Here is a 57,671-nt window from a genome sequence, read left to right on the forward strand (position 1 = left end):
GGCTTGAGCACACAACTTCAGGAGCATCCGTCTTTGTCGTTGGAGGCGGCGGCGGAGGTGGGGGTGGCGGAGGAGGCGGTGGTGGCGGAGGCGGCGGCGGTGGCGGCGGCGGAGGTGGTGGAGGCGGAGGCGTCGCACCGAAGTTCAGCCGCAGACCGACTGTCGCCAGATGAGCTGTGTAGTCAGCGTCATAGTTCGTGCCACCGTTGTAGCCACCGAATTCGAGGTCTTCGGCAACTTTGTAGCGGTAGCCAAGGTCAAGCGTCAGCTTTTCGGAAACTTTGTAACCGAGCCCCAGCAGGCCCTGGTAAGCAAAGCCAGTGTCGCTATCACCAAAGCCGTTCGCAGCGGAAACATCCGTACCGTTTGTGAAAACGAGGTTGTTCGCCTTGGCGTTTGCGCGAAGGACACCAACACCCAAACCAACGTATGGCTGGAGCGCACCCTCACGGTTGAAATCGTAAATACCATTGAACATCAGTTCCATGGTCTGCAGGTTGCCTGCAGCAGCTGGGAAAGCACCAGCTGGCGCACCATTGTAAGATGCAGCCGGAACGCTGAGCTCGGCATCGCCGTAACCGCCCACGCCTTCGAGGCGGAAGCCGTTGTCAAAGCCATAACCCAGACCCAGGTCGAAACCGATCATGTCATCTGGATCGGATTCGCCACCCATGGTGCCGATCACGTCCTGTTCAGCAGGATCGTGGTCAAGCTTACCATCGAAACCGTAAGTCGCGTCGGCGCGGGCGTACCACCCGTCCTCAGCGTGGGCAACAAAGCCAGCAGACGCAAATGCGGCCGCGGCTGTCGCGCACATAAGAGTTTTCTTCATACTCAATCCCCTTTTGTGTGCCGAATGACGGGATTGTCCTCGGCCGCAGGTTCATACGGGTCAAAACCCGAATGGTTCCTGAATAAACATATTTAGCCTGTACGGCGAGCCCTATTAAGGACGACGTGCATTTCAATCACGCCATTTTTATTCACCGCTGCTCATTTGCAACATATTATTGCGCNGATGTCNCAATNATTTGAGAGAATTTTCCTCGGGATAACAACGCGCTTTACTCTGCTTGGAGGAAAATGGTACCGCCTCCCCGGTTCGAACGGGGGACCTCTAGATCCACAATCTAGCGCTCTAACCGACTGAGCTAAGGCGGCACGATGAGCGGGAAATACCGCTCAATTTGCTAGGTTTCAAGCGAAACCCGGAAGCCCAACTGCGCTTCCCANGATTCGAACTCGAAATCAGAGTTTGGCGACCTGTTCGAATTCCAGATCGACTGGTGTTCCGCGACCAAAAATGGAAACGGTAACTTTCAGACGACCATTCTCTTCATCGATCTCTTCGACCGAGCCTTCAAAGCCTTGGAATGGGCCATCATTGACCTGAACCTGCTCACCAATTTCGAAGGAAATCTGTGGGCGAGGACGTTCTGCAGCCGAATCGGTGGACGTGCCGAGAATCCGATCAACTTCCTTTTGGCGCACTGGAAGCGGTTTCTTGCCACCCTCTGCGCCCAGGAACCCAGAAACTTTGGGCGTATCTTTGACGAGGTGGTAGACATCATCCGTCATCACAGCCTTCATCAACACATATCCAGGGAAGTACCGACGTTCGACGGTTTTCTTTTTGCCGCGAGCGACTTCAACGACTTCTTCGGTCGGCACCTGCATATCTTCAATGAGGTCTGCCAGTCCCTTCCGCTCAGCCTGCTCGAGAATTGTCGATGCGACCTTCTTCTCGAAGTTGGAATAAGCGTGGACGATGTACCATTTGGCTTCAGCCATGAGGCCTGCGCGCTCCNTAGTAATTGTTTGACGAACCGCCTGACTCAGAGGCCCGTGATCGCCTTTACGACGAGATTAATGACGAAATCCGCAAAGAATAGGAAAAGCGCAATCAGAATAGACATAATCACGACGAAAATTGTCGCTTGGATGGTTTCCTGACGGGACGTCCACGTCACCTTGTTCCCTTCGGCACGAACCTGCCGAAAGAAGGTAATGGGTCCTACGCGTTTCTTTTTCGCTTTATCGGCCATTCCGACTCTCTCTTGAAAAGCGGGGAGTTAGCGGTTTTGNNCCGCCACGTCCACGGTTAAGTGCACTCTAGNTTTCGTCAAGCGTAGGTGGGAACTGTTATAAATCCCGCAAGTGGGCACTTCTCACTCTCTCGACTTGCCGAATTCTCTGGGTGGCAGTCCGGGGACATCCACTCGAACGGCGAATAGACTGCCCGACAATGGCCGCGAATCAAGNTGCGGNAANGACATGCCNGCACGTGCTGTCGTGATGAAAAGCGTTTTCAAATCCTCNTCACCAAACGTCAGGCTNGTAGGACGCGGCGCTGCCAAGGTNATCGTTCGNTCAATCTCCCCATCTGGGGTNAGGCGAACAATCCGAGAGGCATCCCATAGACACGTCCAAAGACACCCTTCTGAATCGACAGCTGACCCGTCAGGATAGCCTGATAACTCAAACGTGTTTGCCAGCACCTTCCGATCGGTGACCTTCCCGGTCCCTATTTCATGCTGGAATGAAAGAACTTCCTGCTCCACCGAATCACACGTGTAGAAAACGGATCCATCAGGTGAAAACTGGAAGGTATTGGTGATCATCACTGAGGGTAGTCTCAGGGGCTCAAGTTTCCCATCAGATGTGTATCTGTAGTAATTGCCCTGAGCCACCTTTTGAGCATCGTCCATTGTTCCGAACCAGAAAGATCCATCTGGCGCGATACCGCCATCATTCGTTCGATTGGAGATGGGCTCGGCATCAAGTGTTCGCAGGCGCTCATAGGCTTCGGTAGCCGGGTCATAGANGCCAATTTCCCGCTCACCCGCCATCAGAATGTTGCCGTCGAAGAGTGCAAGCGTACTCGCCCGAATGGGCAAATCGTAACGACGGGTGTTTCCCGTCCGCGGATTGTAGCGATGCAGTTTTGCCCTTTTGATGTCCACCCACCAAAGAAATCCTTCAGAGGGGCTCCACAACGGTCCTTCGCCGAGCGTACAGCCCGTTGGCGCAACACATTCCGGCGTCATGAACATGCTAGAACAACCTCGATACAGTAGATCAGTTCATTCAGGGATGAATCGACTCGTTTGACAACAAATCAGCAATCTCGGCAATTTCCCACAGTGCGTCGCTCTTGCAGTCTTTCGCTGAATACTCCAAGACGTCAGCGCCGAATGCGTCCAGAGCCAAACCGTACATTTCCAGGCGCGTCTCGTCGGCTATGAGGATGACATCATCGCCTGGGTCGTAATGTGCGGCAATGTCTGCGCCTATCAGCAGTGCATTCAGCGCGCATTCGAAGTNTTCCGGGGCAAGTTGTCCTGTTCGGANNGCNGCACTCGCCGCAAGGGTGGAAACTGTGTTGTCAGTATTNAGAGACCGTTCGACCCAATCAANAAAAACAGGTTCTGAAAAGAGTTGGGGCGGNAGCCTCTCCGNTTGTTCCCGCTCTTTCCGCAACAGCGCCGACAAATAGTCNGCAGTAGGCTCAGAGGACACGTCGGTGACACGCCCTGCTTCCAAGGTGAAATGAGCCGTNATTGCNAGCGGCGCACAAATCAAACCATTTGACTGCTCAATACCAAAAAGCAGGCTTTCGAGACCTTCGGCATATCCGGGTGGGTTGCTCTGTATCAGGCTTGGCACAAGCAACACATCCATATTGCTGACGAGGTGTCGCCGAATGTCGTCAAGTACAAAAGGAACACGCGGAGTGCTCGTCGAGACACGCCCCCCCATTGCGCCACAAACGACCATCTTGCTCTCTTGAGATTGGGCAATAAGCCAATCGCCCAAGGCCCGTTTCAGATGGCACACATTGTCCAAAGCGTCGTTCGTGAGGTGCGCCTCTACGGCGATGTACGCCTGCACTTCACCCACATCATCGTAGGACCAAGCATGTGCGCGATTCCCGTCCACAAAGACGCCAATGAGCGAGGGAGAACTCATACTGTGCTCATTGGCCGAAATGGGGCGTCAGATTCTCATGCATGAACTCACGTCGCGTGACTTAGAGGTGTTGTCAATCGAACGGTCGATTTTAGCGGTGAACCCGTTTACTGGGAAACCATGACTGATCATGGAAATTCACAATCATCTCCAGCNGACGCGATGCTTCGATTACTGGAAATTATGGCGCAACTGAGAAACCCGGAATCCGGATGCCCTTGGGATATCGAACAGAACTTTTCTACCATCGCGCCCTACACAATTGAGGAAGCTTACGAGGTAGCTGATGCAATTGATCGAAATGACATGCGCGATCTCAAAGAAGAATTGGGCGACTTGTTGTTTCAAGTCGTCTTCCACAGCCAGATGGCTCAGGAANCGGGNNAATTCGAATTTGAAGATGTCGTNGCAGCTATAAACTCGAAAATGATCCGTCGACACCCTCACGTGTTTGGCCCAGAGGGGAGCCGCTCAGCAGAACAGCAAGTTGTTGCCTGGGAGGTTATCAAAGCCCAAGAACGAGCCGGNAAGTCTCAGCCGGAGGGNNCGCCNAGCGCGCTCGACGGAGTAGCTCTGGCGCTTCCCTCTTTGTTGCGAGCGGAAAAGCTACAGAAGCGNGCAGCGCGGGTAGGTTTTGACTGGACTGACGCACAGCAGATCTTCGACAAGCTTGATGAAGAGGCAGACGAGGTTCGTGAAGCCATAGATATTGGGGATGCGGACAAGATTGAGGATGAGATTGGTGATTTGTTGTTCGTAGCAGCAAATNTGAGCCGACGCCTCGATGTTNATCCAGAGCAGGCCNTGAGGCGCGCAAATGCCAAGTTTGAACGACGTTTCCGGGCNATGGAGGCATTGGCGGAATCAGAAGGCACGCGCTTCGCCGACCTTGAGATCGATGAACAGGAAGCGCTTTGGCAGCGTGTCAAAAAGGCCGAACGCTAATCCGGCTTGAGGCCTGGAAAATGCGCGTAGAACTGTCCCAGTCGGTCATTTGCCAGACGAACAGACATGGCGACATTACCCGTCTCAAGAGCGCTTTCAGATATTACTTCGCCATTTTGGTGCAACCATGCCCGAGCGCGTCCATCCTGTGCGCCAAGAACGAGCTGAATCTCGGAGGCGCCCTTGAGAAGAACCGCCTCGATCAGATCCAGCAATTCNTCGACACCTCGGCCAGTCAATGCTGACACCAGAACCGCCGGAGTTTCGACCGTCCCCCGCGCAGCGAATGAAAGCGCGTCGGCTTTATCGTCTGTCAAAAGATCTGCCTTGTTCCAGACCTCAATCATGGGAGGCAAAGGCAGCCCTGTTTCCTTTTCCAACTGATCAAGCACAATCATGACATCTTCAGCCTGATCGACATCAGACGGGCTCGACCGATCACGAACATGAACCAGAAGATCTGCCTGCATGGCTTCTTCAAGTGTCGCCTGAAAGCTGTCGATCAAATGGGTGGGAAGATCAGTAATGAATCCGACCGTGTCAATCAGCGCCGCCTCCCCCAAAGTCGGCAGATCAAACCTGCGAATAGTCGGATCGAGCGTCGCGAAAGGCATGTCCCGCGCGAAGACGTTGGCACCCGAAATTCGGTTAAAAAGCGTCGACTTGCCGGCATTCGTGTACCCCACCAATGCGATGACCGGCTTGCCACTTCTCTTGCGTCCAGATCTCTGCACGGCGCGGGTTCGCTTCACATCATCCAGATCGCGCCTTAGCCGCAAGATCTTGTCGTCCAGCATTCGGCGGTCTGCTTCCAGCTGACTTTCACCGGGACCCGACAAGAACCCTCCACCACCGCGCTGGCGTTCAAGGTGCGTCCAGGTTCTTACAAGTCTTGACCGCTCGTATAGCAGACGAGCCAATTCGACCTGCAAGCGCCCTTCTTTGGTGCGCGCCCGCAATCCAAAAATTTCAAGGATCAGACCCGTCCGGTCGATGACTTTAACTTCCAGCTTGCGCTCCANATTGCGCTGCTGAACGGGCGTGAGGTCGCCGTCGATCACCGCAATGGTGCAATCATTCTGTTTCAGGTCGTCAGCCAGACGCTCAAGAATGCCGCCCGAAAGCAGTACAGACGAGTTAACTTTCCTAACATGCTCTGCCCGCAGGAATGCCAAATCACAGCCCAGCGCCTCGACGAGACCCGATGTCTCCTCCAGCCTGTCTTCGGTTGGCCTATTGGCAGGTGTGAACCACGGGATGATCACACCGGCCACTTCAGGCGCCGGCGTTCGGTCGATCATCTTGTCAGTCAAAGCGGTTTAGTCCGCATCCATTTCCTCATCGAACAATTGTACCGGAGCGCTCGGAGCAATTGTGGAAATGGCGTGTTTGTACACAAGTTGCGGTGGCCGCCCGTCACCGCGCAGAAGCACACAGAAATTGTCGAACCACGTCACAACACCCTGCAGTTTGACACCATTGACGAGAAACACGGTCAGAGGCGTACGTGATTTGCGGACGGCGTTGAGAAAAGTATCTTGCAAGTTCTGTTTTTTGTCGGCGGACATGACGGAAATCCAATCTGGCCTGTTCTTGTTATGTGTCGCGCTAACGGGATTACCGCGCAAGTGCAAGTGCGAACAACTGTTAACCCCGCCAAAAGCTGAGGGAAAGCGCTGGAATCAGGGCCAGAACCTCCAAACGCCCTAAAATCATGGTAAAAATGGTTAAAGCCTGCGCAGGTCCAGACAGATCCATGGGGTAGCTCCCAAGGACAGCCGCAGAGTTCGTCAGGCTTCCTATGGCGAGGCGAATTGATGGCACAAATTCCTCGCCCATGAACGAATAGGCCGCCATGGTGAGGAAAATCGCTAGGATGTATCCAATCAAGTACACCCAAACACCGATGACGCTTCTTTCGTTGAGTTCCCTGTCTCGAAATGTGAAGCGCAAAATGGATCGACGGTAGCCAAGCTGTCTGAACTCCTGTCCTGCTCGCCTTGCCAGCACGATAAAACGTGCAAGCTTGACGCCGCCCGCAGCCGACAGCGCAGAGCCTCCAATCAGCGCTGGCAAGACCAGGACTGGTAGTGGAATGCGATTGTAGTCGGCCGGGTCAGACAAGGACAAACCGGACGTCGATAGCGCGGACAGCGCCCAGGAGAGCCCTTCCGTAACGTTCAGGTCTGAGGCCAGTGCAAAACAAATGAAAACGATGAGCAATCCCACGAACAAGGAAACTTCGGGATCGGAAATGGCTTTGAAGGGTTTTCCATCGCGCAAAGGTAACCACAGGGCGAGGCCCATGGCCCCCGCAAACAATCCCACGCCCAAGATAATGGATGGCCCGGTATCAAGAGGTGCGCGCATAATTCCCTGAGGATGCACAAGACCCGTGGTCAGAGCGCTAATCGCGTCGCCCAGGGCCCGCTCTGCTGGAACACCCATGAAAACGAGCCCTGAAAACAATAGCAGAATCGAAACAATCATGAGCATGGCAACCATGCGAACGACGCGTGGAACTGCATCAAAAAAGCTTGTTTCAGGAACCGTGAACAAGACGGTTCGGTGAATTCCTGGCCCACCAAGATTAAGTGCAGCCAGCACACTGGCCGCCGCAACGACCGTCGCCAAACCGCCTAACAAATGCAGCATGCCCCGCCAAACAACCAGACTGATTGGCCACTGATTATCCTGCACCGAAATCACGGATTGTCCGGTGGTGGTCAAGCAGGCCGTTGCCTCGTGAATGGCGCTGATGACGCTGTCGTTTTGAACCCCCAGAATAAAGGGCAAGCACGTAGCAACGGGTGTGATGAACCACCACAAGATAACTGTTGCCAGTGCATCTGAGGGCCTCGCCTTGCGTTCAGGCTTCGGCGTTAGAAGCAGTACGCTGCTCGCCAAGACAATGATTGCCAATGCCATTGTACCAAAGGCAAAGATCTGACTCGTTTCCCTCGCTGCGATTGCCATGAACATGGCGGGAATCGCTGCAACCACAACGACAATCAATAGTAACGCCAGAACCCGAACGACCGATGCGTAGTTCATGACCTAGAAGAAGTCCGGGCTGACCCGGAAATACTTCTCAACCTTCCTGACCATCTCTTCTTCATAGAAGATTATCAATTGGTCCTCTGCCTGAACAATAACATCGGGCCCGGCGATCAAAACCTCCTTGCCACGAATAATTGCGGCTGCCGTCATGCCTTCGGGCAGATCATCATAGCCCAGTGGCTTGCCGATCAATGAGGAAGACTCAAGTGTAATGCCTTCAGCGACTTCTGCCTTTCCGTCTTCAATCGACTGAAGCCCCAAGATACGGCCGCGTCGCATCCGCAACAGGATCTGAGATACGGTCAACGCCCTTGGGTCCAGAACAGCATCAACACGAAGATCTCGTGCCAAACCGGCGAGTTCTGTAGCGTTTACAAGCGCCAAAGTTCTCTTCGCACCTGCTCGCTTGGCCAAATTTGATATCAGCAAATTGGCTTTATCGTCATTTGTGATCGCCACAACGAAGTCAGCCTTTGGAGCCCCGGCTTCGGCCAGAATGTCCGGGTTCAGGCCGTCCCCCTGAATGACGATCGTCCGCTTCACTGCCGCGACAACGTCGTTGGCGCGCTTCGCATTGTGTTCGATCAAGCGTACGCGGTTCTTCGCTTCCTGTTCCAGCGTTGTAGCGACGTAGAGACCGACATTGCCCCCGCCAACGATAACAACATGCCCAGACTGTTCGGAATCCCGGTTGAAGATGGATGTAAGCCGCTCGGCATGTTCATCCAGCACCGCAATGTAAGCGCGGTCTCCTGGCTTCAACACGTCATTTGATCTGGGAGCCCTGACAGAATCTTTCCGACCGATGCCGACAATTCGGGCGGACAAATCTGGGAACAACCCTCTAAGCTGATCGACAGGTGTGTCCAGAAGTGGATTGCTGTCTTCCACCTCAAGACCGATAAGCCGAACACGTCCCTTCCCGAACGTCGCGCTCATAACGGCGCCAGGCGTTCTGAAGCGCTGAAGAATGGCCTCACCAACTTCCATTTCAGGCGAGATCACCATGTCTATGGGCAGGCCTTCGCGCGAGAATACGTTCTTCCACGCCGGGTCTATGTAGGATTGCTCCCGCACCCGAGCAATCTTGTAAGGTACCGAGAACAGGGTGTGGGCAATCTGGCAGATGACCATGTTGATCTCGTCAAAATGGGTCACTGCGATGATCATTTCGCAGTCCGCCGCGCCGGCTTTCTTGAGGACATCCGGGTGAGCCGCATGACCTGTGACACCACGAACATCCAGATCCGTCGAAACCTGATCGACGAGGTCGGGATTTTCATCAATGATGGTAATATCGTGCTTTTCGCGTGCGAGGCGGCGCGCGATTCCGTGCCCCACGCGCCCCGCGCCGCATATCAGAACATGCATGTCTACAGCCCTTTGACGGCCCTAACCGTCCTGACGAGTAAGATTGGAGTTAACGCCTAAAGCCTTTAATTTTCTATGCAAGGCGGAGCGTTCCATTCCGATAAATTCAGCCGTCCGCGAAATGTTTCCGTTAAATCGCGTGATCTGAAGCGCGAGATACTCTCGCTCAAACTGCTCGCGAGCATCTCTTAGCGACAATCCAACCAATTCAGCAGAGCCACTTTTACCCGTATTTCCCGGCACGACCGATGTCTCACGCGGCAATTCATCGACGCTGACCGGGCGACTTGCGTCTGACGGAGAAAGGATGAGGATGCGCTCAACGACATTTCGAAGCTGCCGGATGTTGCCCGGCCAATCCATTGATTGAAGCACGGCCATGGCTTCNTCCGAAAATGCTCTCGGTGTTAGTCCAGATGAATCGGCAATTCGGTTGGTGAAATAGTCCACCAGGTCGCGAATATCATCGCGGCGTTCGGCGAGAGACGGAACGCGCAAGGGAACCACGCTCAACCTGTAGAACAGGTCTTCACGAAAGCGGCCTTCTGCAATTTCCTGACGGATATCCTTTGTTGAAGCCGACATGACGCGCACATCGACACTGACGTCCGATTTGCCCCCTACTCGCTGAAAACGTTGTTCAGTCAGAACGCGCAGAATTTTGTTCTGTGTGCCNAGTGGCATGTCAGCCACTTCGTCCAGAAGAAGTGTGCCGTTNTGAGCTTTCTCNAACAAACCAATACGGGTCGTGCGGCCTTGAGAATCTTCCTCCCCAAACAATGCGCCTTCCATTTGCTCCGGCGCAATCGTGGCGGCGTTCACAACTANGAATGGGCCGTCAGANCTCTGAGAATTTCGGTGTATCAGTCGGGCGGCGAGTTCTTTGCCGGAACCGGCTGGGCCCGTTATCATGACCCGTGAGTTTGTCGGTGCCACCTTGTCGATCGAAGCGCGCAAAGTCCCGGCTGCCTGGCTTTCACCTATCCACTGCTCATTGTCCCCCGCCCTGTTCTTCAGGGCAGCATTTTCATATTTCAGAGCTGCNGATTCGATCGCCCGCTCGATCATATGAAGCAACCGATCGGTCTTGAAAGGCTTCTCAATGAAATCATAAGCGCCGCGCCGGATAGCTGCGACCGCTGTCTCAATATTGCCGTGTCCGCTAATAACGATCACCGGCAAAATGGGGTCGATAGATTTCAGGTACTTCAACAGCGACAGACCGTCCATCCCACTTCCCTGAAGCCAAACGTCGAGGATAACCAGACGAGGTGTTCGTGCACGAACTTCTTCCAATGCGCGTTCAGCCGTGTCAGCTGTTCTGGCGGAATATCCCTCATCTCCGAGAACGCCAGCAATCAGCTCTCGGATATCGGGTTCGTCGTCTACCACTAGAATGTCAAATGCCATCTGTCGGGCTCCTCTACACCAAACCGGCCGGGGCCGGTAATTCGTCCAACTCGTCGTCGTGTTGGGCGTCAAACGTTTCACTAACTTTCAGGGAATCATGCGGTAACCAGACCCGAACCCGGGCGCCGCGCATTCCATCCAGACGGTTCTGCAAGGATATCGACCCGCCATGGTCAACGATAATTCGGTTCACAATCGCCAAGCCTAGACCAGTCCCTTTTTCACGAGTTGTCACATAGGGTTCAAGCAGCCGATCCCTGACATCCTCCGGAAATCCGGGCCCGTTGTCCTCGATCGTGATGTCTAGCCCTTTCTCGGACTCTGTCAGGCTCACCCGAATGTGCCCTTGCACGTCAGCTTCTTCCGGCATGCCCTCAATTGCTTCTGCAGCATTCTTGAGAAGGTTTCCAAAGGCCTGGCCGATCAGTCGTTCGTCTCCCAGATACGTGACTGACTCTGCTTCTGATTCAAACACGACCTTGATATCGGGAGACACCATGCCTTGTGAGAAACTCGTCGCCTCAAGAACCGACTTCATATCGAACTTGTTGGCGTTGGGTTTTGGCATTCGCGCAAACGATGAAAACTCCTCGACCATTCGGCCAATATCACCTACTTGGCGCAGGATTGTCTCGATGCATCTGTCGAACACACCATCGGTGTCATCAATTGAACTCGCATACCGGCGCCGAAGTCGCTCAGTCGATAGCATAATGGGTGTCAACGGATTACGGATTTCGTGAGCGATTCTTCGAGCCACGTCGCGCCAAGCCAACTGCCGCTGCGCATTTACCAGGCGAGTTGTGTCATCAAACGTCAGCACACAACCACCAGCTGGATCGGGTGCGGTTTTCAGCCGGAAATGCCGTATTGCACCGTTTCTGTTTATATCGATTGAAGCATCAACCGGTGACCCCTGTTGAAGTGTGTCTTTCGCAAACTGAACAAAGTCAGGTGCGACATCTGCTAGAAACGCGCCCTCCTGAATTTCGTCAACACCCAGCAAGTCTCCAGCCGACCGGTTCGCCAGCGTTACGACCATGTGTGGATCCATCCGGATAACGCCTGCACTTACCTCGGCAAGCAGTGTCTCAACAAAATGGCGACGATCTTCTTCATCTTCTCGTGCTCGGATCAGGGCGCTTCTTTGTTCTGACAATTGCTCCGTCATCGCATTAAACGACTTGCTGAGAGCATAGACTTCATCTTTTGCACCGGTAACAGGCACCCGAACGGTCAGGTCGCCGTCCCTGACCGTGTGAGCCGCCATAGCAAGTCGACCGATTGGACCGGTAACGCGACCAGCAGCCTCAAGACCCAAGCGCCCGGCCAATAACAAAACAAGTGCAGCGATTTGCGCGTATCCGATGGCAAAGATTGTCTGGAGCCGCCCGCCCTGGCGCTTCGCATTATTGTACTGAATGATTTCGGCCTCCGCTTCACGAAGGCGAACCGCGGCATTGCGGTCAAAATTCTTCACCGCGTAAATATAGCCGTTCAGGGGTTCGGTAATGTGGATGAGCGCGGTGGCGACGCCGCGATTTTCGTAGAGCGTCGTGGCGATTTCACCTCTGTCAGCTTCCTCAAAAGCTGCTGCGGGCGGCGGAATCAGAATGGCATCCTGCACGCTTTCCTCGGCAATCAATTCGACCCCGTCGTCACCTAGAATGGCAATGGTAAGAAAGTCCCTGAAGGCAAGTTCAGACCGCAAACCTTCAGAAAACGCTACGGAGGTATTTGCGGACAAGGCACGCGAGACATCGCCATCTCCAAAACTGGCCTCAACATCTCGAGCAAAATTCTCGACATCGAGAGCGGCCAATCGCACATCTACGTCGAATGTCGTCTCGAAATTATCGACATAGTTGCGAAAAATCTCTGCGTTCTTCTCCATCACCGAGTCGACGCGCTCGCCAAGCCAGTTGTCGAGCCCCTGTGTGAAGATGGCACCCAGAAACACAGCGACGATCGCTGAGGGAACCAGTGCCGAAAAGCCAAACAACATAACGAACCGCCGAGCGAGGCGACCACGCCCCTCGCTCTCACTGTTTGACTGAATAGCGAAGTATTCGCGCACCACGATAGTCGCGAGCACGATGACGACGACGAAGTTCAGACCCAGCAACCAAGGCGTTGTACCGGCGGTCGGATTGTCGGGGTCTACGCCTGAAATCGCAATAAAAGTTGCAAAAACGGCAACAAGCGCAGCGATAATGAACAGCCCTTCGAAAAGGGCCCAACTTGCCTTGGAGGCTTGCTGACTCAACACGTTCGACAAAAAACTACCGCTCTACACTCGGCTAAAAAGCCCATTGCACTTCAAACACATAATCGTGCCTGAATCGCAACACTGGTGCAGTAATGCCACAGTTGTTGTGTCAGTCAATCAGTCTTCTGCAATGCCTAGCGCGTTGATCTTGGCCCTTAACGTGTTTCTGTTCATGCCTAATAGCTGCGCCGCCTTCACTTTGTTGCCTGCTGTCACGGACAGAGCCAAACGAATGAGTGGGCGCTCAACCTGATCAATTACGCTCGAGTAGACGTTGGATTCCTCATTGTCGCCATTGGCGATGAGATCGCCCATGATGTAGCGGTGCAACAGTGTCTCCATGTCTTTCTCAAATCCTGCGCTGGAGCCTTTCTGCTCGCTTGCACCTGCGCGCAATTCACGTTCGACATCCCGCAAGGTGACTGTCTCATCCGGGCAGAGTACCGCGAGCCTAAGGACAAGATTCTCCAATTCGCGCACATTTCCAGGCCAGTCATAGGCAGTCAGCAAATCCAATGCGGACTTGTCCAGTGTTTTCGCCGCCAGGCCCTGCCGTTGGGCGCGGATCAGGAAAGCGCGTGCGAGTTCGGGGATGTCTTCCTTCCGCAAGCGTAGTGGCGGCATTGTCAGCCGAACAACATTTAGTCGGTAGTAAAGGTCCTCACGAAACTTCCCATCATCCACCAAACGCCCCAAATTTCGACGAGTTGATGCGATGATCCGGGCACCACTGGAATCCCGCATCAACTTCACGAGTTGGGTTTGCGCCTCCGCTGGAAGGTCGCCAATTTCATCTAGGTAAAGAGTTCCCCCTTTTTGATGGACCGCCCCCTGCTCACCGTTGGCACCAAACAACTGCCGGTTAATCTCCGATGCTGGCAGCGCTGCCAAATCCAGAGCCACGAAGTGTCCATTCTTCGCGTCTCCCAACTGGTGGATTGCGCGCGCAGCAAGTTCTTTACCCGTCCCGCTTTCGCCTTCGATCAGGACGGTCAAATCGGTATTCATCACCTTGGCGATGATCCGATAGACTTCTTGCATTGCGTCAGAGCGACCGATCAGAGGCAGGCCGGCGTCCGATATCGCCTTCTGGGATTCAGGGTTGATCGCCTTGCTCGATCCCTTCGGCTGTGATTTCAGCGCCCGCTGAACCAAGCCTGACAAGGTGTCGATATCGAATGGCTTCGGAAGGTAGTCGAATGCGCCATGTTGAGCAGCAGACGCGGCCGTCAGGATCGTATTCTGGCCGCTCATCACAATGAAAGGCAACTCCGGGCGAGCCAGCTTCAACGATGGTAACAAGTCAAAGATCGACGCGTCACCGAGGAAGACGTCTGTCACCACAACATCGCCTTCCCCATTGCTGACCCACCGCTCCAGAGCCTCTGGTGAGCTTGTTGCGCGAACTTCGTAACCTGCAGACACCAAAGTCTGATTCACGATCAAACGAATGCTGGCATCATCTTCTGCAAGCAGAATCGTTTTCTCAGCCATCAGATCTTTCTCCTGTTCCTAGGGGTAACAAAACTGAAAAGCGCGTCGAACCGGGAACGCTATCGACGCGTATTTGGCCGCCATGCGCGGTGACCACTTCCTTCACAATTGACAGACCAAGTCCCCGTGCGCCCGATTTGCTGCTCTGGAAGACTTCGAAAATAGAGCTCTGCCGGTTTCGCGGAATGCCCTTACCGGTGTCTTCTACAGAAACAAGCATAGCGCGCCGAAGCCCGGCCCCTAGCCTTGCCTGGCGGAACGAAAGTCCTGCGGCGTAAGATGTTCGCACAGTAACTTTCGCTGGGACGCCACCGTCGCTAGCAGCCTCGGCAGCGTTCCGGATCAAATTCTGGAAAGCTTGTTGCAGGTGGTCTGAATCGCCGATCACAGGCGGAAGCGATGGATCAAAATCTCTCTTGAATTCTACCTTCGATCCCATGGCGGCAGTTTCAGACGCCAGCACGCGCTCCAGCAGCGCATGTATGTTGAATGGCTCCATATGAGGCGCGGAAAACAGCTCAAAGGCCGACAGCCTGTTTACGAGACGCTCAATACGNCGCGCCTCTTCCTTGATGATCTCCAGAAGTTCNGATTGACCGTCAACNGACTGTCTTTCAAGNAACTGCGCCGCGCCGATAATCCCCCCAAGCGGNTTNTTCACTTCATGTCCGAGAATACGGCCAAACCCGGCAACACCCGCTGCGGATTCATTTACGTCTCGAGTCGCAGCGTCGCACATAGCGATCATGAAGCCNCCTTCNTCCGTGGATCTNACCCAGATATCACAGATATGACGAGACAAGAGNCCCGGCCCGCTGATGGGCGTGCCNGGCGCGGTGATATCNCCAACTGTCCGTTGGGCGCGATCCAGCAACTCAAATACNGGCGAGTCGTGGTANACAATCTCGCTCAANGGNTTGGTTCTCAAAGCCCTNCGAGAGAGCTGAAGTAGACTTTCCGCTGCCGCGTTGACCTCGACTANTTTGCGTCTGGCATCAACCAGCATTAGCGCAATCGGAGACAAATCTGCCAAACGAGGCGCCGGCATCGTTACGTCNCTCGTCATTACGCGGCCTCCAGTTCGAACGTTTTGCGATACACGCGCCTGAGNGCAGATTGCAGGTCGCCNGCATGATTGATCTGGCACAGCTGNGATCGCAATTTCCGGCGGACATCGTCCGNTAACGGCAGATTCACACTCTCGATAGCCGCGGACACGTGCTTGCGCACTGTGCGCACTCCCAGAAAGTCTCCGTANAGGTCGACGCTGTCTGATATTTGTTCGAGCAAACTATCAAGTTGCNCTTCCAATGCAGGCTCTTCAAACGTCTCTCCGTCAAGGTGAGCCGCAATCCGGCCGAGCAGCCAGGGTTGGCCCATAGCCGCCCGCCCGACCATAACTCCNTGCGCCCCAGATTCCGTCAGAGCTTTCCTGGCATCATCACAGGAAGAAATATCGCCATTGACGATGACCGGTAGCGACACCGCCTCGACTGTGTCAGAGACGCGCGTCCAATCCGCAGTACCTTTATAGAACTGGCATCGAGTCCGCCCGTGCACCGTCAACATACGGACGCCCATATGCTCGGCTGATTGAGCAATGTCTGGCGCATTGAGCGAGTCATGGTCCCAACCAAGCCTCATCTTCAGGGTCACAGGCAGGTCGCCCGCGCCATCNATAGCCGCCTGTATGATTTCTAGNGCCAGAGGCACGTCACGCATCAAGGCTGAGCCAGACTGCGCGCCTGTCACCTGCCGNGAGGGGCATCCCATNTTNATATCAATCACATCGACGCCCGCTTCACGAAGCAACCGCGCCCCTGTTTGCATCGCTTCNGGGCGNCTGNCAGCCAGTTGGACAATCCACTGGCCATCGCCATCGTGGCGACATGTGCGCCGCACAACATCCGGACGAGCAATCGCCAGCATATCGCCTGCCACCATTTCGGACACCACAGCCGGCGCGCCAAACCTGACGGCCTGTCGACGCATTGGCGCATCTGTTGCTCCTGACATTGGAGCCAACCAGACTTTGGGTGCCTGAAAATTGGTCATTTGACTATCTTTCCGTTTTTTCATGACTTCGCAAGTGCACAATATGCAAGCAGCTGCAACCGGCGCTGATAGAAATCGCCAGTAGCCAACCCTGGCGCCCTCGCATATTAACCCGCCCATGAATAGAACCGTCGCCATTATCGTCGCCGCCGGCAAAGGCTCTCGGGCAGAAAGTGAGCGCGCCAAGCAATGGTGTGACCTCAATGGCCGTCGCGTCATCGAATGGTCAATCCGTGCTTTTCAGTCCCATCCCGCCGTCGATGACGTAATCATCGTTACCGGGCCTGACGTACCAGACGATTTTCGCCCAGATGGGTGCCTACTTGCGACAGGTGGCGACACGCGCACACAATCGGTTCGCAACGGCCTGCAGGCGATCAAGGACCCTGCGGAAAATACGGCTGTGTTGATCCATGACGCCGCTCGGCCAGGCCTGACTCACGCGATTATCGATAACCTGTTGGANGCTCTATCCACACACGATGCAGCGGCGCCCGCTTTGCCAGTACAGGATGCTCTGAAACGGGCGTCAGACACAAACTTGGCATCAGTATCGAGAGACGATCTGTATCGGGTTCAGACACCTCAAGCATTCCGTTTCGGCGCAATCGTTCACGCCTTAAGTGAANCCGCGGACGATCTCGTCGATGACCTGGCCGCTGTAGAGCGCCAAGGCGTCGCGGTGAAACTGGTCAAAGGCTCCGATCGACTGCACAAAATCACCTATCCGGAGGATTTCGACATGGTTTCAAGAATGATGACGCCACGCCTCGCCTTTCCTCGCATCGGAAAAGGTTTTGACGTCCACGCGTTCGAACCGGGTGACCATGTCATTCTTTGCGGAGTGAAAATTCCCCACACCGCCAAGCTTAAGGGGCATTCAGACGCAGACGCTGCATGGCATGCTTTGACGGACGCTATTTTGGGGGCGGCTGCGTTAGGTGACATTGGAGATCATTTCCCCCCGAATGAAGACCGGTGGAAGGATGCAGACAGCGGGCTGTTCCTGAAAGAAGCGCAAAATCTGGCTTTAAAGCGCGGCTTTGCCATAGGAAATTGCGACGTAACGATCATNTGTGAAGCTCCAAAAGTAAAACCTCACCGGGAGACAATGCGCAAACGAACAGCGGAATTGCTCGACCTTTCGCTCGATGCTGTCAGCGTGAAAGCCACAACGACAGAAGCACTTGGCTTTACGGGAAGACGCGAAGGGATCGCTGCGGAAGCAGTCGTNACNCTCGTCCCGACGTCAGGCGACTGAATTCGTAATCTTCGCTTCACGCCGCAGNGAACACCCCTTATCTTGCANNCNATGTTTCCAGATCGACTTCGCAATCTCGCCATGCTTGTGCTCGATGACGCCGCACAATCACGCCTCAGAATCTGCACGGCTGAAAGCTGCACTGGTGGCCTGCTGGCAGGCTTGCTGACAGACATCCCCGGCAGTTCGACCGTTTTTGAACGCGGCTTTGTTACCTACTCAAACCGCGCCAAGGAAGAAATGCTGGGTATTGCTGGCGATGTTCTGGCGGATTACGGGGCCGTATCAGAGCCAGTTGCCCGAATGATGNCTGAAGGCGCCTTGGAAGCCAGTCGCGCAAACATTGCCGTTGCCATAACCGGCGTCGCCGGCCCNGGCGGCGGCACTCGCATGAAGCCCGTCGGCACCGTCCATGTGGCCTGTGCTCGCGAAAACCGTGCCGTCATACATGAAATGCTGCAAACCGGCGATATTGGTCGCGAGCAGATACGCCTCGCCGCGGTGGAATGTGCTTTGCGGCAAATACAGATGCAAATCGCTTAGGCTTTGGCCCCGTAGCGTCGCTCCGCCTCAGAAAGAAACGCTCCGAGGATCTTGTTGACTGCGAGTTCCTGATTGGCCGCGGCCAGCATGCCTATCAACGGATTTCGGAAATCGTAGTCTATGGACAGCGAAATGTCTGACCCGTCGCTATCTGTCGCCTCAATCACCCACTCCGCTTTCAGCTTTCGAAACGGACCTTTCACCAAGGACGCAACCACGCGCCCCAGCGCAGGATCCGCCTCGACCCGAGTGGTGAAACGCTCGACAAAACCTTTGAAGCCTACAGCTGCCTCTCCCAGGCAGGTGAAGCTCGCGTCGGGCTGTACGCGCATCTCAGACACGCGCATTGCCGTGATCCACTTTATGAAATCCGGATAGGCGGCGATGTCCGATACCAGTTCGAACGCCTGTTGACCGCCATACGGCACATGCACCGATTTCGAGAAATGGGGCATCGCCTAGACGGCTTCGGNGGCCAGTTTGGCTTCNCGCGCCGCGCGCAGTCGCGCGAAGTCTTCGCCCGCATGATGAGAGGAACGGGTCAGCGGTGACGCCGAAACCATNAGGAAGCCTTTGGCGCGGGCAATTTCTTCGTACGCCTTGAACTCTTCCGGCGGGACATAGCGATCAATCGCGGCATGCTTCCGAGTGGGCTGCAGGTATTGACCAATTGTCAGGAAGTCGATGCCGGCAGAGCGCATGTCATCCATGACCTGCATCACTTCTTCTTTTGTTTCGCCGAGGCCGACCATCAGGCCAGACTTGGTAAACTGTGTCGGATCACGATCCTTCACCTTCTCCAACAGGCGCAATGAATGGAAGTAGCGCGCACCCGGGCGGATTGAGAGGTAAAGACGCGGAACTGTTTCAAGATTATGGTTGAACACATCGGGCTTCGCATCAATGACACGGTTCTCCCAGCCATCCTTGCGCAGGAAATCGGGCGTCAGNATTTCGATCGTGGTTCCGGGAGACATGGCCCGAATCGCTNCGATCGTGTTGACGAAATGCATTGCGCCGCCATCCGTGAGGTCATCGCGGTCCACTGACGTGATAACGACATGCTGCAGTCCCATTTCAGCAACTGCTTCAGCCACTCGGCGCGGCTCATCTTCATCCACTCGCCCTGGTGTGAGCGGCTTACCGGTGGAAACNTTGCAAAAGCTGCAGGCGCGCGTGCAGATTTCGCCGAGNATCATCATAGTGGCGTGCTTCTTGTCCCAACATTCGCCAATGTTCGGACAGCCCGCCTCTTCGCAAACTGTAACGAGGCCTTTTGATTTCACGATCTGACGCGTTTCTGCGTAGCCCTGCGATGTCGGGGCTTTCACGCGAATCCAGTCTGGCTTGCGGAGCAACGGCGTATCCGGGCGCGATTGCTTCTCCGGATGCCGGTGCTTGCGCGAGTTTTCGGTCAGATTGATGAGATTTGCCATGGCGGGAAAATGGACCTGACCAACTGTTTCATCAAGGGAAATACACTGCAGAGTGTTTATGCAATCTTGCATTACCGCTTGCGACAGTGTCGATAAATGACAGATTGTTACAAAAAACACATGGGGCGATGCCCCGGAGGGAACCTGAGGCCATCATGACCGGACAGACCATCCCGGCACCTTTGCCATATCAACCATCACGCACCCGCACCGATCTTTTCAGCGCACTCTTTCGCGCAAAAAAGGAATTTGGGAGCGGAAAGGCCATTTTGATTGATGGCGACGAACGCGAACTCACCTACAAAGAGATCGTGCAAGCGGCGCTGGCGCTGGGCTCAACCTTGCGCAAGGGCACAAAACCCGGAGAGGCCGTCGGCGTGATGCTGCCCAGCGGGGCCGGCGCGGTCATCGGCTTCTATGCAATCAGCGCGTTCAACCGAATCCCTGCAATGCTCAACTTCACGGCAGGCTCTCGCAACCTGAAAGCCGCCATGAAGGCCGGACAGATCAGTCGCATCGTGACAGCGCACAAATTTGTTGAGCTAGGCGGCCTTGAGGATCTGATAGAGGAATTGTCCGATTCAGCAGAAATCCTGTATCTGGAGGATGTTCGGGAAAACCTGACGCTCAGCAACAAGCTGATCGCTGCTCTAGGTTCTGTGCTTCCGGGGCTGGTCCGCAAGCAATCGCGCTACAAATCTCCCGGTGTGATGCTTTTCACGTCTGGCACCGAGGGTGANCCCAAGGGCGTCGTTCTCAGCCATGAAAACGTGATGGCCAATGTCGAACAGGTTCGCGCGCATATTGGATTGAGCCCGGATACAGATCGCCTGTTCAACCCCCTGCCAACATTCCACTGTTTTGGTCTAACAGTGGGCGCGGTGTTGCCAATTGTCGCCGGAATTCCGGTCATGTTTCACCCATCGCCGCTTCAGCCGCGCGAAATCGTCCGCCGTATTCGTGCCAACCAATCAACGATCCTTCTAGCGACAGACACATTCATCTCGCAATATGCGCGTATTGGTGGGGACGGCGACATGAGTTCGGTTCGACTGGCCGTTTGCGGTGCTGAACGAGTGAAAGATGAAACACGCGCGCTTGTGCGCCGGAAGTTCGAAATCGAAATCCTCGAAGGATANGGAGCAACCGAAGCGTCTCCTGTAATCGCCGCGAACCAGTGGGAGAATAATCGCCCTGGCACGGTCGGAACACTCATGGCGCGTATGGAATCGCGACTGGTACCCGTTGAAGGCATTGAAGACGGTGGCCGGCTCCACGTGAAAGGGCCGAACATCATGCTAGGGTATCTGCGCCCTTCGAACCCTGGCGTCCTGGAACGCCCCGAGGGCGGATGGCACGATACAGGAGATATCGTGGCCATNGATGATGAAGGCATCATCAGGATCATGGGGCGGGTCAAGCGCTTCGCGAAAATCGGCGGCGAAATGGTGTCGCTGGCAGTCGTCGAGAATTGCGCCAGCGCTATCTGGCCGGATAATCTTCACGCAGCTGTCACCCTGCCCGATCCCAGAAAGGGCGAACAAGTTATTTTGTTGAGCGACACCAAGGACAGCAATCGAGAAGACATTCTGGCCTGGGCGAAGAACCACGGCGTGCCCGAACTGTCCGTTCCCAAGCGGGTATACCACGTGGATGAAATTCCGGTGCTCGGCACAGGCAAGATCGATTACGGAGCCGTTCAGAAAAAAGCCGAGCAATTGCTCGCAGACTGATCAGGCAGACGTCGCCCGGCGCACCGGCAAGTGTTTTTTGCCCCAATCGCGAAGTGACAACAGCGCGGGCGCCANCTCCTTGCCCTTCTCCGTCAGGACATAATCGTAGCGTTTGGGTGTCGTGGTATAGGCAACACGCTCCAGCACGCCCGCTTCAACGAGCCGCTTGAGACGGTCGGCAAGGATGTGCCGGGTCATTCCACTCGATTCAATGAATTGTTCAAACCGCGACATACCCAAAAAGCAATCGCGNAAAATNAGCATTGTCCAGCGGTCGCCAACAACGGAAAGCGTTCGCGCAACCGGACACCAATTATCTGATAGATCGGACCATTTCATGCTGACACACCTATACTGATTTGCCATAGTTCCAAAACGACACTCATTACGGAGCGATCATGGCAAACTCTCTTGAATTCTATTTCGACTATATCAGCCCATTTTCTTACGTCGCCAATGCTGCAGTAGCGCAACTAGCAGAACGAATTGATGTGGATGTGGAATTCAAACCCATGTTCCTCGGGGCCGTCATGCAATCCACTGGCAACCGCCCGCCAGGTATGGTGCCGGCGAAGGGGGCCTACATGATGANGGANCTNCTGCGCTGCACCTCNCGCTACGGGTTGGATTTTAGAATGAATCCNTACTTTCCAATGGTAAACACNCGCGTCCTGCTGAGGGCGACATGTGGNCTCGCAAATAATCCAGCCGAACAAAANCGCTTCATGGATTCCGTCTTNCGCCATATGTGGGCGACCGAGACCGCCCTGAANCCAGACGACNAATCATNGNTCAAAGNCATGTGCGAAGCCGAGGGCTTTGAGTACAGTCAGGTTATGGCCCTCGCTGAAGATCCGGCGAACCGGGAAGCAATGCAATCNAANACCGATTCAGCAATTGCACGNGGCGCATTCGGCGCCCCAACCTTCTTTGTGGGTGATGAAATGTTCTTCGGTCACGANCGCCTGGATTATGCAGTGGAAGCGCTCAAGGCTCAGGCGTAGATGCCAGCCGCCTCTGCGAGCTCCTTGTACGACTTCTCAGGCCGTGGTCCGAAGTGAGAAATGACTTCCGCGGCGGCGATATGCCCAAGATGCGCACAAGTGGCCAAAGGAAGCCCTCGTGAAATGCCATAAAGGAACCCGGCGGCGTATTGGTCTCCAGCACCGGTCGTATCAACAACGTTTGAGACAGGTTCAGCCCCCACCGTGATCGGGTCTCCCTCGCCTATGACGACAGACCCTTTCTCGCTGCGCGTGACTGCGGCGATTGCGGTGTCGGCCTGAAGTGACGCGAGCGCTTCATCGAAATTGTCGGTCTGATAGAGGGACAGCAACTCCTCCTCATTCGCGAATACGATGTCCACATTGTTCCGCACGAGTTGGAGGAAGCTGGCACGATGTCGATCAACGCAGAACCGGTCTGACAGGGTGAGCGCAACTTTGCGACCCGCCGCCCGGGCAATCTCTGACGCAAAAACAAAAGCCTCCTTGGCTTCTTCGCGGTCAAACAGATACCCTTCAAGGTACAGAATGCCACCAGAGCGAACCGTCTCTTCGTCTACGTCATTCTTCGAGAAGAGGACGGATGCGCCGAGAAAGGTGTTCATGCTGCGCGCGCCATCATCGGTTACGAAGATGATGCTGCGCGCGGTCGCGGGTCCACTTTCGAGTGGCTTCGTGGCGAAGGGAACACCGGTGGCCGCCATTTCCCTGGTGAACTGGCTGCCGAGTTCATCCTTTGACACCTTGCCAATGTAAGCGGCCTTTGCGCCGAAACTTGCCAAGCCCGCAATCGTGTTCGCTCCACTGCCGCCGGATGTGTAGAGCGGGTCGATCGCCGCTTCAGTCAACGCTTCCGCCCGATCCTCTTCAATGAGATTCATCGCATCCTTGTGGATGCCCCACTTCTCGAGAAAGGAATCGTCAGCGCGCGACAGAACATCTACAATTGCATTTCCAAGGCCGACGACGTCGAAGCGGATTTCACTCATTTCACAATTTCCTTGATACCAGCAGGTCGATTGCCAGAGCTGAGTTGTGGACGCAACTGCGCTGCATGCTAAAGGCCTGCGAATGAAAGTTGCTTATCTCTCCTCGCAAGTCACCCAGCCGGGCTCACCAATCCGTCGATCAGACGCATTCGAGCATGATTACATGATGCGTGCGCTGCGGCCGGAGTTCGCTGAGCGCGGGATGCAGATCCTGGACATCTGCTGGGATGATGAATCAGCAGACTGGTCCCGTTTTGATGCTGCGTTGATCGGAACAACCTGGGATTATTGGGATCGACAGGATGAATTCCTGAAGACGCTGGAATCTATTGAACGAGAAACCATTTTGCATAACCCCGCCAGCCTTGTGCGCTGGAACTCGCATAAATCCTATCTGAAAGAGTTGGCCGACCGCGGCGCAAACTTGATTCCCACCTTGTGGATAGATGAAATGACGGACGCGCGTTACCTGCAAGCGTTTGACACGCTTCAATCAGAAAAGCTCGTCTTCAAACGGCAAGTCGGCGCTGGTGCAGCCGGGCAGCATCTTCTGTCGCGCNATGACGCCCGTCCAGATATGCCCCATGCCATGATGGTGCAGCCTTTCGTGTCCACCATCCAGACCGAAGGAGAGTACAGCTTCATTTTCGTTGAAGGGACTTTGTCTCATGCGCTGATCAAGCGCGCGAAAAAAGGCGACTACCGGATTCAATCGTCCTACGGCGGTCAGGAAGAAGCGATTACGCCCGCAGCATCGGACCTTCAGGCCGCGAGAGACGTTCTGACGACATTGGACGACGTGCCGCTCTACGCTCGTGTTGATATGATCCGGCATGAAGACGGGTCCCTGCTCCTGATGGAACTCGAACTGATCGAGCCATACCTCTATCCGGAACAAGGACCACGCCTGGGTGAGCTGATGGCCAAAGCCATCTCAGCACGTATCAGGGCGCGCTAGAGCTTACTCGCCAAGGGTATAAACCAGCGAGAATTTCGTCGCTGTATCCGTCGCCTCGTAGGTTGGCTGAGGCGATGTATCGTGCCGCACGTCAAACGACACCCGAGCGGCCAGGTGACCGTTCAAAGCTGCAGTAAGACCGATGCTGTTGTTGATCTGGGTAGACTCCTGTCCATAAACGACGTTCGTCTTGTTGCTGAGGGATACCGCCTCATTGAAGGCATAGAAGTATTCTGACTGGGCTACGGCGCCGAGCGATTCTTCGGTGCTGGCAGGAATTATGGTCACCGCGCCTGTGTTGGCATCTGTCGTGACTTGTCGCTTCACTTCGTCGATCTTGAAACCGGGACCGCCACGAACAGTCCAATTGTGGTCTTCATCGTCCAGAATGTGCCAACCGACACCGCCGCCGACAAAGGTACGGCTGTCAAAGCCGGTGAACTGGTCGACTTCGTAAGACGCGCGACCAAACGTAAACATGGTGTCGTTGAAATCATGCTCTACGTCGCCTGCCAGGAAATAGCGGTTACGGCTCTCAACGCCGTCTTCCTCGCCATAATCTCCTGAAAGCTGCAGGCCGAAATTCCATGCGCCGGAAGCTCGATCAACATCGACGGCCAGTCCCGCCTCGGACGTTTCAGTGTTCCCTGTTGTCAGACCTGCGCTAAGGGCTGCTTCTCCTGACCAACCATCTTCGGCGATCGCCGGTAGCGCCGACANCAGNCTGACTGACGCTGCGCTCACGAGAATTTTGGCGACATGTTTCATACGGTACGCTCCATTTCAAAACCTGCNAGAGGCCGTGTCGGGGGGAGATGGCCGTGATTTGGTTAAATTTGGGCGAACTGGAGGCACCGGTTCAGCAGTGCATCAGGGCCACAGTGTCTCAGTTGGATTTCGGGCCTAAAGCCGAGACAGATGCCGGATCTGGTGTCTTTGGCTTGAACCGGCACAAATCAATGATCGCGCAATGCCAACACTCGGGTTTCCTCGCCTTGCAGACATATCGCCCATGAAGGATGAGCCAGTGGTGGGCGCCCTTCTTGAACTCTGGTGGCGTCGCGCGTTCTAGGCCCGCCTCAACTTCGTCCGGGTTTTTACCAGGGGCGAGCCCGGTGCGATTTGATACTCTGAATATATGCGTATCAACGGCGATGGTCGGCTGACCAAACGCCTCATTGAGCACCACATTCGCCGTCTTGCGTCCCACGCCCGGCAACTGGACGAGTTCCTCGCGCGTTTCCGGAACTTTTCCGCCGAACGTTTCGATCAGCATCTTGCTGAGCGCGATCACGTTCTTGGCTTTGTTGCGCCACAGGCCGATCGTCTTGATGTGTTCGGCTACACCCTCCTCTCCCAGCTGAAGCATCTTCTCAGGCGTGTCCGCCACAGCAAACAACTTCGCAGTCGCCTTGTTCACGCCGACATCTGTCGCCTGAGCGGACAGCGCGACAGCGACAACCAGCGTATAGGGATTGACGAAATCCAGCTCGGTCTTGGGGTCCGGCCTGTCCTGCGCGAGTGCGGCGAACAAGGCGGTGGCTTTCTCGCGACCGAACACCCGTGGCGGGCGCTTTTTTGAAGCCGGTTTTGAGGGAGATTTTGGCTTTGTCATACCGCCTGTCTAATGAACCCTCGCCGACGAACAAGACCGTGCTATCTAGTTCGCATGACCGAAAAGCAGGAAATCGTCTACATGGACGCGGTGCTGCGTCCCAACCAATCGCTGAGCGAGCGTGGTTTTGCCATTGTAATGGCAATTGTTGGCGTCGTNAGTTTCGCTACGGGCATGATGTTCATGGCCCTGGGCGCTGTTCCGGTAATCGGCTTCTTTGGGCTGGATGCCCTGATCTTCTATTTTCTCTTCCGTGCTTCCTTCAGAAAACAACGCGAAGAAACGCGAATCATTGTGACCGCAAGCGAGCTGCAACTCACCCATACCCCCAACAAAGGGGGCGAGAAGCATGTGACTCTTCCATCGGCATTCGCGCGAGTCGAACTGGACGAACCGCTGACAGCCAGCAGCTGGTTGCGAATCGAGTACGGAAAAAAAGCCTACATTATTGGGCGGTTCCTAACGCTGTCAGAGAGAAAATCGCTGGCCGATGCGATACGTGCGGCGCTGCTGGCATCAAAGCGCGAACGACATTTCTCATAAAAATGACGCCTGCGTCATAGTTTTTTCAGAATACCCATGTTAAGGTGACGCCGACNTCATAAATCGAGCCTGAGACAAAGGCTCACTGTCGGAGGAACATCCATGGCTGCCGATACGGTTCACCTGTTAGATCACCCTGCCCTGCAACGCCCAAAGATCTCTCATCGGGATCCATTGTTTGAGGGCTATCTGGAAATTGGCCAGCCAGCGCCGCCAGCCAGCGAGTTGCCGCTGTCAGAGCTTCATCCGGAAGATCCTGAACTCTGGCGCCAACAAAAAATGTGGGATCGTTTTGAACGCCTGCGCAACGAAGCGCCCGTTCACTATACAGCGGATTCTTTTGTCGGTCCGTTCTGGTCCATCAGCCGCTACGAAGACATCATGGCGGTAGATACCGACCACAAGCGCTTCTCCTCCAGCTGGGAATATGGCGGCATCACTCTGGGTAGCCCGCCCGCTGATTTCGAATTGCCGATGTTCATCGCCATGGACGAACCGCAACACTCAGAACAACGCAAAACTGTTCAGCCGGCCGTTGCGCCCAACATGCTGAAAGAGTTTGAACCGCTCATTCGCTCCCGAACCCAGGGTCTTCTTGATTCCCTGCCCGTCGGTGAGCCGTTCGACTGGGTCGACAAAGTGTCCATCGAACTGACCACGATGATGCTGGCTACNNTGTTTGATTATCCATTCGAAAAGCGCCGCGACCTCACTCATTGGTCCGATATGGCGACCGGCATGAACAATCCAGACATCTGCCCTGGCGGTGAAGAACAGTGGAAACGCGAGATGATGGAGTGTCTCGCCACCTTCATGCAGATCTTCCAGGAGCGCGGCGCACAGCCCCTGAAGAACGATCTGATAAGTTTGCTGGCTCATGGCGAAAAAACCAGGAACATGACGCCGATGGAATTGCTCGGCAATGTGATCCTGCTGATCGTTGGCGGCAATGACACAACCCGCAACTCGATGACGGCATCTGTCTACGCGCTGAACAAATACCCAGCTGAATACGAAAAGCTGAAGGCCGACCACTCCCTCATCCCGAACATGGTTTCAGAAACCATTCGCTGGCAAACGCCTCTGGCACACATGCGCCGGACAGCGCTTGAAGATGTCGAGATGCACGGCCAAACCATCAAGAAGGGCGATCAGGTCGCCATGTGGTATGTTTCCGGAAACCGCGACGAGCGCTTCTGGGATCGCCCGAACGACTACATTATCGATCGCGAGAATGCCCGCCGTCATATCTCGTTCGGCTTTGGCATCCACCGCTGCGTCGGCAATCGTCTCGCTGAACTTCAGCTTCAGATATTGTGGCAGGAACTGATGGAGCGTTTCAGCCACATTGAGGTTATGGACGAACCATCCTTCACGGCCGGCGCATTCGTCAAAGGCTATACTTGGATGCCCGTGGTCCTGCATGGAAAATAGTCTTTGGCTGACGCCACGCTAAGCCTTTAAACCTCCCATCATCGCCAGATGGGAGGTTTTTTCATGGACGTTTCAAAAGCCGTTGATCAACGCATATCAACTCGGGCCTTTCTACCTGATGCCTTGCCGGAATCGGAAATCCGCGACTGGCTGGAACAGGCCCAGCGGGCCCCTTCTGGTGGAAACACCCAGCCTTGGCGAACGATAATTGTCAGCGGAGCAGCCAAGGATGCAGTTATCGGAATGGCCGCGCCAGTACTTGCAGCCAATCCGAAAGGTCAGCCAACAGATCGTCCGATATACCCCAAGGATCTCTGGGAGCCTCACGAGTCGCGCCGCCGGAAGGTAGGTGAGATGATGTATGAAGCNCTTGGCATTCCTCGCGAGGATCGTGCTGCGCGCNTTGGCTGGTTTGCCAACAATTTCCGATTCTTCGGTGCGCCAGTCGCAGCCTTCATCATTATCGACGAGAGAATGGGGCACGGACAATGGGGGCACACCGGCATGTATCTGCAGACGTTGGCGCTGCTCGCCGAAGAGCGCGGTTGGGGCACCTGCATGCAGGAGTGTTGGGGGATGCTACGCCCTGCCCTGAAAGAACACTTCAAGCTGTCCGATACGGAAATGGTCTGGTGCGCCATGGCGGTGGGCAAGCCGGATAAGGAACACCCGGTCAACACGCTCCGCGCTGAGCGCGCTCCGCTCGACGAAATTGCCGAACTACACGGTTTCTGAATTTCGCCCCAATCCTGCCGGATCTGCATGGCGCAATAGCGTCATGCTTACCCGTCGCTCTGCTCTTCTTTGTGGCCTGGCCGTGCCTTTGGCACCGGCTCAGCTCTTCAAGGAAACGCTTCCNTGGTCCACGCGGCTGGTATATTCGGCGCGCAGGCAAATTGGCGTGACGCGGACATACGATCCTGCCTATGTGCAACTGGATTATCCGATGGGCGACATCCCACGCGNCCGGGGCGTNTGCACCGACGTTATTATTCGTGCCTACCGCGACGCTTTTCAGATTGACCTTCAGAAACTCGTCCATGAGGACATGACGGAGACGTTCGACTCCTATCCAGCGATTTGGGGGCTCACACGACCTGACAGGAATATTGACCACCGCAGAGTGCCGAACCTCGAACGCTTCATCGAAAGATATGGCAGCGCTCTTTCAACACCGAGCAAAGTGACCGATTGGAAATCTGGTGATCTGTATACGATGCGCTACAAGGGCAGCTTNCCGCATATTGGGATCGTGTCAGACAGGACGTCCTACTCTGGCACGCCACTTGTGATTCACAATATGGGGTGGGGAACGTCTGAGGACGACATAATCGGTCGCTTCGATTTCGAGCGAAGGTTCAGACTTTCGCCCATGTCACTGATCTGACCTATTCGTCGTCATCCCATGAGGTCATGGGTTGCTCGGGAATTCGCGGCTGTTTGGACAGCTGGATCACGGCCGCCTTAACGTCTCCGCTGTCAAACTCCTCTTCCTCGACGACTGTACGCTGAGGCGCGCGCGTATAGGAAAAAACGCTGACAGTATCGGCGTCATCACCNTCGCTTTCTTCAAGCGCTTCATCCGTACCCGTTTCTTCCAGGGCTGCGTCCTCGACGATGGCTTGCACTTCATCTCCGTCTTCCTCAGCGTCCATGAAGTCAGTCACAAAGGTTTCAGTCTCTTCAAGCGCAGTGGAATCATCTTCCGGCATCTCTTCGCCATTCAGCGCTTCTTCGTCAGGCATCTGGAAGCCTTCCGGAATTACATCGGACAAGAGGCCCTCGGCTTCGAGGTCCGCTTTGCCAGGGAGAGTGTCGAGACTTTCAAGCCCAAAATGCTCCATGAATGCATCTGTTGTGCCGTAGGTGATCGGCTGTCCGGGCGTTTTGCGGCGGCCCTTGATCTTTACCCAGCCGGTTTCCAGCAGAGTATCGATGGTCGTCTTCGAGACCGCGACACCGCGCACCGCTTCAATCTCCGCCCGGGTCACGGGCTGGCCGTATGCAATGATTGCAAGCGTCTCCAGCGTGGCCTGTCCGAGTCGCTTTTGCACCTGCCGTTCTTCGACGAACAGGTAGGATAAATCCTGTGCCGTCTGGAATCGCCACTTCCCGGCCACTTCCACAAGATTGACACCACGGCTGACATATTGCGCCTTTAGCGCCATAAGCACTTCAGCGGCCTCCACGCCATGAGGAAGTGTTTCCGAGATCTGCTCTGCACTCAGTGGTTCACCGGCCGCAAACAGGATTGCTTCTGCCCGGCGTATGCCCTCCGCCAGTGCTTCGCNCGCCCCTTCAGCCAAGGCTTCTTCAGAGCGGCGGTAGGCGAACGACAATTGCGCAATGGGATCGCGGTCCGTATCAGGCGTGTCGTCAGTCATCAGGTGATTCTCAAGCGGTTGCATTTTGGCCCCCCTCTGGTCGTTCACCCGCATTACGCAAGTAAAGCGGTGCGAAATGCTCTTCCTGGCGCACATCGACTTCACCATCTCTGGCAAGCTCCAATGCGGCTGAAAACACACTTGCTGTGACAGACCGTGGCGGCAGTTCCGGATCCACGTCTGTCATGGTTGAGCGGATCTCGTCCAGCGAAGACCACTGTTCCAACTGTTGCCGAAGTGCACGCAAAGTGGTCCGCGCCAGCTCCAGCGGCAGCACGAGTTGCTGCTCGATNGTNTGCGGGCGTTCTTTCTCACGACGATCACGAATGGCACCGAAGGCTTGCGTCANTTCAAACAACGATGCCTTGAATTCAGTGTGCTTCACCACCTTTGGCTGAACTGGCGCCCCACGAAGGTAAACCACATTGTTCAAAATNGGCCCCGCCTCAAGCTCTTGTACGGCNCTGCGCATTGCGTCCAGCCGTTTGAGCCTGAATGCCAGGCGTTCGGCCATTTCCTCGCCTGTCGGCTCATCTTCCCCGGTGCTTTCCGGCTTCGGAAGCAAAAGGCGCGATTTCATGAATGCCANCCAAGAGGCCATCAGCAGATAATCTGCGGCAAGGTCTATCCGTTGGCTTTTCGCTTCATCGATAAAGTCGAGATACTGCTCAGCCAGAGACAACATCGAGAGATGAAGCAGATCGACTTTCTGTTTACGTGCCAACTCCAGCAAGAGGTGCAACGGCCCCTCATACCCGCCGACATCGACCGAGAACAGATCGCCAGCTTCTGCTTCCTGAGCGTCTGCCGACAAGGCGTCGATGGAAATCATGTCAGAGCTCATGNCNNGCCCGCCAATTGCGGAAAGTAGGATCGGAATGTGTTCCATCCTTCCGCCACATCGAAATCCTGTTCATGNGTCGACAAAGCCTCAGCGCGCTGGGCCCGCGCCAANGACTTGCCGGTNAGTTCAGGTGCAACAGACGCGACTTCTGACATTTCGGCCAGAATCTCCTGAGCATCAGACAAGAAACCAGAACAGTGCAAAAGCACGTCACATCCTGCAGCGATCGCCGCNTGACCTCGCTCGCCCAGACTACCGCCCAGCGCTTTCATCCCCAGATCGTCTGTCATCAGCAGACCATCAAACCCGATTCGCTGGCGGATCACGTCTTGAATCATGATTTTTGACAGCGTGGCCGGCAAAGTGGCGTCAAATGCGTCATAGGCAATGTGAGCAGTCATGGCCATTGGCGCATCCGCGAGCCGCGCAAAAGCATCAAAATCCTTGGATAGCTCGTTGTCGCCAGCCGTGACGCGCGGCAATTCCATATGGCTATCGGCCTTGGAACGCCCATGCCCAGGAATATGCTTGATCACGCCCGCTACGCCGCCAGCTGCCAGGCCGGCAAGTGCGGCTCCAGCNAGNCTTGCAACCGTTNCGGTATCAGANCCGAAGGCCCGATCCCCAATNACGTCATGCGCGCCNGNTACGGGAACATCNACNACCGGCGCNCAATCNGCGTGGATCGCCATGTTTGTCAGTTCCGACGCGATCAGGCGGTGCCCAAGCCANGCTGCCGANAGACCGAGATCTCGATCTCGAGCGTAAATTTCCGCATAATCCTGTCCACGTGGAAACAGCGGCCACTCCGGCGCTTTCAAACGGGCAACCCGGCCGCCTTCCTGATCNATGAATATCAAGCACGGACGCTGCATCGCGTTCCAGATNTCNTCGACAAGCTGGCGGACCTGCTGACGCGATACNCAGGAACGCCCCATCAGNATGACGCCCCAAGGCTGCTGCGCCGCAAACANANNGGCTTCATCTGCAGTCAGGACTGGGCCTGATACGCTGAGGATGCAGGCCTTCATCACTAGCCCGTCACCACGATGCAGTTATCCCCCGCGGCTTTGACAGCATCNCAGAANTCAGANGCATCCGCGCGATCTGCAAAGCTGCCAACGCGCAGGCGGTAGAATACGCCTTTGGCGCCGAGATCAGCTCGCTGAATGTGCTTTGTGGCGCTGCCGAACAATTCGGGCTTCTTCCGGTTCAACTCAGTCCAGGCCGACTCCGCGGCTTCTTGTGAGCGGAACGCTGCGAGTTGAACCAAAAATGCGCCGCCATTCGAAAACGCGAACTCAGGCGCCGCTGAAACAGGCTTTGGTTGGACTTGCGGTGCTGGCGCCGGTGCGGCCGGAGTGGAGGGAACCACGCGCAAGGGTTCTTCCTCGTCTTCTGGCATGGATTCCAAGTCGGCCAGAGCGCGCACCTGGTCNTCATCGGGCTCAGCGCCNTCTNGACCGGGTCGCAACTCAATTGGGGGGCCTCCTTGCAGAAGACCATCCTCAGCGTTTTCAAGTTCGGCAACTTGGGATTCANTCATGATTGGACGCTCAGAGTCGTCCATCTGGTCGTAAAAGCGTTTGTCNGTATCCGGGATGGCNACGCCTTCACGATCTTCAGGGGCGCGNTTGTAGGGTTGCTTGTCTGCAATAACGCTTGGAATACCCGCGCCATTGTCCCGAATGCCCTGCCTGTACGTGTTCCAGACCACAGCGCCNAACACNAGCAAAACACCTANCGCCAGGGCGAGTATAAGCGGGCCACGCGCGGAATCGTCCNCACGCACGTCAAAACCGCGATAATCGTCCTCGAACGGGGANTAATCCCTGTCATCTTCCCGGTATCGCCCCATGGAATCACCCTTAGAACAGCTTCACAAAGTTAATATTAGCGACCGTTTCGTTAACGACGCTTGAATGCCACGTCAGAAACCGTGACCGCTGCTGTATCGTCGGCGTTACGTGTCCGGAACGGCAGAAATGTGACTATCGCAGGACATCTGGATGATAGAGACGCCGGTGCTCTTCAATTGCGTACGTATCCGTCATGCCGGCAATGTAGTCGCAGACAATTCGTGCGCGCCGCGCTTCGTCAGCCTGGGAGGCGTCCAGACGCCATAGAGAAGGCAAAGTATCCGGCTCTTTCAGGAATATATCAAACAATTCAGCAAGCATCCGCTTTGCTTTGCTTCGCATCCTGTTGACAGTGTAATGCTTATACATGCGCTCGTGCAGGAACGCGCGTAATGCTCTCTGACGACTTTCCAGTTCTTCGGAAAATGCGACCAACGGCACGTCCATTGCGCGAACATCGGCGGCGCTTTTGGGCGCGTACTCTTTTATTCGGCGCTCGGTTTCTGATGTCAGGTCATTGATCCAAAGTCCGATCAGGCGCCGCACAGCTTCGTANGAGACCATTCGGTCTTTCAAATGCGGATATTCCAGTTTCACGGACCGNAATACNTCTCCNACAATTGGAAGGTCCATAAGGTCGTCGACCGTGAAAAGACCTGCAGCGATGCCGTCATCAATGTCGTGATTGTTATATGCAATGTCGTCCGACAACGCTGCGACCTGAGCTTCAGGACCGGCAAACTGGTGTGGCTCAAGGTCCATGAAGTTTGCATATTGGCGGAAGGCGGCTGGCAGCGATTCCATTGGTGCATCCCGCGTCACCATTGGTCCATTGTGTTTGACGAGGCCCTCCANCAGCTCCCAGGTGAGATTNAGTCCTTCGAAATTGGGGTAGCGAACTTCCAGTTTTGTCACCACGCGTAGCGTCTGTGCATTGTGATCAAACCCCTGGTAATCGGCCATGCATTCATCAAGCTGGTCTTCCCCGGCATGACCGAACGGGGGGTGTCCGATATCGTGCGCNAACGCCAAAGCCTCTGCGAGATCTTCATCCAGACCAAGCGTTCGGGAGATGCTTCTCGCGATTTGGGCTACTTCCAGTGAATGGGTCAGCCGCGTGCGGAAATGGTCGCCTTCATGCGCAACGAAAACCTGCGTCTTCTGCTTCAAGCGACGAAAAGCGGTGGAATGAATGATGCGGTCACGATCCCGCTGGAATGGCGTCCGCGTGGCGGATGGGGCCTCTTCATGGTACCGACCACGACTATCCTCGTGCCTCGTAGCAAACACTGCTCTCTTTTCCATTGGCTAGAGAATCCCTATGTTGAGGTCATGAGCACGATTACCGTCCCCGATGTGACCCTTACAGCCTCCGCTGCCAAGCGAATTAATGCGATTCTGGCAAAACAGGACGGCGTAGACTATCTGCGCGTATCCGTTGAAGGCGGCGGATGCTCCGGCTTTTCCTACAAGTTTGATTTCGACAAGGTAGCAAACGCTGATGATGTNGTGCTTGAGCGCGATGGCGCGAAGGTTCTGATCGATGAAATGAGCCTCGAATTCCTGAAGGGATCCGAGATTGATTTCACAACCGAGCTGATCGGGGCGGCCTTCAAGATCAACAATCCGAATGCGACAGCTGCGTGTGGCTGCGGAACCAGTTTTTCGATTTAACTTGCCTCGCCCAACGGCATGGTCGCTAGGTGATCCTCAAATTTGAGCGAGGATTAAGCCATGCCTACAGCAAAGCCGTTTCGCATCGATGTGCCCCGTGTAAAACTCGACACCATCATGGCGCGGGTCAAAGCGTATGATTGGTTTCCTGCNCCTGCAAACGAAGACGGCTTCACTTACGGCATGTCAACGCCGGTNATGAAGGACATCCAGCGATACTGGCTCGCTGGATACGACTGGCGCAAATCAGAGGAAATCCTCAACAAGTTTCCTAGCTACAAAGTCGAGATTGAGGGCCAGGTAATTCATTTCGTTCATGTCGTTGGGGAAGCAGGCGGAAGACGCCCCCTGCTGTTGACNCATGGCTGGCCGGGATCGGTCTTCGAGTTCTGGGAATCAATTGCACCGCTCGCATTTCCATCTCGCTACGAAGGTAACTCCGAAGATGCCTTTGACCTGATTATTCCGTCTCTTCCCGGCTACGGATTTTCCGGAGCTCCGAAATCTCCCATCGGACCTCGGACCACGGCGGCGCTGTGGGACACGTTGATGCGGGACGTGCTGAAATATGATTCCTATCTTGCTCAGGGCGGCGATTGGGGAAGCATGGTCACCTCCCATCTTGGTCTCAATCATGGCACAGTCGATGGCAAAGGAGGATGTCGCGCAATTCATCTCAATATGACGGGATTTCGTCCCACACCTGCTACGCCGGAAAATGAAGACGAAGCCAATTGGCTTACCGGCATGCAGGATGCGATGCAGCGTGAAGGCGCCTACCTCATGCAACAGATGACCAAGCCGCAAACGCTGGCGATGGCGCTGATGGACTCTCCTGTGGGCACGGCTGCATGGATCATCGAGAAGTTCAACGGATGGTCTGACCTTTCAGAGGGCGGACTACTTGATACCTACACGAAAGACCAGTTGCTCACCAATGTGATGATCTATCTCGTGAANGATGCCATTGCGACCAGCGTCTGGTTCTACAATGGATTCGCTCAGGAAGGCGGTAATGCGCTGCCTGAAGGCGTTCGTTGCGAAACACCANCTGGCTTTGCAAGCTACCCNGGAGAGCCGGTCTACAAGCCTGCGCCGCGNTCCTGGATGGAACGCGCCTANAACATCACTCGTTGGACGGATATGCCCCGTGGCGGCCATTTTGCTGCGATGGAAGAGCCCGAACTCTTCGTCAAGGAAATGCGCGAATGGGCGCGAGANCTTGACGCTTAAGCTCTTAGATCTTTGGCGAGATTATCCAGCACAGCGTTCGCGAACTTTGCTTCCTGCTCTTCGAAGAAGTCGTGAGCAAGCGAGACATACTCATCAAGAATGATNGCGTTCGAGAGATGCTGNTGCTGNATGAATTCAGCCGCGCCGGCCCGCAACAATGCTCGCATGGTTGCATCCAGACGGGTCAGTTTCCAGCCGGATGCGAGACGCGCCAGAATTGCTTTATCGATGGCAGCCTGGTGTTCGACGACTGCGTTTACAATGGATTTGAAGATGTCCGGATCGGCTTCCTCGATCGGCTCTTCATTCGGTCCAATGCCAAGNCGGTCTTCCATGAAGGCGCGAATAGTGGCGCGTGCGGATTTCCCGGTCTGCTCCATTTCGTAGAGCGCCTGAACGGCTGCGAGGCGCGCTCCCGCCCGCCTCGCTCTTGTAACTTCAAATGGGATCTTCTGATCGGTCACCGAATAAGTTCCTTGCGGAATTTGATCATCGCCANGCANGCTTCTGCAGCGTCCTTACCCTTGTTNCCGCGCTTGCGATCNGCNCGGGCAAGTGCCTGCTCTTCATTCTCAACTGTGAGGATACCATAGCCGATGGCCTGGCGCCGCTGAACGATGAGGTCCATCAAGCCACGTGCACTTTCACCACAGACATAGTCATAGTGAGACGTCTCTCCGCGAATGACGCAGCCAAGCGCAACCGCACCATCAAACCGGCCGCTATCTGCCGCCATCGCGATCAGTCCCGGCAGTTCGAATGCACCAGGCACTTCCATTACGGTGACTTTTGCGCCAGCNGCTTCGAGTGCTTCCAGAGCCCCGGCTTCCAATTCATCAGAAATGTGTTTGTAGTAGCGGGAAATGGCGACAAGTACGCGTTCAGCCATCAATTGCTCTCCTCATCAAGTTTGCGCCACCCCTCTATGCTTAAGCCATAGCCGTCAAGGCCTGCGAGGCGGGTGGGCTGAGTACCAGAAAGATAAATCATCTTGCGAACGCCCAGGTCACGCAGGATTTGCGCCCCTACACCATACTCGCGGATGGGCGCAGTGGGATCTGCAGGCGCAGACGGCTTCAGGCCGAGGCGCTCTGCAATAACGTTCGGCCGGATCGTGTTCACGAAAACTATCACGCCCGGCTCATCGGCGTCCGCGATCATACGCATTGCGCGACCGACAAGGCCNTGACGGGGGCCATTTTCACCCAGCACGTCAGACAGAACATCCATGCGGTGAACACGCACGAGCGTGGTGCTGTCAGGCGTGATATCGCCATGAACAATGGCAATATGTTCAGAATTGTCGAGCGCATTGCGGAAGCAAACCGTTTTGAATCCTTCGCCAAAGCCGGAATTCAACGGCGCCTCGACACGTCGCTCCATGAAGCGATCATTCTTCCGACGCCACGCGATCAGATCAGCAATCGTTCCGATCTTCAGATTGTGGAGCTGCGCAAACGCAACGAGCTCTGGCAGCCGGGACATCGAGCCGTCCTCGTTCATGATCTCACAGATCACACCGGCAGGATAAAGCCCGGCCATGCGGGAGATATCTACGGCTGCCTCGGTATGCCCGGCTCTGACCAATGTGCCGCCCTCGCGCGCGATGAGCGGGAAGACATGCCCCGGCGAAACGATGTCTTCATGGTCCTTCGTAGGATCGATCGCGACCGCAATTGTCCGAGAGCGATCGTGGGCTGAAATGCCCGTTGTTACGCCCTCTTTTGCTTCGATCGAGACCGTGAAGGCGGTGCCCATACTTTCCCGGTTGTTCCGGGTCATCATATCCAGGTTCAGCGTGTGGGCGCGCTCCTGAGTCATTGCAAGGCAAATAAGCCCACGACCATGACGGGCCATAAAGTTAACATGTTCCGGCGTCGCGAAGTTTGCCGGAATGATGAGGTCACCCTCATTCTCGCGATCTTCTGCATCGACCAGAATGTACATCCGGCCATTGCGGGCATCTTCGATAATCTCATCAATCGAAGAGATGGCCTCGTGGAATTCGCTACTCATGACGCTTACTGCCCTTCTGGCGCATCGGCGCCGATCATGCGTGCCACGTAGCGCGCGAGCATNTCGATCTCAAGATTGACGCTGGAGCCGGNCTGCAGTTCGTTGAGGGTTGTCACGTCCCACGTGTGAGGAATGATCGCGAGNTGGAAATCNCCATTCGGCAACGCCTCGGCGACGGTGAGCGACACGCCGTTCACGGCGGCAGACCCTTTCGTTGCGAAATAGCGCGAAATCGCTTCAGGTGGCCGAATGGTGATCCGAAAACTCTCGCCCTCAGGCTCAATGGACACCACCTGACCGACGCCATCGACATGGCCAAACACGAAGTGCCCGCCCAATTCATCGCCCANTTTGAGACTTTGTTCGAGATTGACCCNGGATCCGACGTGGAGGTCGCCAAGAATAGTTTTTGCCAGTGTTTCAGGCACTGCCTCCGTCGCAAACCAGGCGCCGCGCTCTCCCTGCCCCATATCCACGACAGTGAGGCACACACCGGAGTGCATGATCGAGGCGCCCATGGAGATTTCATCAAGAGGGTAGCCGCTTTCGACTTCAAACCGGCGCAGGCCATTGCGATCTTCAACAGACCGAACCGTACCAACGTCGGTCACCAGACCTGTAAACATTTTCCTGCCCTTAGTTTCTTATTNAGACNCNTACATAGGTNTCNAGNACNTCANCCCCAATCCGTTCCGTNGCGANAGCGCGCCAACGTGACGCCTGACCGAGGTCTGAAAGCCCCAGAGCCCCGAGAGCAGGTAGGCCGTCTCCTCCGATCAGGATAGGCGCACGGAACCAGGCAATCTCATCAACCAATCCCTCGCGAATGAAGCTCGCCGCGAGAGTACCGCCACCTTCAATAAGTAACGACGACAAACTTTCGGCCTCAACGCGTCGCAGCAAATCGTTGACATCCACCCGGATGCCCCGTCCGCAACGCCAGATCTCCACGCCACTTGCCGCCAATATGTCCTGCGGCTGGCCATTCGTGGCGACGACAACGCGGCCCGTCCCGGCCGATTGAACCAATCTGGAACTTCTAGGTGTGCGCCCATGAGAATCCGCCACGATCCTGACCGGCTGCTTCGCAGGCAGCGGTACTGTCCGCGCCGTCAAGAGTGGATCGTCAGCGAGTACGGTGCCGATACCCACAAGGATCGCATCATGAGCCGCCCTGAGTTGATGTCCCCGTGCGCGGGATTCGCTGCACGTGATCCACTGGCTTGTTCCATCAGACAAGGCGATACGTGCGTCCAGCGATGTTGCGATCTTCAGGGTGACCTTGACCCCGCTCATTCCTCGTCGCCCTCATCGTCGAGCGCAGTGTTTTCAATGAACTGGGCGAAATCGTTCGGATCCTTGAAATCCTTGTAGACACTTGCAAACCGCACATAGCCAACAGGGTCGACCCGACGCAGGGCTTCCATCGCGAATTCCCCGACATCGTTTGAAGATACCTCGGTCTCGCCGGCACTTTCGAGGTTTCTCGCAATTCCGGAAACCATCTGGTCAATCTGATCGCGATCCACTGGCCGTTTCCGCAAAGCGATCGTGATAGACCGAGTCAGGCGATCACGATCAAACGGCACCCGTTTTCCGTCTCGCTTCACCACGGTAATTTCGCGAAGTTGAACTCGCTCAAAAGTGGTGAAGCGGGCCCCACAAGACTCGCAAACCCGCCGACGACGGACAGCCGTGTTGTCTTCAGCCGACCGGCTGTCCTTCACCGATGTGTTCTCGGAACCGCAGAACGGGCAACGCAAAGTCTATCAGCCCCCCAAACCATTATAGATTGGGAATTGCGCAGTAAGCGCCTTCACTTCTTCGCGAACCTTGTCCTCAGCCGAACTGCTCTCACCAGAAGCGACAGCGTCCACAATTTCACCAATCCAGTTGCCGATCTGAGTAAACTCTGCTTCGCCGAATCCACGCGTTGTGCCCGCGGGTGAACCGACCCGTATGCCGCTGGTAATTGTTGGCTTCTGGGGGTCGAATGGAACGCCATTCTTGTTACAGGTAATAAATGCGCGCTCCAGCGCATGTTCGGCGTCACGACCCGTTACGTTTTTCGGACGCAGGTCAATCAAGGCTACATGCGTATCCGTACCACCAGAAACAACATCAAGACCGCTGGCTTTGCACGCCTCCGCCATGGCGGACGCGTTTGCGACAACTTGAGCCGCGTAGGTCTTGAATTCCGGTGTCAGGGCTTCCCCGAACGCAACGGCTTTAGCGGCGATCACATGCATCAGAGGACCGCCCTGAATGCCCGGGAAGATTGCTGAGTTGATCTTCTTGGCTAGCGCTTCGTCATTGGTCAGGATCATGCCGCCGCGTGGACCGCGCAGGGTCTTGTGCGTCGTCGTGGTCGCAACATGCGCATATTCAAGCGGATTCGGATGTGCGCCGCCGGCAACCAATCCAGCGAAGTGGGCCATATCCACCATGAACAGCGCACCGACCTCATCAGCGATTTCGCGGAAGCGCTTGAAATTGATCTGACGCGGGTAAGCCGATCCACCGGCGATAATCAGTTGAGGACGATGTGCTTTCGCCAGTCGCTCAACCTCAACGAAATCGATCTGGTCGTCTTCGCGGCTAACTCCATACTGCACAGCATTGAACCATTTACCCGACTGGTTTGGACGCGCCCCATGCGTAAGGTGTCCACCAGCATCCAGGCTCATACCAAGAATTGTGTCTCCTGGTTTCAATACCGCCTGAAACACGCCTTGGTTGGCCTGACTACCGGAGTTGGGCTGTACGTTGGCAAACTCGCAATTGAAGAGTTGTTTGGCCCGTGAAATAGCCAGCTCTTCCGCAATATCCACGAATTCGCATCCGCCATAATAGCGCCGACCGGGATACCCTTCCGCATACTTGTTCGTCAGGATCGTACCCTGCGCATCAAGCACGGCCTGGGAAACGATATTTTCCGAAGCAATCAATTCAATTTGCTGCTGCTGACGCGTGCGCTCTTTCTTGATTGCTTCGAACAGTTCAGGATCACGTTCCTCCAGCCTTTGGCTGAAGAAATCAGTCGTGTCGGGGCGTGCTGACTGGGCTGTGTCTGCCATGTAGCGAATCTCCTGCTGGGTTACGCGCTGTTTACGCCCGGCGGCGAGAAGCCGCAACCATTCCAAACCGCGCACGGCAGAATATCGCACTCAATGCCGTCATGATGCGAATTAACATCAAGAATATCATGTAAATACTTGAAGATGTGTGGTATTTAAAGATTAACAGGGGCTACAAATCAAAACTCCATATCGCTTTTCATACCCGAGTCTTGTCCGACCATGACCGAATACGAGACATCTGACCTACTCGACATGACGACGGAGATCGTTTCGTCGTACATCTCTAATAATCAAATTGATGCAGAGACGTTGCCTGTCCTGATCCGCAATGTTTACAGCACAGTCTCTTCCCTGTCCGCGACAAGCGAACCAGTCGCAGAGACAGCCGAGCCCGCCGTCCCGATCGCGAAATCCATATTGCCTGATTACCTGATCTGCCTAGAGGATGGGCGAAAGCTCAAGATGCTAAAGCGCTACCTTCGGTCGAAATTCGACATGACGCCTGAAGAGTATCGTGCGAAATGGGACCTTCCTTCGGATTACCCCATGGTTGCGCCCAACTACGCAAAACTCAGGTCAAAACATGCCAAACAAATCGGTCTGGGCAAGAAAGCGGCACCGACTACCGGCAAGAAAGCCAAATAGGCACCAAGATACCTAAGCGGCCTTGTCGAGCCCAAGCTGTTTCCAAACAGCAAGAATGGCCGCGACCAGCTCGTCCATCATGACCTCATCATGGACAGGGCTAGGCGTGAAGCGGAGACGCTCGGTGCCTTTTGGAACTGTTGGATAGTTGATCGGCTGCACGTAAATCCCAAAGTCAAACAGCAGCGTGTCAGACAGGGCCTTGCAACGCTCAGGGTCTCCCACAAGCAACGGAACAATATGGGTGTCCGTGTCAATCATTGGCAGACCGGCATCACGAAACTTCTGCTTCAGCAATGCAGCATTGGCCTGATGTTTCCCGCGCAGTTCGCGCCCCGCATCTGTCCGCAACTTCTGAATGCTGGCAAGCGCACCAGCCGCCATGACCGGACAGGTTGACGTCGTGAAAATAAATCCCGAAGCCATCGACCGTATCGCGTCGACCACGGTCTCGTGGCTGGCTATATAGCCGCCCATCACACCATAAGCTTTGCCGAGCGTACCCTCGATGATATCGATCCGGTCAGCCAGCCCCCACATTTCTGCGACGCCAGCGCCATTATCTCCGTACATGCCGACCGCATGGACTTCGTCCAGATAGGTCAGGGCATCAAACTCATCGGCTAGATCACAAATTTCTTCCATGCGGCCGAAATCGCCATCCATGGAATAGACGCTCTCGAATGCGATCAGCTTCGGACGGCTCGGATCGTCATTCTCCATGAGTGCCCGCAAATGATCGACATCATTGTGACGGAAGATTCGACGGTCCGCCCCTGACCGACGGATGCCTTCGATCATGGATGCGTGATTCAGGGAGTCCGAATAGATGATGAGATCTGGAAGGATCTTGCCCAAAGTGGACAGCGTCGCCTCATTGGAAACATACCCTGACGTGAACAGCAGCGCAGATTCCTTGCCATGCAAATCAGCGAGCTCTCGCTCAAGGTCTACGTGATATCGGGTTGTGCCAGAAATGTTGCGCGTACCGCCAGATCCTGCACCAAAACTGTCGATCGCCTGATGCATGGAGTTGATGACATCATCGTCCTGCCCCATGCCGAGATAATCGTTGGAACACCAGATCGTGACTTCGCGCTCACCGTCCTCGAATCTCGCGGTCGCCTTTGGAAACCGTCCCTTGTGACGGTGCAAGTCCACGAATACGCGGTACCGGCCTTCGCCGTGAATGGAATTGAGGGCGTCTTCAAAGGCCTTCAGATGTTTCATCTGCTTCGTTCCCGATATTTCGTGAGCCTACATAGTGCCGTATTGAGCAATTGATAATGGCTCCATACGCCGCGGGCCGCTTTTGTCGCATAGGGGAAACCCCTTACGCGTCATAGCCCGGCATTTCACGGTCGAGCTTCCGCAATAGCGCTGGCCAGATCAGTTTCTCAGTCAACATGCTCATTCCAGAGCTGTGCTCGGTCATTCCACCCTGCCCGGCAACCTTTTGCTGCAGGTCGTTGTCACATTCGAGCACGCCGTCGCGCCCAGCTGAAAGCGCCATAATCTGCATGTTGCAAGCGCGCTCGAGGAAGAACATGCGCGTGAATGCTGAAGCCGCCGTCTCTCCGATGGTAAGCGTGCCGTGGTTGCGCAGAAGCATGGAATGCTTCTTAGGACCAAGGTCAGCCACCAGGCGCTCTCGCTCATCCAGATCCAGGGCGATACCCTCATAATCGTGATAGGCAATGTCTTCGCGAACGATCATCGCAGTCTGGCTCAGTGGCATCAGCCCCTCTTTCTGCGATGACACCGCAACGCCTTGGTCTGTGTGGACGTGAATGACCACTTTGGCGTCATCGCGTGCGTCATGAATCGCCGAGTGAATCGTGAAACCAGCCGGATTGATGAAGTGGTCAGTTTCCTGAACCACATTCCCTTCAAGATCGACCTTGACCAGCGACGAAGCGGTAATCTCTTCGAAAAAGTGCCCATAGGGATTGATCAGGAAGTGGTGGTCGGGGCCAGGAACGCGATGTGAAATATGGGTGAAAATCATGTCATCCCACCCATGCATGGCAATCAAACGATATAGTGCCGCAAGGTCGACGCGCGCTTGCCACTCCTCCGCTGAAACACTGGAACGAATATCTACTTTCTGCGCGCCATCGGCCATGACCTGTTCTCCCATAGTAACTTTTGCAGGAGAGTAACGGATTAGTGGTGCCTACGCCAGAAAAAGCTGACACTGGCGTCATCTTGCAAATGCGCCGCACGCTCAGCTGATTTGGGTATTCCCAATGGCTTGACGCACCCTTCAATACCAAAGCACATGACGCAAATGAGTGGACCACGCCTGCATTTTTACGCCTCCAAACGCCCTGAAGCTCAGGAAGCCTTNTCCGTGTTGACCAACAAGTATGGCCAGCANGATGAGGAAGATGCCGAAGTTATCGTCGCCCTNGGAGGCGACGGTGCCATGCTGGATTCGCTNCGNCGGCAGTTCGAGGGTGGCAAACCGGTTTACGGCATGAATCGAGGGACGGTTGGGTTCCTGATGAACGAATANGGCGTTGATGCCCTGCCCGACAGAATCAATGCNGCNGAACGCGCTGTAATCTCACCGCTGCGCATGACCGTTCGCGACGTGCATGAACACGAGCATCACGCGTTGGCGATCAATGAAGTATCGATGTTTCGACAAACCGCGCAGACTTCACGCTTCCGGATTACGGTCGATGGAAAAACGCGCATGGACGAGCTTGCCTGCGACGGATTGATGGTGGCGACTCCTGCCGGTTCCACGGCATACAATTTGTCCGCCCATGGCCCCATTTTGCCAATTGGTGCGGGCTTGCTGGCCCTGACACCTGTGAGTGCTTTCCGCCCGAGACGTTGGAAAGGTGCCCTGCTCCGCCGCGATGCGCATGTGAGGATTGATGTAATCGCCCCGATCCTGCGTCCTGTGGCGGCTGCTGCGGACAATCAGGAAGTCAGGGATATTGTCAGTGTGGACGTTCAGGAAGACCGCAGGCGCCTGACAATGTTGTTTGACCCGGGGCACGCCCTGGACGAGCGCATTCTCCGCGAACAGTTTGGTTTCTAAAGGAATTACAAAGGTTTTCGGTCAGGAAAACGTTAAGCCTTATAAACTATGATGGCACCAAATACGGGGAGTCATCATGCTCAAATCCATGCTTCAGAAACTCAAATCCGGAAATGGAGCTCGAACCAGTTCTTCGGATGTTGTCGTACCGGATATCAGCCGCGTAATCAAAATGCCCCCGTCCGCATCATCCCCTGATGCCGCACCTTCTGACCCGTCAATCGAGCACGATCCGGAAGAGCTTGGTGATCGTGCAGAAGCCGCGGTCGATGACCTGTCATCACGTTTCGAGGCGTGGATGCAGGCAGATCTCGACAAGCTCAAACAGGCTTGGGCAGNTGCAAAGGAAGACGGCGCAACTTCAGACGACTACAAGTCGCTGGAAACTTGCGCACACAATATCCGNGGCGTGGCGACGTCTTATGGATACCCAGCGATATCGCGGCTCTGCGGTTCACTCTGCGCCTTGCTGGCCGACACNCAGCCCGGCGAGAATGACGCCTTGATCAACCTTCACGTTGAGGCATGCTCTGCAGCTTTTGGATCAATAGGGCGCGGTGAGGCGGCACAGTCTGTTGCGGACGCTGTGTGCGACGCGCTTGAAGAACGCGTCGCAGTGAAAGCGAAAAAGTCCTCAGAGTAGCTTTCAAAAGCTCTGCGCGCACTTTTTGCTGGANCCATGAAGCACAATCGTTCGGTGGTNCTTTTCCGTTTGGGTCTANTTCATCAAACGTCTGGCCTGCTTCACCCACTCTTCTCTCACGATGCGACCGCGAGCCATGATCTTCGCATCAAGCGCTTCGATTTCTGCCTTGTTCAAGGCGGCGATCTCGGAGAACGTTACAATTCCTGCAGACTTCAATCTCGCGGNAAGCGCTGGCCCAACGCCCGTCATCAACGTGAAATCATCCNCCGGGTCTGTATCCTGTTTAGGCTTGGGTGTGGNCTTGTCGGAAGGTTTCGCAGGNGCATCGACAGAGCCGNCCATTGCTTCGTGAAGTGCATCCGTTGTCTTCTTGGCCGCCTTCATACTGGACTTCACAATGTCTGAGCTCGCCTCAGCGGCAACGGCTTCAATCTCTGTAGACAGACGGGAAATTCGCTCCTTCAGATCCTGACTTCGGGCCTTCGAGTGTGCCCGCGCTTTAGAGAATGACTGCACAACCTCCTCTTCAAGCTTTTCGAGTTTTGCNGCGAGCTTCTTTCCCTTTTTACCTGCTTCCGAGTTTTCTACACGAGCCTGCAATTCCTTCTCGATTTCCTGGCCCTGCTGGACCAGCTCCTCGAAGAGCTCAGTAGACTGTTTATTAAAGGCCTTGCTGCTCTCGATCGCCTTGTCGTAGGCTTTTCCATATGCGCCAACTCCAGCGAGCCATATCTTATGCGCTATCTCAGTCGAGNTGAGTTCTGGAACCGGCGTCGAGGACTTCTTGTTCTTCTTTGCCTTCTTGGTCTCTTTTGGCGACTTGCTCGAGTTTGATTGCTCTGACGAAAGCTTGGACTTCTTGTCCTTCTTCTTGGCCATGGAATGACTCCTTCATTCGATTAATACTGTGAACATCCAATACTGGTTACAGTCAAATCTTATACTAAACGCGACACCCCTTGAAACCGGGCTTCGAATGTCCTGTATCTGACTCTCACGCACGAAGGAGAGCAAACAAATGAGCGCAGTTGATTATACCGTCGATGGTAAGAGCTATGAAGGCTATTTCCTTCGGCCCAAAGGTAAGGANGTTGCTCCGATCGTTGTCATCGCTCACGCTTGGGGCGGGCTTGGAGACAATGAACGCGAAAAAGCTGAGCGGATCGCCAATCTCGGCTATGCCGCTTTCGCCATGGATGTGTATGGCAAAGGCAAGCGCGGCNCGACTGTTGAAGAAAATCAGGCTCTGATGAATCCACTGGTCGAAGATCGCGCCGAGCTTCAAAAGCGCCTCGCTGGCAGCCTTGAAGCNGCGAAACAACAAGTNGGTGTTGATGCCAAGAAAGCGGCCGCAATCGGCTTTTGCTTTGGCGGCCTNGCTGTCCTGGACATGGCTCGCGCAAATCATGACGTTCTGGGCGTCGCGTCATTCCACGGGCTTTTCCGTCCGGCAGAAAATGTTCCGGCGCCAAAGATCACTGCCAAAGTCCTGATCGAGCATGGCTGGCACGATCCAATGGCAACGCCTGAAGACGTTCTTGCGATTGCAAAGGAGCTGGAAGGCGCTGGAGCTGATTGGCAACTGCACGCCCACGGCACCGCAGTTCATTCGTTCACAACGCTAGGCGCAGACAACAAGGAAATGGGAACAGTTTACAGCGCAGACGCGGACCGTCGCAGCTTCGAAAACCTTGAGAACTTCCTGGCTGAGCTGTTCTAGTCGGCTCGAAGAGCATACCCGGCGGAGCGGACGGTCCTGATGGGATCGTCCCCGCCTTCCTGGCGCAACGCCTTGCGCAAACGCCCCACGTGAACATCAACTGTTCGCGCCTCGACATACACATCAGATCCCCAGACCGTGTCCAGCAATTGCTCTCGGGAAAACACCCTCCCCGGATGCTGCATGAAGTAGTCCAAAAGACGGAACTCGGTTGGGCCCAAGTGAATATCCTGACCATTCCGCGCAACCTTATGAGCCACGCGATCGATCTCTATATCCCCCACGGTGATCCGATCGTCTTTCAGGCCCGGTCGAATGCGGCGCAGGACGGCGCGCACACGCGCCATCAACTCTGTAGTTGAGAATGGTTTGGTGACGTAATCGTCCGCGCCAGTATCGAGGCCACGGATCCGGTCGCTTTCTTCACCGCGCGCAGTCAACATGATGATCGGCAAGTTTGGATTCGTACCGCCACTGCGAACGCGGCGACAGACCTCAATCCCACTGACCTTTGGCAGCATCCAATCCAGCAACAGCAGATCTGGAGCGCGCTCCTCAATCATGAGCATAGCCTCTTCACCGTCACTGGCGATGGCGACATCATAATCTTCTTTTTTGAGATTGTAGAAGAGCAGCTCCGAAACGGCACTTTCGTCTTCAGCAATGAGCACATAGGGCTTCATGACAGATCCTCTTGTCCTGCGTCCGGGTCAGACGCCCGTATTCGGTGATTTAGGGCGCTCATGGGGCATGAGATATTCGCCAGTGATTTGAAAGTAAATGAATTCTGCAATGTTCGTGCAGTGATCGCCAATCCGCTCGAGATTCTTTGCCATGAAAAGCATGTGCGCTCCGGCACCAATCGTGCGGGGATCTTCGATCATGTAGGTTATCATCTCGCGAAATAGCGAATTATAATGCTGGTCGATGTCATCATCGCTTTCCCAAACGGTTTTGGCCGTCTCGGCGTTGCTAGTTGCATAGGCATCCAGCACGGAATGCAATTGAAACGATACGGGGCGCGCCATTCTCGCCACTCCGTGCCTCATATTTGAGGGCACGGAATCGTCCAGCATAAGTGTGCGTTTCCCGATATTCTTGGACAGGTCGCCAATTCGCTCCAGTTCGCCAGCNGTCTTGAGCGCTGCAAAAACTGATCTCAAATCATGCGCCATCGGCTGACGGCGCGCGATCAAACTGACGATCTGACGCTCAACCTCTTCCTCAAGCCGGTCCACGCTTGGATCGCGAGAGATGACATCTTTCGCAAGACTATGGTCATTTCTGTCCACAGCCAGGCATGAATCCAGGATCATTGTCTCAACAATGCCGCCCATTCGCATGAGATCAGCGGCGATTTTATCGAGTTCATCTGTAAAGGCTGAGACGATATGGTCTGCCATTGCTGCTCCCTCTAGCCGAACCGGCCTGTGATGTAGTCTTCCGTGCGGCGCTCGCGCGGGCTGGTGAAGATTTGGTCTGTATCACCCATTTCGACCAAGTGCCCCAAATGGAAGAAGGCGGTACGCTGGGAAACGCGGGCAGCTTGTTGCATCGAGTGCGTGACAATTACGATGCAGTATCGCTTGCGAAGTTCATCAATCAACTCTTCGATCCGCGCCGTAGCAATCGGGTCGAGCGATGAACACGGCTCATCCATAAGGATCACTTCCGGACGCACCGCGATAGCCCGTGCGATACAAAGCCTTTGCTGCTGACCACCTGACAGGCTGGTACCGGGTTGTCCCAGACGATCCTTTACCTCTTCCCAGAGCCCAGCTCGGCGAAGGCTCTTTTCAACAATGGCATCCAGTTCTTGCCGATCATCCACAAGCCCGTGAATGCGCGGCCCATAAGCGATGTTATCGTAGATCGATTTCGGGAATGGATTAGGCTTTTGAAATACCATCCCGACGCGGGAACGCAACAAGACTGGATCAATATGCGATGAGTTGATGTTTTCCCCATCCATGAAAATCTCGCCGGTAACTTTCGCCCCATCGATCGTATCGTTCATGCGGTTCAGGCATCGAAGAAATGTCGATTTTCCACAGCCAGACGGACCGATAAGCGCAGTTACCGAGCGGTCAAAAACCGGCAGCGACACATCAAACACAGCTTGCTTGCCGCTATAGAATACGCTGACGTCCCGACAATCGATGCGCGGATAGAGCAGCGGTTGGCCATCGTCAGCGCCTTCTCCAGCAAGTGCCGGATCATAAGTCGTGTCCATTACCATCTCCGCTCAAACTTGCGCCGCAGCAGGACTACAGCAAGGTTCATCAGAACCAAAATCGCCAGCAGTATGACAATCACTGCAGCAGTCATTGGCTCCCATGCCCTTTCGGCATTGGAGGCCCAACTATAGATCAGAACCGGCAACGCTGTTGCCTCATCTGTTGTAGAAGACGGAACTTCAGCAACAAATGCCACCATCCCGATCAGCAGCAGCGGCGCTGTTTCACCAAGCGCGCGCGCCATGCCAAGGATTGCTCCAGTCAACATGCCCGGTAGGGCCAGCGGTAATACGTGATGGAAAACCGCCTGCATCCGGGATGCACCAACGGCCAGGGCCCCGCTTCTGATTGAAGGGGGCACAGCGCGAAGTGCGGCTCGCGCGGCAATAATCACGACCGGCAGGATCAACAACGCCAACACCAGACCTCCGACAAGTGGGGCTGATCGTGGCAAGCCGAATGTTCCCAACAGCAATGTCGCCCCCAGCAGTCCAAACACGATGGAAGGAACTGCGGCCAGATTGTTGATGTTCACCTCGATGATCTGAGTGAGTCGGTTCTTTGGGGCAAATTCTTCCAGGAAAATCGCCGCAAAAATACCCATCGGGATAGACACCGCCGCCGTCACGAGCATTGTCAACAAGGATCCGACAAGCGCCGCCAGTGCACCGGCCAGTTCTGGGTATGTGCTGTCGGTATGAGTAAGCAAACTAAAGTGAGGCACACGCTTGATGACGCCCTCTGCTTTCAATGACAGCGCCCACGCAATTTGCTGGTCAGATACAGATCTTTGATCTTCCGGAGACGGAATTATCACGGCCTTCACAGACGCGCCGTCAAACTGATCCTGACGGCCCGTCAGAATCTCCAAGATGACGTCACCGTCTTCCATACTTTTTATTCGCCCGACTGATTTGTCCGCAACCAGCAACACGGTTGGCTCAGCACCATGTTGACCAATCGCGGCGATTTTAGCCGACACCTTGTTCAACCTGTCGACCTCAATCTTGAAGTCGCCCTCTTCCGCATTCCGCATTGGCGACGACGCTTCACCCACTCGCAGGAAGATTGCTCTGGGAGCCGCGCCTTTAAGAAACATGTCCACATCATCAGACAATGGCACATCTACGGATGTCGTCTGTCCGATCAGGTGAGGTTCATTCGCCACTTCTCGCGCCAGTGGCAGCACAGCCATTCTGTCTATCAGGGAACTAAAGGCCCGTTTTGACTGAACTGTTTCATTCGCTTCAGGAAATCGCGTTAGCAAGTCATTCCGAACCAGGGAATAAAAGCCTTCGATGTTTCGAGTGATTTCCTCTGGTGACGCGTCCCCTTCCGGCAGAATGGTCTGCGGACTTAACTCCAGATCAACGCGGATAACGTGATAAGTGGACGCGCCGCTAGCCTTCCAGGCTATAGCAGAAATCAAGAACACCAACGCGAATAGCGCAAAACCCAGCGCCACAATTCCGTAGCCCTGAAATCGCATATCAGCATTCCGGCGGCGCCGCAGGCGCTTCAGGGCCTTTTCTGACCGAAACGGATTGTCCTGCGCGTTATTCATACTTGTCCCGATACCTCTGGACGACGCGCAAGGCGATCAGATTGAAAATCAACGTTACGACAAACAAGACCAAGCCAAGGGCAAATGCTGAAAGCGTCTTGGGGCTATCGAACTCGGTTTCTCCCGTGAGGAGGGCCACGATCTGAACAGTAATGGTCGTCAAGTCGGTAGACGGATCGAAGGAAATCCTGGCGCGCTGCCCCGCTGCCATCACAACAATCATCGTTTCGCCGATCGCCCTTGAAACCGCCAGGAGCATAGAGGCAACAATCCCTGGCAAAGCTGCGGGCAAAATGATCTGCTTGATAGTCTCTGACTTCGTCGCCCCCATCGCAAATGCACCATCTCTCAATGAGTCCGGAACCGCATTGATCACGTCGTCGGACAGCGACGACACAAACGGGATTACCATAACCCCCATCACCAATCCTGCAGCGAGCGCGCTGGTAGGCTGTGCGGCGAGAACCGGTCCGTTGGCCGCGCCCAGTTCAATCAGAAAACTATTGATTCCCAGCGCTGAGGCGCGAACCGCAGGTGCGATCACCAACAAAGCGAAGAAGCCATAAACGACCGTCGGGATACCCGCGAGCATTTCCAGAAGCGGCTTCACGTATCGACGTGTGCGGACCGATGCGTACTCTGAAAGATAGATGGCAGAGAAAAGGCCCACCGGTGCCGCCACCAACATTGCGATGAGGGCGATCATGAACGTGCCGAAGAATAGCGGCAACGCTCCAAATTCTGCGCTCGTCTGGGCGTTCCATCGTGTGCCAAACAAGAAATCCGTAAAAGGCACCTCTGCAAAAAATCGCANNCTTTCGTAAAGTAGAGACGCGACGATCCCGACCGTTGTAGCAATAGCGATTNCTGCGCAAAGGAACAGGAANGCCTCTGCACCTCGCTCCACTCTCAANCGCGCCCGNAACGCNGGGCTGACCTTNCGACGGGCGTACATGATCCCCAGCACGGCGCCAGCCAACATGAGCGCGAGGGTCGCACCCTTCAGGCTACCCCATAACTCCAGATAGCGACCTGTTACTGTCGCGAATACAAGATCGCTTCCACTATAGCCCCCCATAGCCGCAGCATTGGCAACAGATTCCAGATAGGATTGAAGCTCGGCGGACGAAAGCGTGTGAAACGCCTCGGGAAGTTCGCTTGAAAGCAGGCCCAGCGCCGTTGGTTTCGCGAACAGTACGTAAAGCCCGGCAACCAATAGTGGCGGTATGAAGCCCCACATCGCGACGTAATAGCCATGATAATTGCCACGGGAATGAAACTTCTGACCGCCCGCGATCAGATAGCGCTCAGCCCTGATGCGACCTATCGAGAATCCCGAAGCGACCACGATTACTATCAACGCGGTCAGCAGCCATCCCATGGGGAGTTGACCGAGCTCTTGGGCCATTCGGGCGATCCCTTTCCATCCGCGCCCAAATAGCCGGGCAAAGCTACACTAATGTGACATATCTCTGTGGAAATTCATGTAACAGGTCCTCTCTTGAACAGACAGCCCGGATCGGCCACATCAAGGCCCATGACGAATGAACACACCAGCGCAGCTATCTGGCACGGCACAACCATTCTCGCTGTCCGGAAGGGACAGAAACTTGTCATGCTGAGCGATGGCCAGGTTTCGATGGGTCAAACCATCATGAAGGGAAANGCCCGCAAGGTGCGCCGCATCGCCAATGGCGAAATTCTGGCCGGTTTTGCCGGTGCTACTGCGGACGCCTTCACCCTCTTCGAGCGGCTCGAAGCGAAGTTGGAACGCCATCCGGGCCAGCTACAACGCGCAGCAGTCGAATTGGCCAAGGACTGGCGAACCGAGAAGTATCTCCAGAAGCTTGAGGCCCTATTGATTGTGGCGGACAAGGAANCCACCCTGGTNATCACGGGCGCGGGTGATGTGCTGGAACCTGAGCACAATGTTGTCGCNGTAGGTTCAGGTGGGAATTATGCGCTCGCCGCAGCACGTGGGCTNTATGACTACGAGNCTGACGCGGAAGANATCGGTCGCAAGGCCATGCANATCGCGGCGGACATCTGCGTATACACGAACAGCCACTTCACTCTGGAAACACTGGACCTCTGAGTTCGCTCCCCTTTTACGCCTCAATGCCCTTAGGTGGCACTGGAGCCGCCAAACTTGGAATGCCCTATGAAAGACCTCACCCCTCGCGAAATTGTTGCTGAACTGGATCGACACATTGTCGGTCAAAACGGCGCCAAACGTGCAGTAGCCATCGCTCTGCGNAATCGCTGGCGACGCAAGCAGGCACCCGATGCCATCCGCTCGGAGATAACACCCAAGAACATCTTGATGATTGGGCCAACCGGAGTCGGCAAGACGGAAGTTTCCCGTCGCCTTGCCCGCCTCGCGAACGCACCCTTCCTGAAGGTTGAAGCCACCAAGTTTACGGAAGTCGGCTATGTGGGACGAGATGTTGAGCAGATCATTCGTGATCTGGTCGAATCAGCCATCTCCATGATCCGTGAGCAAAAGCGCGAAGGCGTGTCTNCACAGGCACAGGACGCCGCCGAAGAGCGCTTGCTTGATGCGCTGGTCGGAGAGGACGCCCAGTCTTCAACCCGGGAAGTGTTTCGCGGGAAGTTAAGAGCGGGAGACCTGGACGACAAACCTGTCGATCTGGACATCGCTGACAGCGGTAANCCGATGCAGATGATGGACATCCCCGGCCAGGGCGGCTCCATGGGCATGATCAATCTGTCGGACATGCTAGGAAAGGCTATNGGCGGACGCACCAAGCGCGTTCGCACCACAGTGAAGGAAGCTTACAAGCCGCTCATTGAAGAAGAGTCCGACCGCCTGCTCGACGAGGATGCCATTGTACGTGAAGCAGTTTGCTCAGTTGAGGAAGACGGCATCGTATTCCTTGACGAGATAGACAAGGTGGCTGCCAAGCAAGGTCGCGGCGGTGCAGACGTTAGTCGTGAAGGCGTTCAGCGGGACCTCTTGCCGCTCATCGAAGGCACAACTGTCAGTACAAAACGCGGAGCCGTAAAGACGGACCACATTCTTTTTATCGCATCCGGCGCGTTCCACGTTTCGAAACCATCTGACCTGCTGCCCGAACTTCAAGGCCGCTTGCCTATTCGCGTTGAACTGGATGCACTTACACGAGACGATTTGCGCCGTATTCTCGTTGAACCCGAAGCCAGCCTCATCCGCCAGTATCAGGCACTAATGGAAGCCGAAGGGGTGACGCTGGAATTCGAAGATGCCGCGATAGATCGCCTCGCCGATCTGGCCGAGGCNGTGAACAGCAGCGTCGAGAATATTGGTGCACGCAGGCTCCAAACCGTACTCGAACGGCTGCTGGACGAAATCAGCTTCGATGCCCCGGACAAGAAAGGTGAGACGATCACCATCACGCCTGATTATGTGAATGAGCGCGTTGAAAGCCTTGCCGGCAACGCCGACCTTTCCAAATTCATTCTCTAGACATTTACGCGAGAGAGCAGTTCGACAGTCTGGCCATAGCCCTTCACGTCCGGAATCACGAGGCACGGCTCGCCTTCGGGTGTTTCTGACTGCTGCGGCTTTACTGTAACAACAGCCTCACTGCCGAAGCGTTGAATGGCATCCTCTACGGAATTCGCTGTTGCCAGCTTTTTCAAATTCATCCGCGTCGGGAAGATAATGACAGATTCTCCTGACTCCTCTGAATTCAGCGCCGCTTGGGCGCCGATCCAGATCGCATCAGTTGTTTCCCTTCCATCATGGGCCGCGATTTGGTCCGGCGGTGCGGGAGCCAGGTAGAAATGGGTATCGAANCGCTTCGGCATCATGTCAGGCGTAATCCAGTGTCCAAAGTACACAAGACTATCGAGCGCGAGCACGAGATCATTNTCTTTGATGAGTTCCAGAAAGCTCTGCTCCCCTCGGTCAACAGCGCCCCGATAAGGGTTTAGTCGATCCGCCACATCGGGACCAACCAGCGGCTGGTCCGTTCCCCGCCGCGCCTTCGGGCGTGCAAGCAGCAATCCTGACTCCTCAAAAGCCTCGCGAACGGCTGCAATGCGAGCATCCTGTTGAACCGGACCGAAGTCTCCGTCCGTATAGTCGTCCCACCCCGAACTCGCATCTTCGTCCGTCGCCTTTCCACCGGGAAACACCAGTGCGCCTGCCGCAAAATCTATCTGATAGTGCCGCTTCACCATCAAGACTTCAGGCAATGTCGCCCCGTCTCGTACAATCAGAACTGTTGCGGAAAGTCTCGGCGCATCGGGCGATGTTGTCATTCTTGTTGTCCCGTCATTCTTTTAAATTTTCTCGAAATCCAAACGGTTTTCTGCGCGTGATCTTCAATCCTCTCCCCTAGGTAAGGCAATAGGCACAGTCAGAAAGACGGGAAGAGTGATGCGGGAATTACTTCAAACGAAAATTGTCGCTCACAGTGGACAGAAGGTCCATCTCCGTTTCCAGCCCGTGATGCACGTGCAAGACGGATCTTCCTACGGTGCCGTTTGCGAGATGTCTCGCCAATACGAAGAGCGTGTGCGTTTCGGGCCGGCTGCCAAAACCACCACAGAGAACGGCCCAGCCAAATGGTTGGCCGATCGCCTGCTCGAAGTCGCCTCCGCTGCGCACGATGCNGACCATCGCCTGAGACCAATTCTGGTGCCNGCACCNACAGCGGCGCTGTTTGACGACAATACAGCAATTGGCTGCGANGCAGTCATTCGCCGCACGACGCTGTGCCAACAGGAAATCAGTCTCGAATTTCAGGATTCAGCCTTTGCCGAAGGCAATCNAGACGTAATCCATTGTGTGGCAAATCTGCGTAAACGCGGCTTTCGAGTCGCCATCGACATGCGCAAAACCTGGAAAACACAGCTCAGAGATGGTCTGGGCCTNNTGGTCGACAGCATCCGCGTTGATGCACGCGANCTCAGCGACAATGAGCAATTGATGGATCTGTGCGAATCCGTAGGCACCGCAGGTATCCTGGTGATTGCCGATCAGGCGAATTGGCGCGACGGCGAATTCCTTGAACGTATTGGGGTCAAAGCAGGCGTTCGCATGCAAAGCGACTGTTAGGCAGCCCCNACCGAGCTTTCGACGTCGTCCATCGCGGCCATTTCAGAATAGTAGTCCAGCTTCTCCAGAAGGTAGTCGAGGTCTTCCTTGGGGATGGCCTGGAACTGGGTCAGAACACGCTCAATCATGCGCGCGCGGAACCTNGCCCGGTCGTTCGGNCCGCCGTCATGGCTTGTTTCATGGAACACATTCACTGCGGCTCGGAAGGCAGGAAGCATTTTGCGAGGCATGCCCGCACGATCAAACACAGCCTGAAGCCCCAAAGGCCCGGCATCATGGATCATCAACCACACGCGCTGGTGGCCAACGCCTGAAAGTTCGGCGAGCGAATGCTCTACAAAAGGCATTTGGCCACAGCACAAAGCTCGCATGATCAGCGAATGCGTCAGTCTGCCGTTCAGATGCAACTGGGACACAAATCTCGGCAAATCATGAGTTCGCCCCGCCTGCTCAACCAAGTCTATCGTCGCGCGTTCACGCGCGCCTGAGGCCAGATCAATGGCCAGCTGCGCCGGCAGCTCGTGACGATTGACCAAGAGGTCGAACAATTGGCCCGACACCAGCGAAACCATTTTCTCTGCAATGTGTGTNGGAATGTATTCTCGGCTGATCAGGCCCTTCTGAACGCCCTCATCCGAGCCAAAGCGGCGTATTGAATGCTCGAAAGCACGATCCGTGTATTCTGCGCCTTCATTCGCGGACAATGCCCGCACGGCTTCGACCGCGCCATGTTCTGAGATCACTTCGGTCAAAGTTACTGACAGNCCATCACGATTGGCGATGGCGGCCTGCTTCGAAGCAGTCACTGACAGCACCAATTCGATCAAGTCTTCATCTGTGAAGACCGGCGAGTCCTGAAGGACAGGAATTGCAACAGCTTCCACGTCCTGAGCAAGCTGTATCGCAATGTCACGTGGCAGAATGGGGGAATTGCGAAGCGTCACAGACAAGGTACGGCGCACCAGATCGGCAGCATCCTTGGCCAAAATCGCCATGATTTCCTGCGCGTAGGCTCTCTCTGCATCGCTCAGGACATCAAGCGCAATGCGACGACACAAGCGATGNGCAACCGTTGCACGGTCTTCCGGTGTCTCACCCTTGATGAGTCTGTGGATGTCCTGCTCAGTCAATTGAGGGCGAATGCTCTGGACGCTCATCTTCTGATGCCTCTTCCTTACGATTCGACACAAATTCGCTAGATGCGGTTAACATCCAGTTTACCTATTAACGTTCGCAGCATGAAAAAAGCCGGTCACTGCGGACCGGCTTTCTAGAAANTCGAAATTCGTGTGGACGACTATTCGTCGTCTTCCTTGAACAAGTCTTCGCGTGAAACAGTTTCCTCGGTGATTTCAGCCACTTCCAGGATGTGATCAACCACCTTGTCTTCATAGATCGGCGCACGAAGCTGGGCCATCGCGCCCGGATTATTGCGGAAAAATTCCACAACCTGCTGCTCCTGCCCCGGATACTGGCGTGCTTCGCGGACGAGTGCCTGGTTCACTTCCTGCTCNGAAATGCGAACATCGGCGACACGACCNATCTCGGCAAGNACCAGAC

At 55.2% G+C, this 57,671-nt stretch carries 60 protein-coding genes and 1 tRNA gene (1 of these 61 running past the window's edge); 19 read left to right on the plus strand and 42 right to left on the minus strand.

Annotated elements, in window-relative coordinates:
• From CBB91_RS06555 to CBB91_RS06575, 5 genes are all read right to left on the minus strand, one after another.
• A partial coding sequence (locus CBB91_RS06555) for an outer membrane beta-barrel protein (protein WP_273012955.1) occupies positions 1–832 on the minus strand: 832 nt, incomplete at its 3' end.
• A gap of 252 nt (positions 833–1,084) precedes the next feature.
• Positions 1,085–1,161, minus strand: a tRNA-His gene (locus CBB91_RS06560).
• Between the two features lie 87 nt (positions 1,162–1,248).
• Positions 1,249–1,791 (minus strand): transcription termination/antitermination protein NusG, encoded by a 543-nt coding sequence (gene nusG, locus CBB91_RS06565; RefSeq protein ID WP_035555176.1) that lies wholly within the window; start codon positions 1,789–1,791, stop codon positions 1,249–1,251.
• 44 nt (positions 1,792–1,835) lie between these two features.
• Positions 1,836–2,045 (minus strand): preprotein translocase subunit SecE, encoded by a 210-nt coding sequence (gene secE, locus CBB91_RS06570; RefSeq protein ID WP_035555179.1) that lies wholly within the window; start codon positions 2,043–2,045, stop codon positions 1,836–1,838.
• Between the two features lie 1,042 nt (positions 2,046–3,087).
• A complete protein-coding gene (locus tag CBB91_RS06575; protein WP_273012957.1) occupies positions 3,088–3,969 on the minus strand; it encodes a 2-dehydro-3-deoxygalactonokinase in 882 nt (293 codons plus the stop codon).
• Positions 3,970–4,089: 120 nt separating this feature from the next.
• On the opposite strand from CBB91_RS06575, the gene mazG reads away from it, so the two are divergent.
• Positions 4,090–4,914 carry a nucleoside triphosphate pyrophosphohydrolase gene (gene mazG / locus CBB91_RS06580; protein ID WP_273012958.1) on the plus strand — a complete coding sequence of 275 codons (825 nt, stop codon included), beginning with the start codon at positions 4,090–4,092 and terminating at the stop codon, positions 4,912–4,914.
• Here the strand turns inward: mazG and hflX are convergent.
• The 9 genes from hflX to CBB91_RS06625 form a co-directional block, all read right to left on the minus strand.
• Complete coding sequence (gene hflX, locus CBB91_RS06585; RefSeq protein ID WP_345906746.1) at positions 4,911–6,215, minus strand: GTPase HflX; 1,305 nt, start codon at positions 6,213–6,215, stop codon at positions 4,911–4,913. The genes mazG and hflX overlap by 4 nt on opposite strands.
• Before the next feature lie 18 nt (positions 6,216–6,233).
• Complete coding sequence (gene hfq / locus CBB91_RS06590; RefSeq protein ID WP_034812840.1) at positions 6,234–6,482, minus strand: RNA chaperone Hfq; 249 nt, start codon at positions 6,480–6,482, stop codon at positions 6,234–6,236.
• Positions 6,483–6,561: 79 nt separating this feature from the next.
• The gene (locus CBB91_RS06595; RefSeq protein WP_273012962.1) at positions 6,562–7,968 is read right to left on the minus strand and encodes a potassium transporter TrkG; all 1,407 of its coding nucleotides are present in this window, start codon (positions 7,966–7,968) and stop codon (positions 6,562–6,564) included.
• A 3-nt stretch (positions 7,969–7,971) separates the two neighbouring features.
• Entirely contained in the window at positions 7,972–9,345 is a 1,374-nt protein-coding gene (gene trkA, locus CBB91_RS06600; RefSeq protein ID WP_273012964.1) for a Trk system potassium transporter TrkA, read from the minus strand.
• Positions 9,346–9,366: 21 nt separating this feature from the next.
• A complete protein-coding gene (locus CBB91_RS06605; protein ID WP_273012966.1) occupies positions 9,367–10,755 on the minus strand; it encodes a sigma-54 dependent transcriptional regulator in 1,389 nt (462 codons plus the stop codon).
• A 13-nt stretch (positions 10,756–10,768) separates the two neighbouring features.
• A complete protein-coding gene (locus tag CBB91_RS06610; RefSeq protein ID WP_162176022.1) occupies positions 10,769–13,024 on the minus strand; it encodes an ATP-binding protein in 2,256 nt (751 codons plus the stop codon).
• Positions 13,025–13,141: 117 nt separating this feature from the next.
• On the minus strand, positions 13,142–14,518 hold the full coding sequence (locus tag CBB91_RS06615) for a sigma 54-interacting transcriptional regulator (RefSeq protein ID WP_273012969.1): 1,377 nt from the start codon (positions 14,516–14,518) through the stop codon (positions 13,142–13,144).
• Positions 14,511–15,257 (minus strand): ATP-binding protein, encoded by a 747-nt coding sequence (locus tag CBB91_RS06620; RefSeq protein WP_273012971.1) that lies wholly within the window; start codon positions 15,255–15,257, stop codon positions 14,511–14,513. The genes CBB91_RS06615 and CBB91_RS06620 overlap by 8 nt, the downstream gene beginning before the upstream one ends.
• A gap of 326 nt (positions 15,258–15,583) precedes the next feature.
• Positions 15,584–16,792 (minus strand): tRNA-dihydrouridine synthase, encoded by a 1,209-nt coding sequence (locus tag CBB91_RS06625; protein ID WP_345906747.1) that lies wholly within the window; start codon positions 16,790–16,792, stop codon positions 15,584–15,586.
• On the opposite strand from CBB91_RS06625, the gene CBB91_RS06630 reads away from it, so the two are divergent.
• Positions 16,692–17,834, plus strand: a complete 1,143-nt coding sequence (locus CBB91_RS06630) for a bifunctional 2-C-methyl-D-erythritol 4-phosphate cytidylyltransferase/2-C-methyl-D-erythritol 2,4-cyclodiphosphate synthase (RefSeq protein ID WP_273012973.1) — start codon at positions 16,692–16,694, stop codon at positions 17,832–17,834. The two genes, CBB91_RS06625 and CBB91_RS06630, sit on opposite strands and share 101 nt — an antisense overlap.
• A 51-nt stretch (positions 17,835–17,885) precedes the next feature.
• A complete protein-coding gene (locus CBB91_RS06635) occupies positions 17,886–18,377 on the plus strand; it encodes a CinA family protein (protein ID WP_273012975.1) in 492 nt (163 codons plus the stop codon).
• Here CBB91_RS06635 and CBB91_RS06640 read toward each other — a convergent pair.
• Both CBB91_RS06640 and lipA read right to left on the minus strand, forming a co-directional pair.
• Positions 18,374–18,832, minus strand: coding sequence for a type II toxin-antitoxin system RatA family toxin (locus CBB91_RS06640; protein ID WP_273012977.1), 459 nt, complete (start codon positions 18,830–18,832; stop codon positions 18,374–18,376). The genes CBB91_RS06635 and CBB91_RS06640 overlap by 4 nt on opposite strands.
• A gap of 3 nt (positions 18,833–18,835) precedes the next feature.
• Entirely contained in the window at positions 18,836–19,813 is a 978-nt protein-coding gene (gene lipA, locus CBB91_RS06645; RefSeq protein ID WP_273012979.1) for a lipoyl synthase, read from the minus strand.
• A gap of 155 nt (positions 19,814–19,968) precedes the next feature.
• Between lipA and CBB91_RS06650 the strand changes: the two genes are divergently transcribed.
• Positions 19,969–21,546 (plus strand): AMP-binding protein, encoded by a 1,578-nt coding sequence (locus CBB91_RS06650; protein WP_273012981.1) that lies wholly within the window; start codon positions 19,969–19,971, stop codon positions 21,544–21,546.
• Here CBB91_RS06650 and CBB91_RS06655 read toward each other — a convergent pair whose 3' ends face one another.
• Positions 21,547–21,912, minus strand: a complete 366-nt coding sequence (locus tag CBB91_RS06655; protein ID WP_345906748.1) for a helix-turn-helix domain-containing protein — start codon at positions 21,910–21,912, stop codon at positions 21,547–21,549.
• 32 nt (positions 21,913–21,944) lie between these two features.
• Here CBB91_RS06655 and CBB91_RS06660 point away from each other — a divergent pair, with 32 nt between their 5' ends.
• Positions 21,945–22,550: a 2-hydroxychromene-2-carboxylate isomerase gene (locus CBB91_RS06660; RefSeq protein ID WP_345906749.1), complete on the plus strand. Its 606-nt coding sequence runs from the start codon at positions 21,945–21,947 to the stop codon at positions 22,548–22,550.
• Here the strand turns inward: CBB91_RS06660 and CBB91_RS06665 are convergent.
• Positions 22,541–23,539 (minus strand): adenosine kinase, encoded by a 999-nt coding sequence (locus CBB91_RS06665; protein ID WP_273012985.1) that lies wholly within the window; start codon positions 23,537–23,539, stop codon positions 22,541–22,543. The genes CBB91_RS06660 and CBB91_RS06665 overlap by 10 nt on opposite strands.
• 82 nt (positions 23,540–23,621) lie before the next feature.
• Between CBB91_RS06665 and CBB91_RS06670 the strand changes: the two genes are divergently transcribed.
• Complete coding sequence (locus CBB91_RS06670; RefSeq protein WP_273012987.1) at positions 23,622–24,497, plus strand: hypothetical protein; 876 nt, start codon at positions 23,622–23,624, stop codon at positions 24,495–24,497.
• A gap of 3 nt (positions 24,498–24,500) precedes the next feature.
• Here the strand turns inward: CBB91_RS06670 and CBB91_RS06675 are convergent, their stop codons facing one another.
• Together CBB91_RS06675 and nth are read right to left on the minus strand one after the other, a co-directional pair.
• Positions 24,501–25,265 carry a DUF481 domain-containing protein gene (locus CBB91_RS06675; protein WP_273012989.1) on the minus strand — a complete coding sequence of 255 codons (765 nt, stop codon included), beginning with the start codon at positions 25,263–25,265 and terminating at the stop codon, positions 24,501–24,503.
• Between the two features lie 118 nt (positions 25,266–25,383).
• Positions 25,384–26,112 carry an endonuclease III gene (nth, locus tag CBB91_RS06680; RefSeq protein ID WP_273012990.1) on the minus strand — a complete coding sequence of 243 codons (729 nt, stop codon included), beginning with the start codon at positions 26,110–26,112 and terminating at the stop codon, positions 25,384–25,386.
• Positions 26,113–26,166: 54 nt separating this feature from the next.
• On the opposite strand from nth, the gene CBB91_RS06685 reads away from it, so the two are divergent.
• From CBB91_RS06685 to CBB91_RS06700, 4 genes are all read left to right on the plus strand, one after another.
• Positions 26,167–26,655 (plus strand): DUF2244 domain-containing protein, encoded by a 489-nt coding sequence (locus CBB91_RS06685; RefSeq protein WP_273012991.1) that lies wholly within the window; start codon positions 26,167–26,169, stop codon positions 26,653–26,655.
• Positions 26,656–26,757: 102 nt separating this feature from the next.
• A complete protein-coding gene (locus CBB91_RS06690; protein ID WP_273012993.1) occupies positions 26,758–28,089 on the plus strand; it encodes a cytochrome P450 in 1,332 nt (443 codons plus the stop codon).
• A 63-nt stretch (positions 28,090–28,152) separates the two neighbouring features.
• Positions 28,153–28,824, plus strand: a complete 672-nt coding sequence (locus CBB91_RS06695; protein WP_273012994.1) for a nitroreductase — start codon at positions 28,153–28,155, stop codon at positions 28,822–28,824.
• Positions 28,825–28,867: 43 nt separating this feature from the next.
• Complete coding sequence (locus CBB91_RS06700) at positions 28,868–29,476, plus strand: DUF1287 domain-containing protein (protein ID WP_273012996.1); 609 nt, start codon at positions 28,868–28,870, stop codon at positions 29,474–29,476.
• Between the two features lies 1 nt (position 29,477).
• Here the strand turns inward: CBB91_RS06700 and scpB are convergent, their stop codons facing one another.
• From scpB to CBB91_RS06725, 5 genes are all read right to left on the minus strand, one after another.
• On the minus strand, positions 29,478–30,473 hold the full coding sequence (gene scpB / locus CBB91_RS06705; protein WP_273012998.1) for an SMC-Scp complex subunit ScpB: 996 nt from the start codon (positions 30,471–30,473) through the stop codon (positions 29,478–29,480).
• A 10-nt stretch (positions 30,474–30,483) separates the two neighbouring features.
• Positions 30,484–31,305, minus strand: a complete 822-nt coding sequence (locus CBB91_RS06710; protein ID WP_273013000.1) for a ScpA family protein — start codon at positions 31,303–31,305, stop codon at positions 30,484–30,486.
• Between the two features lie 8 nt (positions 31,306–31,313).
• On the minus strand, positions 31,314–32,348 hold the full coding sequence (nagZ, locus tag CBB91_RS06715; protein ID WP_273013002.1) for a beta-N-acetylhexosaminidase: 1,035 nt from the start codon (positions 32,346–32,348) through the stop codon (positions 31,314–31,316).
• Between the two features lie 2 nt (positions 32,349–32,350).
• Positions 32,351–32,722 carry an SPOR domain-containing protein gene (locus tag CBB91_RS06720; RefSeq protein WP_273013004.1) on the minus strand — a complete coding sequence of 124 codons (372 nt, stop codon included), beginning with the start codon at positions 32,720–32,722 and terminating at the stop codon, positions 32,351–32,353.
• A gap of 586 nt (positions 32,723–33,308) precedes the next feature.
• Entirely contained in the window at positions 33,309–34,481 is a 1,173-nt protein-coding gene (locus CBB91_RS06725) for a deoxyguanosinetriphosphate triphosphohydrolase (protein WP_273013006.1), read from the minus strand.
• 27 nt (positions 34,482–34,508) lie between these two features.
• On the opposite strand from CBB91_RS06725, the gene erpA reads away from it, so the two are divergent.
• Both erpA and CBB91_RS06735 read left to right on the plus strand, forming a co-directional pair.
• Entirely contained in the window at positions 34,509–34,850 is a 342-nt protein-coding gene (gene erpA / locus CBB91_RS06730) for an iron-sulfur cluster insertion protein ErpA (protein ID WP_035555250.1), read from the plus strand.
• Between the two features lie 60 nt (positions 34,851–34,910).
• The gene (locus CBB91_RS06735) at positions 34,911–36,083 is read left to right on the plus strand and encodes an epoxide hydrolase family protein (protein ID WP_273013008.1); all 1,173 of its coding nucleotides are present in this window, start codon (positions 34,911–34,913) and stop codon (positions 36,081–36,083) included.
• Here the strand turns inward: CBB91_RS06735 and nusB are convergent.
• The 7 genes from nusB to glyA form a co-directional block, all read right to left on the minus strand.
• Positions 36,080–36,547: a transcription antitermination factor NusB gene (gene nusB, locus CBB91_RS06740; protein WP_273013010.1), complete on the minus strand. Its 468-nt coding sequence runs from the start codon at positions 36,545–36,547 to the stop codon at positions 36,080–36,082. The genes CBB91_RS06735 and nusB overlap by 4 nt on opposite strands.
• Positions 36,544–36,972 (minus strand): 6,7-dimethyl-8-ribityllumazine synthase, encoded by a 429-nt coding sequence (gene ribH / locus CBB91_RS06745; RefSeq protein ID WP_273013012.1) that lies wholly within the window; start codon positions 36,970–36,972, stop codon positions 36,544–36,546. Before ribH ends, nusB begins: the two co-directional genes overlap by 4 nt.
• Positions 36,972–38,099, minus strand: a complete 1,128-nt coding sequence (ribB, locus tag CBB91_RS06750; RefSeq protein WP_273013014.1) for a 3,4-dihydroxy-2-butanone-4-phosphate synthase — start codon at positions 38,097–38,099, stop codon at positions 36,972–36,974. Before ribB ends, ribH begins: the two co-directional genes overlap by 1 nt.
• A gap of 5 nt (positions 38,100–38,104) precedes the next feature.
• Entirely contained in the window at positions 38,105–38,725 is a 621-nt protein-coding gene (locus CBB91_RS06755; RefSeq protein WP_273013016.1) for a riboflavin synthase, read from the minus strand.
• A 10-nt stretch (positions 38,726–38,735) separates the two neighbouring features.
• Positions 38,736–39,395, minus strand: coding sequence for a RibD family protein (locus tag CBB91_RS06760; protein WP_273013018.1), 660 nt, complete (start codon positions 39,393–39,395; stop codon positions 38,736–38,738).
• On the minus strand, positions 39,392–39,862 hold the full coding sequence (gene nrdR / locus CBB91_RS06765; protein ID WP_035555270.1) for a transcriptional regulator NrdR: 471 nt from the start codon (positions 39,860–39,862) through the stop codon (positions 39,392–39,394). Before nrdR ends, CBB91_RS06760 begins: the two co-directional genes overlap by 4 nt.
• Before the next feature lie 6 nt (positions 39,863–39,868).
• Positions 39,869–41,176 carry a serine hydroxymethyltransferase gene (gene glyA, locus CBB91_RS06770; protein WP_273013019.1) on the minus strand — a complete coding sequence of 436 codons (1,308 nt, stop codon included), beginning with the start codon at positions 41,174–41,176 and terminating at the stop codon, positions 39,869–39,871.
• Between the two features lie 222 nt (positions 41,177–41,398).
• Between glyA and CBB91_RS06775 the strand changes: the two genes are divergently transcribed.
• A complete protein-coding gene (locus CBB91_RS06775; RefSeq protein WP_273013020.1) occupies positions 41,399–41,824 on the plus strand; it encodes a MucR family transcriptional regulator in 426 nt (141 codons plus the stop codon).
• A gap of 12 nt (positions 41,825–41,836) precedes the next feature.
• Here the strand turns inward: CBB91_RS06775 and hemA are convergent, their stop codons facing one another.
• Positions 41,837–43,054 carry a 5-aminolevulinate synthase gene (gene hemA, locus CBB91_RS06780; protein ID WP_035555279.1) on the minus strand — a complete coding sequence of 406 codons (1,218 nt, stop codon included), beginning with the start codon at positions 43,052–43,054 and terminating at the stop codon, positions 41,837–41,839.
• Between the two features lie 103 nt (positions 43,055–43,157).
• Positions 43,158–43,949: a class II aldolase/adducin family protein gene (locus CBB91_RS06785; RefSeq protein ID WP_035555412.1), complete on the minus strand. Its 792-nt coding sequence runs from the start codon at positions 43,947–43,949 to the stop codon at positions 43,158–43,160.
• Between the two features lie 165 nt (positions 43,950–44,114).
• Here CBB91_RS06785 and CBB91_RS06790 point away from each other — a divergent pair, with 165 nt between their 5' ends.
• The 3 genes from CBB91_RS06790 (at position 44,115) to CBB91_RS06800 (ending at position 47,245) form a co-directional block, all read left to right on the plus strand.
• Complete coding sequence (locus tag CBB91_RS06790) at positions 44,115–44,879, plus strand: NAD kinase (RefSeq protein ID WP_273013021.1); 765 nt, start codon at positions 44,115–44,117, stop codon at positions 44,877–44,879.
• An 88-nt stretch (positions 44,880–44,967) separates the two neighbouring features.
• Complete coding sequence (locus tag CBB91_RS06795) at positions 44,968–45,522, plus strand: Hpt domain-containing protein (RefSeq protein WP_273013022.1); 555 nt, start codon at positions 44,968–44,970, stop codon at positions 45,520–45,522.
• A 1,021-nt stretch (positions 45,523–46,543) separates the two neighbouring features.
• A complete protein-coding gene (locus CBB91_RS06800; RefSeq protein ID WP_273013023.1) occupies positions 46,544–47,245 on the plus strand; it encodes a dienelactone hydrolase family protein in 702 nt (233 codons plus the stop codon).
• Here CBB91_RS06800 and phoB read toward each other — a convergent pair.
• The 5 genes from phoB to pstC all read right to left on the minus strand — a co-directional run bounded on the left by phoB (position 47,242) and on the right by pstC (position 52,454).
• On the minus strand, positions 47,242–47,928 hold the full coding sequence (gene phoB, locus CBB91_RS06805; RefSeq protein WP_035555289.1) for a phosphate regulon transcriptional regulator PhoB: 687 nt from the start codon (positions 47,926–47,928) through the stop codon (positions 47,242–47,244). The genes CBB91_RS06800 and phoB overlap by 4 nt on opposite strands.
• A gap of 27 nt (positions 47,929–47,955) precedes the next feature.
• On the minus strand, positions 47,956–48,648 hold the full coding sequence (gene phoU / locus CBB91_RS06810; RefSeq protein WP_035555293.1) for a phosphate signaling complex protein PhoU: 693 nt from the start codon (positions 48,646–48,648) through the stop codon (positions 47,956–47,958).
• Positions 48,649–48,659: 11 nt separating this feature from the next.
• The gene (gene pstB / locus CBB91_RS06815; RefSeq protein WP_035555298.1) at positions 48,660–49,478 is read right to left on the minus strand and encodes a phosphate ABC transporter ATP-binding protein PstB; all 819 of its coding nucleotides are present in this window, start codon (positions 49,476–49,478) and stop codon (positions 48,660–48,662) included.
• Positions 49,478–51,046, minus strand: a complete 1,569-nt coding sequence (gene pstA, locus CBB91_RS06820; RefSeq protein ID WP_273013024.1) for a phosphate ABC transporter permease PstA — start codon at positions 51,044–51,046, stop codon at positions 49,478–49,480. Before pstA ends, pstB begins: the two co-directional genes overlap by 1 nt.
• Complete coding sequence (pstC, locus tag CBB91_RS06825; protein WP_345906750.1) at positions 51,039–52,454, minus strand: PstC family ABC transporter permease; 1,416 nt, start codon at positions 52,452–52,454, stop codon at positions 51,039–51,041. The genes pstA and pstC overlap by 8 nt, the downstream gene beginning before the upstream one ends.
• A 129-nt stretch (positions 52,455–52,583) precedes the next feature.
• Between pstC and hslV the strand changes: the two genes are divergently transcribed.
• Both hslV and hslU read left to right on the plus strand, forming a co-directional pair.
• The gene (hslV, locus tag CBB91_RS06830; RefSeq protein ID WP_273013026.1) at positions 52,584–53,141 is read left to right on the plus strand and encodes an ATP-dependent protease subunit HslV; all 558 of its coding nucleotides are present in this window, start codon (positions 52,584–52,586) and stop codon (positions 53,139–53,141) included.
• Positions 53,142–53,207: 66 nt separating this feature from the next.
• The gene (hslU, locus tag CBB91_RS06835; RefSeq protein WP_273013027.1) at positions 53,208–54,512 is read left to right on the plus strand and encodes an ATP-dependent protease ATPase subunit HslU; all 1,305 of its coding nucleotides are present in this window, start codon (positions 53,208–53,210) and stop codon (positions 54,510–54,512) included.
• Here hslU and CBB91_RS06840 read toward each other — a convergent pair.
• Complete coding sequence (locus CBB91_RS06840) at positions 54,509–55,312, minus strand: NUDIX domain-containing protein (RefSeq protein ID WP_273013028.1); 804 nt, start codon at positions 55,310–55,312, stop codon at positions 54,509–54,511. The two genes, hslU and CBB91_RS06840, sit on opposite strands and share 4 nt — an antisense overlap.
• A gap of 118 nt (positions 55,313–55,430) precedes the next feature.
• Between CBB91_RS06840 and CBB91_RS06845 the strand changes: the two genes are divergently transcribed.
• Positions 55,431–56,111 carry an EAL domain-containing protein gene (locus CBB91_RS06845; protein WP_273013029.1) on the plus strand — a complete coding sequence of 227 codons (681 nt, stop codon included), beginning with the start codon at positions 55,431–55,433 and terminating at the stop codon, positions 56,109–56,111.
• On the opposite strand, the gene CBB91_RS06850 is transcribed toward CBB91_RS06845, so the two are convergent.
• Positions 56,108–57,268, minus strand: a complete 1,161-nt coding sequence (locus tag CBB91_RS06850) for a DUF2336 domain-containing protein (RefSeq protein WP_273013030.1) — start codon at positions 57,266–57,268, stop codon at positions 56,108–56,110. The two genes, CBB91_RS06845 and CBB91_RS06850, sit on opposite strands and share 4 nt — an antisense overlap.
• Positions 57,269–57,408: 140 nt before the next feature.
• A protein-coding gene (gene tig / locus CBB91_RS06855) for a trigger factor (RefSeq protein ID WP_345906753.1) crosses the window boundary here: on the minus strand, positions 57,409–57,671 show its end. It continues 1,075 nt past the right edge of the window; only the last 263 of its 1,338 coding nucleotides appear in the window; its start codon lies beyond the right edge, outside the window — the gene reads right to left on this strand; the stop codon is at positions 57,409–57,411.

Origin of the sequence: Hyphomonas sp. TMED31, assembly GCF_002172815.1 — a bacterium.
Taxonomy (GTDB): Bacteria; Pseudomonadota; Alphaproteobacteria; order Caulobacterales; family Hyphomonadaceae; genus Hyphomonas; species Hyphomonas atlantica.

Excerpts from the sequence above, each read along its gene's own strand:
- nusG (WP_035555176.1), bottom strand. The coding sequence starts at position 1,791 with ATGGCTGAAGCCAAATGGTACATCGTCCACGCTTATTCCAACTTCGAG.
- secE (WP_035555179.1), bottom strand. The coding sequence starts at position 2,045 with ATGGCCGATAAAGCGAAAAAGAAACGCGTAGGACCCATTACCTTCTTT.
- hfq (WP_034812840.1), bottom strand. The coding sequence starts at position 6,482 with ATGTCCGCCGACAAAAAACAGAACTTGCAAGATACTTTTCTCAACGCC.
- CBB91_RS06595 (WP_273012962.1), bottom strand. The coding sequence starts at position 7,968 with ATGAACTACGCATCGGTCGTTCGGGTTCTGGCGTTACTATTGATTGTC.
- trkA (WP_273012964.1), bottom strand. The coding sequence starts at position 9,345 with ATGCATGTTCTGATATGCGGCGCGGGGCGCGTGGGGCACGGAATCGCG.
- CBB91_RS06615 (WP_273012969.1), bottom strand. The coding sequence starts at position 14,518 with ATGGCTGAGAAAACGATTCTGCTTGCAGAAGATGATGCCAGCATTCGT.
- CBB91_RS06640 (WP_273012977.1), bottom strand. The coding sequence starts at position 18,832 with ATGCCCCATTTCTCGAAATCGGTGCATGTGCCGTATGGCGGTCAACAG.
- CBB91_RS06665 (WP_273012985.1), bottom strand. The coding sequence starts at position 23,539 with ATGAGTGAAATCCGCTTCGACGTCGTCGGCCTTGGAAATGCAATTGTA.
- nth (WP_273012990.1), bottom strand. The coding sequence starts at position 26,112 with ATGACAAAGCCAAAATCTCCCTCAAAACCGGCTTCAAAAAAGCGCCCG.
- glyA (WP_273013019.1), bottom strand. The coding sequence starts at position 41,176 with ATGGCAGACACAGCCCAGTCAGCACGCCCCGACACGACTGATTTCTTC.
- CBB91_RS06775 (WP_273013020.1), top strand. The coding sequence starts at position 41,399 with ATGACCGAATACGAGACATCTGACCTACTCGACATGACGACGGAGATC.
- hemA (WP_035555279.1), bottom strand. The coding sequence starts at position 43,054 with ATGAAACATCTGAAGGCCTTTGAAGACGCCCTCAATTCCATTCACGGC.
- CBB91_RS06785 (WP_035555412.1), bottom strand. The coding sequence starts at position 43,949 with ATGGCCGATGGCGCGCAGAAAGTAGATATTCGTTCCAGTGTTTCAGCG.
- phoB (WP_035555289.1), bottom strand. The coding sequence starts at position 47,928 with ATGAAGCCCTATGTGCTCATTGCTGAAGACGAAAGTGCCGTTTCGGAG.
- pstB (WP_035555298.1), bottom strand. The coding sequence starts at position 49,478 with ATGGACACGACTTATGATCCGGCACTTGCTGGAGAAGGCGCTGACGAT.
- pstA (WP_273013024.1), bottom strand. The coding sequence starts at position 51,046 with ATGAATAACGCGCAGGACAATCCGTTTCGGTCAGAAAAGGCCCTGAAG.